Annotated in this window: 54 protein-coding genes, 1 tRNA gene and 1 pseudogene (2 of these 56 cut by a window edge); 24 read left to right on the top strand and 32 right to left on the bottom strand. The window is 69.6% G+C overall.

The features are described 5' to 3' along the window. Positions 1 to 92 carry the final stretch of a three-helix bundle dimerization domain-containing protein gene (locus tag C4B68_RS18895; RefSeq protein WP_099505912.1) on the top strand. Its footprint begins 229 nt before the window's first position, so the window shows 92 of its 321 coding nt (coding positions 230–321); its start codon lies off the left edge, out of view; it ends in the stop codon at positions 90 to 92. A 148-nt stretch (positions 93 to 240) separates the two neighbouring features. Here C4B68_RS18895 and C4B68_RS18890 read toward each other — a convergent pair whose 3' ends face one another. The 7 genes from C4B68_RS18890 to C4B68_RS18860 form a co-directional block, all read right to left on the bottom strand. Then, positions 241 to 951: a restriction endonuclease gene (locus C4B68_RS18890; protein WP_099505913.1), complete on the bottom strand. Its 711-nt coding sequence runs from the start codon at positions 949 to 951 to the stop codon at positions 241 to 243. A 622-nt stretch (positions 952 to 1,573) separates the two neighbouring features. Next, positions 1,574 to 1,789 (bottom strand): hypothetical protein, encoded by a 216-nt coding sequence (locus C4B68_RS18885; protein WP_099505914.1) that lies wholly within the window; start codon positions 1,787 to 1,789, stop codon positions 1,574 to 1,576. A gap of 5 nt (positions 1,790 to 1,794) precedes the next feature. Then, on the bottom strand, positions 1,795 to 2,142 hold the full coding sequence (locus C4B68_RS18880; RefSeq protein WP_180289383.1) for a DUF5994 family protein: 348 nt from the start codon (positions 2,140 to 2,142) through the stop codon (positions 1,795 to 1,797). Positions 2,143 to 2,169: 27 nt separating this feature from the next. Next, the gene (locus tag C4B68_RS18875) at positions 2,170 to 3,246 is read right to left on the bottom strand and encodes a fatty acid desaturase family protein (protein WP_099505915.1); all 1,077 of its coding nucleotides are present in this window, start codon (positions 3,244 to 3,246) and stop codon (positions 2,170 to 2,172) included. A gap of 19 nt (positions 3,247 to 3,265) precedes the next feature. Then, positions 3,266 to 4,417, bottom strand: a complete 1,152-nt coding sequence (locus C4B68_RS18870; RefSeq protein ID WP_373682270.1) for a ferredoxin reductase — start codon at positions 4,415 to 4,417, stop codon at positions 3,266 to 3,268. A gap of 335 nt (positions 4,418 to 4,752) precedes the next feature. After that, positions 4,753 to 6,111, bottom strand: coding sequence for a SpoIIE family protein phosphatase (locus C4B68_RS41935; RefSeq protein WP_167459109.1), 1,359 nt, complete (start codon positions 6,109 to 6,111; stop codon positions 4,753 to 4,755). A 44-nt stretch (positions 6,112 to 6,155) separates the two neighbouring features. Further along, positions 6,156 to 6,806, bottom strand: coding sequence for a hypothetical protein (locus tag C4B68_RS18860; protein WP_240634403.1), 651 nt, complete (start codon positions 6,804 to 6,806; stop codon positions 6,156 to 6,158). 401 nt (positions 6,807 to 7,207) lie between these two features. Here C4B68_RS18860 and C4B68_RS18855 point away from each other — a divergent pair, with 401 nt between their 5' ends. Beyond that, entirely contained in the window at positions 7,208 to 8,029 is an 822-nt protein-coding gene (locus tag C4B68_RS18855; RefSeq protein WP_099505916.1) for a SigB/SigF/SigG family RNA polymerase sigma factor, read from the top strand. A gap of 266 nt (positions 8,030 to 8,295) precedes the next feature. On the opposite strand, the gene C4B68_RS18850 is transcribed toward C4B68_RS18855, so the two are convergent. From C4B68_RS18850 to C4B68_RS18830, 5 genes and pseudogenes are all read right to left on the bottom strand, one after another. Further along, the gene (locus C4B68_RS18850; RefSeq protein WP_099505917.1) at positions 8,296 to 9,012 is read right to left on the bottom strand and encodes a GAF and ANTAR domain-containing protein; all 717 of its coding nucleotides are present in this window, start codon (positions 9,010 to 9,012) and stop codon (positions 8,296 to 8,298) included. Between the two features lie 78 nt (positions 9,013 to 9,090). After that, positions 9,091 to 9,882: an ANTAR domain-containing protein gene (locus C4B68_RS18845; protein WP_240634402.1), complete on the bottom strand. Its 792-nt coding sequence runs from the start codon at positions 9,880 to 9,882 to the stop codon at positions 9,091 to 9,093. Beyond that, the gene (locus C4B68_RS18840; protein ID WP_240634401.1) at positions 9,842 to 10,513 is read right to left on the bottom strand and encodes a hypothetical protein; all 672 of its coding nucleotides are present in this window, start codon (positions 10,511 to 10,513) and stop codon (positions 9,842 to 9,844) included. The genes C4B68_RS18845 and C4B68_RS18840 overlap by 41 nt, the downstream gene beginning before the upstream one ends. Then, entirely contained in the window at positions 10,510 to 10,914 is a 405-nt protein-coding gene (locus tag C4B68_RS18835; RefSeq protein WP_306511552.1) for an STAS domain-containing protein, read from the bottom strand. The genes C4B68_RS18840 and C4B68_RS18835 overlap by 4 nt, the downstream gene beginning before the upstream one ends. A 695-nt stretch (positions 10,915 to 11,609) precedes the next feature. Continuing rightward, a pseudogene (locus tag C4B68_RS18830) lies at positions 11,610 to 11,735 on the bottom strand (serine/threonine-protein phosphatase); the annotation flags it as partial. A gap of 3 nt (positions 11,736 to 11,738) precedes the next feature. Between C4B68_RS18830 and C4B68_RS18825 the strand changes: the two are divergent. Next, on the top strand, positions 11,739 to 12,233 hold the full coding sequence (locus C4B68_RS18825) for a hypothetical protein (RefSeq protein ID WP_099505920.1): 495 nt from the start codon (positions 11,739 to 11,741) through the stop codon (positions 12,231 to 12,233). A 279-nt stretch (positions 12,234 to 12,512) separates the two neighbouring features. Here C4B68_RS18825 and C4B68_RS18820 read toward each other — a convergent pair. Beyond that, positions 12,513 to 12,586, bottom strand: a tRNA-Gly gene (locus tag C4B68_RS18820). Positions 12,587 to 13,097: 511 nt separating this feature from the next. Between C4B68_RS18820 and dcd the strand changes: the two genes are divergently transcribed. Both dcd and C4B68_RS18810 read left to right on the top strand, forming a co-directional pair. Further along, positions 13,098 to 13,673: a dCTP deaminase gene (dcd, locus tag C4B68_RS18815; RefSeq protein ID WP_099505921.1), complete on the top strand. Its 576-nt coding sequence runs from the start codon at positions 13,098 to 13,100 to the stop codon at positions 13,671 to 13,673. Positions 13,674 to 13,675: 2 nt separating this feature from the next. Beyond that, positions 13,676 to 14,173 carry a phosphoribosyltransferase gene (locus tag C4B68_RS18810; protein ID WP_099505922.1) on the top strand — a complete coding sequence of 166 codons (498 nt, stop codon included), beginning with the start codon at positions 13,676 to 13,678 and terminating at the stop codon, positions 14,171 to 14,173. Positions 14,174 to 14,203: 30 nt separating this feature from the next. Here C4B68_RS18810 and C4B68_RS18805 read toward each other — a convergent pair whose 3' ends face one another. The 9 genes from C4B68_RS18805 to C4B68_RS18770 form a co-directional block, all read right to left on the bottom strand. Then, positions 14,204 to 14,653 carry a hypothetical protein gene (locus C4B68_RS18805; protein WP_099505923.1) on the bottom strand — a complete coding sequence of 150 codons (450 nt, stop codon included), beginning with the start codon at positions 14,651 to 14,653 and terminating at the stop codon, positions 14,204 to 14,206. Between the two features lie 109 nt (positions 14,654 to 14,762). Further along, positions 14,763 to 14,927, bottom strand: coding sequence for a hypothetical protein (locus C4B68_RS41930; RefSeq protein WP_167459108.1), 165 nt, complete (start codon positions 14,925 to 14,927; stop codon positions 14,763 to 14,765). A 107-nt stretch (positions 14,928 to 15,034) separates the two neighbouring features. Beyond that, entirely contained in the window at positions 15,035 to 16,612 is a 1,578-nt protein-coding gene (locus C4B68_RS18800) for an IS1182 family transposase (RefSeq protein WP_099506840.1), read from the bottom strand. A gap of 331 nt (positions 16,613 to 16,943) precedes the next feature. Beyond that, the gene (locus tag C4B68_RS18795; protein WP_099504888.1) at positions 16,944 to 17,939 is read right to left on the bottom strand and encodes a Yip1 family protein; all 996 of its coding nucleotides are present in this window, start codon (positions 17,937 to 17,939) and stop codon (positions 16,944 to 16,946) included. 62 nt (positions 17,940 to 18,001) lie between these two features. Continuing rightward, a complete protein-coding gene (locus C4B68_RS18790) occupies positions 18,002 to 19,069 on the bottom strand; it encodes an FG-GAP and VCBS repeat-containing protein (protein WP_099504887.1) in 1,068 nt (355 codons plus the stop codon). Positions 19,070 to 19,130: 61 nt separating this feature from the next. Further along, the gene (locus C4B68_RS18785) at positions 19,131 to 20,471 is read right to left on the bottom strand and encodes an FG-GAP and VCBS repeat-containing protein (protein WP_099504886.1); all 1,341 of its coding nucleotides are present in this window, start codon (positions 20,469 to 20,471) and stop codon (positions 19,131 to 19,133) included. A gap of 130 nt (positions 20,472 to 20,601) precedes the next feature. Continuing rightward, complete coding sequence (locus tag C4B68_RS18780; RefSeq protein ID WP_099504885.1) at positions 20,602 to 22,095, bottom strand: FG-GAP and VCBS repeat-containing protein; 1,494 nt, start codon at positions 22,093 to 22,095, stop codon at positions 20,602 to 20,604. A gap of 226 nt (positions 22,096 to 22,321) precedes the next feature. Beyond that, positions 22,322 to 23,626, bottom strand: a complete 1,305-nt coding sequence (locus C4B68_RS18775; protein ID WP_099504884.1) for an FG-GAP repeat domain-containing protein — start codon at positions 23,624 to 23,626, stop codon at positions 22,322 to 22,324. A 254-nt stretch (positions 23,627 to 23,880) separates the two neighbouring features. Next, positions 23,881 to 24,507: a TetR/AcrR family transcriptional regulator gene (locus tag C4B68_RS18770; protein ID WP_099504883.1), complete on the bottom strand. Its 627-nt coding sequence runs from the start codon at positions 24,505 to 24,507 to the stop codon at positions 23,881 to 23,883. A gap of 72 nt (positions 24,508 to 24,579) precedes the next feature. Here C4B68_RS18770 and C4B68_RS18765 point away from each other — a divergent pair, with 72 nt between their 5' ends. Together C4B68_RS18765 and C4B68_RS18760 are read left to right on the top strand one after the other, a co-directional pair. Next, positions 24,580 to 25,296 (top strand): hemerythrin domain-containing protein, encoded by a 717-nt coding sequence (locus C4B68_RS18765; RefSeq protein WP_099504882.1) that lies wholly within the window; start codon positions 24,580 to 24,582, stop codon positions 25,294 to 25,296. Positions 25,297 to 25,382: 86 nt separating this feature from the next. Next, the gene (locus tag C4B68_RS18760; RefSeq protein WP_099504881.1) at positions 25,383 to 26,108 is read left to right on the top strand and encodes a hypothetical protein; all 726 of its coding nucleotides are present in this window, start codon (positions 25,383 to 25,385) and stop codon (positions 26,106 to 26,108) included. Between the two features lie 85 nt (positions 26,109 to 26,193). On the opposite strand, the gene C4B68_RS18755 is transcribed toward C4B68_RS18760, so the two are convergent. After that, complete coding sequence (locus C4B68_RS18755; protein ID WP_099504880.1) at positions 26,194 to 27,756, bottom strand: integrin alpha; 1,563 nt, start codon at positions 27,754 to 27,756, stop codon at positions 26,194 to 26,196. Between the two features lie 237 nt (positions 27,757 to 27,993). On the opposite strand from C4B68_RS18755, the gene C4B68_RS18750 reads away from it, so the two are divergent. Next, the gene (locus C4B68_RS18750) at positions 27,994 to 28,329 is read left to right on the top strand and encodes an antibiotic biosynthesis monooxygenase family protein (protein WP_099504879.1); all 336 of its coding nucleotides are present in this window, start codon (positions 27,994 to 27,996) and stop codon (positions 28,327 to 28,329) included. A gap of 247 nt (positions 28,330 to 28,576) precedes the next feature. Here C4B68_RS18750 and C4B68_RS18745 read toward each other — a convergent pair whose 3' ends face one another. Continuing rightward, positions 28,577 to 30,877 carry a (Fe-S)-binding protein gene (locus tag C4B68_RS18745; protein WP_099504878.1) on the bottom strand — a complete coding sequence of 767 codons (2,301 nt, stop codon included), beginning with the start codon at positions 30,875 to 30,877 and terminating at the stop codon, positions 28,577 to 28,579. Between the two features lie 365 nt (positions 30,878 to 31,242). On the opposite strand from C4B68_RS18745, the gene C4B68_RS18740 reads away from it, so the two are divergent. From C4B68_RS18740 to C4B68_RS18720, 5 genes are all read left to right on the top strand, one after another. Then, positions 31,243 to 32,403, top strand: a complete 1,161-nt coding sequence (locus tag C4B68_RS18740; protein ID WP_099504877.1) for an MraY family glycosyltransferase — start codon at positions 31,243 to 31,245, stop codon at positions 32,401 to 32,403. A gap of 109 nt (positions 32,404 to 32,512) precedes the next feature. Continuing rightward, complete coding sequence (gene dnaK, locus C4B68_RS18735) at positions 32,513 to 34,363, top strand: molecular chaperone DnaK (protein WP_099504876.1); 1,851 nt, start codon at positions 32,513 to 32,515, stop codon at positions 34,361 to 34,363. After that, positions 34,360 to 35,061 (top strand): nucleotide exchange factor GrpE, encoded by a 702-nt coding sequence (gene grpE / locus C4B68_RS18730; protein WP_099504875.1) that lies wholly within the window; start codon positions 34,360 to 34,362, stop codon positions 35,059 to 35,061. The genes dnaK and grpE overlap by 4 nt, the downstream gene beginning before the upstream one ends. 33 nt (positions 35,062 to 35,094) lie before the next feature. After that, positions 35,095 to 36,276 (top strand): molecular chaperone DnaJ, encoded by a 1,182-nt coding sequence (dnaJ, locus tag C4B68_RS18725; RefSeq protein WP_099504874.1) that lies wholly within the window; start codon positions 35,095 to 35,097, stop codon positions 36,274 to 36,276. A 5-nt stretch (positions 36,277 to 36,281) separates the two neighbouring features. Continuing rightward, positions 36,282 to 36,734 carry a heat shock protein transcriptional repressor HspR gene (locus C4B68_RS18720; protein ID WP_099504873.1) on the top strand — a complete coding sequence of 151 codons (453 nt, stop codon included), beginning with the start codon at positions 36,282 to 36,284 and terminating at the stop codon, positions 36,732 to 36,734. A 61-nt stretch (positions 36,735 to 36,795) separates the two neighbouring features. On the opposite strand, the gene C4B68_RS18715 is transcribed toward C4B68_RS18720, so the two are convergent. From C4B68_RS18715 to C4B68_RS18700, 3 genes are all read right to left on the bottom strand, one after another. Continuing rightward, complete coding sequence (locus C4B68_RS18715; RefSeq protein WP_099504894.1) at positions 36,796 to 37,023, bottom strand: hypothetical protein; 228 nt, start codon at positions 37,021 to 37,023, stop codon at positions 36,796 to 36,798. Positions 37,024 to 37,450: 427 nt separating this feature from the next. After that, positions 37,451 to 37,651, bottom strand: coding sequence for a DUF397 domain-containing protein (locus C4B68_RS18705; RefSeq protein WP_099504872.1), 201 nt, complete (start codon positions 37,649 to 37,651; stop codon positions 37,451 to 37,453). Between the two features lie 9 nt (positions 37,652 to 37,660). Then, a complete protein-coding gene (locus tag C4B68_RS18700; RefSeq protein ID WP_099504871.1) occupies positions 37,661 to 38,542 on the bottom strand; it encodes a helix-turn-helix domain-containing protein in 882 nt (293 codons plus the stop codon). A 246-nt stretch (positions 38,543 to 38,788) separates the two neighbouring features. Between C4B68_RS18700 and C4B68_RS18695 the strand changes: the two genes are divergently transcribed. After that, entirely contained in the window at positions 38,789 to 39,262 is a 474-nt protein-coding gene (locus tag C4B68_RS18695) for an ATP-binding protein (RefSeq protein WP_099504870.1), read from the top strand. Beyond that, on the top strand, positions 39,259 to 39,849 hold the full coding sequence (locus C4B68_RS18690; protein ID WP_240634400.1) for a Uma2 family endonuclease: 591 nt from the start codon (positions 39,259 to 39,261) through the stop codon (positions 39,847 to 39,849). Before C4B68_RS18695 ends, C4B68_RS18690 begins: the two co-directional genes overlap by 4 nt. A gap of 34 nt (positions 39,850 to 39,883) precedes the next feature. On the opposite strand, the gene C4B68_RS18685 is transcribed toward C4B68_RS18690, so the two are convergent. Next, entirely contained in the window at positions 39,884 to 42,304 is a 2,421-nt protein-coding gene (locus tag C4B68_RS18685; RefSeq protein WP_099504869.1) for a PA14 domain-containing protein, read from the bottom strand. Positions 42,305 to 42,643: 339 nt separating this feature from the next. Here C4B68_RS18685 and C4B68_RS18680 point away from each other — a divergent pair, with 339 nt between their 5' ends. After that, positions 42,644 to 43,714: a sugar ABC transporter substrate-binding protein gene (locus tag C4B68_RS18680; protein ID WP_099504892.1), complete on the top strand. Its 1,071-nt coding sequence runs from the start codon at positions 42,644 to 42,646 to the stop codon at positions 43,712 to 43,714. A 486-nt stretch (positions 43,715 to 44,200) separates the two neighbouring features. Further along, entirely contained in the window at positions 44,201 to 45,319 is a 1,119-nt protein-coding gene (locus C4B68_RS18675; protein WP_099504868.1) for a helix-turn-helix transcriptional regulator, read from the top strand. A 32-nt stretch (positions 45,320 to 45,351) separates the two neighbouring features. Here C4B68_RS18675 and C4B68_RS18670 read toward each other — a convergent pair whose 3' ends face one another. Then, positions 45,352 to 46,344 carry a helix-turn-helix transcriptional regulator gene (locus C4B68_RS18670; protein WP_099504867.1) on the bottom strand — a complete coding sequence of 331 codons (993 nt, stop codon included), beginning with the start codon at positions 46,342 to 46,344 and terminating at the stop codon, positions 45,352 to 45,354. Positions 46,345 to 46,454: 110 nt separating this feature from the next. Here C4B68_RS18670 and C4B68_RS18665 point away from each other — a divergent pair, with 110 nt between their 5' ends. Both C4B68_RS18665 and C4B68_RS18660 read left to right on the top strand, forming a co-directional pair. Next, positions 46,455 to 46,814, top strand: coding sequence for a hypothetical protein (locus C4B68_RS18665; protein WP_143674411.1), 360 nt, complete (start codon positions 46,455 to 46,457; stop codon positions 46,812 to 46,814). Further along, positions 46,811 to 47,146 carry a Rieske (2Fe-2S) protein gene (locus tag C4B68_RS18660; RefSeq protein ID WP_099504865.1) on the top strand — a complete coding sequence of 112 codons (336 nt, stop codon included), beginning with the start codon at positions 46,811 to 46,813 and terminating at the stop codon, positions 47,144 to 47,146. Before C4B68_RS18665 ends, C4B68_RS18660 begins: the two co-directional genes overlap by 4 nt. Positions 47,147 to 47,280: 134 nt before the next feature. On the opposite strand, the gene C4B68_RS18655 is transcribed toward C4B68_RS18660, so the two are convergent. Then, positions 47,281 to 47,694, bottom strand: a complete 414-nt coding sequence (locus C4B68_RS18655; RefSeq protein WP_099504864.1) for a pyridoxamine 5'-phosphate oxidase family protein — start codon at positions 47,692 to 47,694, stop codon at positions 47,281 to 47,283. Between the two features lie 147 nt (positions 47,695 to 47,841). Between C4B68_RS18655 and clpB the strand changes: the two genes are divergently transcribed. Together clpB and C4B68_RS18645 are read left to right on the top strand one after the other, a co-directional pair. Beyond that, entirely contained in the window at positions 47,842 to 50,439 is a 2,598-nt protein-coding gene (gene clpB / locus C4B68_RS18650) for an ATP-dependent chaperone ClpB (RefSeq protein WP_099504863.1), read from the top strand. 149 nt (positions 50,440 to 50,588) lie between these two features. Further along, positions 50,589 to 51,119 (top strand): YbjN domain-containing protein, encoded by a 531-nt coding sequence (locus C4B68_RS18645; protein WP_099504862.1) that lies wholly within the window; start codon positions 50,589 to 50,591, stop codon positions 51,117 to 51,119. 15 nt (positions 51,120 to 51,134) lie between these two features. Here the strand turns inward: C4B68_RS18645 and C4B68_RS18640 are convergent, their stop codons facing one another. Both C4B68_RS18640 and C4B68_RS18630 read right to left on the bottom strand, forming a co-directional pair. Continuing rightward, positions 51,135 to 52,337, bottom strand: a complete 1,203-nt coding sequence (locus C4B68_RS18640) for a glycosyltransferase family 39 protein (RefSeq protein ID WP_107475415.1) — start codon at positions 52,335 to 52,337, stop codon at positions 51,135 to 51,137. Positions 52,338 to 52,493: 156 nt separating this feature from the next. Beyond that, complete coding sequence (locus tag C4B68_RS18630; RefSeq protein ID WP_099504860.1) at positions 52,494 to 53,705, bottom strand: pyridoxal phosphate-dependent aminotransferase; 1,212 nt, start codon at positions 53,703 to 53,705, stop codon at positions 52,494 to 52,496. Between the two features lie 140 nt (positions 53,706 to 53,845). Between C4B68_RS18630 and C4B68_RS18625 the strand changes: the two genes are divergently transcribed. From C4B68_RS18625 to C4B68_RS18615, 3 genes are all read left to right on the top strand, one after another. Beyond that, entirely contained in the window at positions 53,846 to 54,136 is a 291-nt protein-coding gene (locus tag C4B68_RS18625) for a hypothetical protein (RefSeq protein ID WP_099504859.1), read from the top strand. A 437-nt stretch (positions 54,137 to 54,573) separates the two neighbouring features. Further along, complete coding sequence (locus C4B68_RS18620) at positions 54,574 to 55,092, top strand: DUF2617 family protein (protein ID WP_099504858.1); 519 nt, start codon at positions 54,574 to 54,576, stop codon at positions 55,090 to 55,092. Positions 55,093 to 55,278: 186 nt separating this feature from the next. Beyond that, positions 55,279 to 55,683, top strand: the start of a protein-coding gene (locus tag C4B68_RS18615) for a polyamine aminopropyltransferase (RefSeq protein WP_099504857.1). It continues 1,242 nt past the right edge of the window; the window shows 405 of its 1,647 coding nt (coding positions 1–405); it begins with the start codon at positions 55,279 to 55,281; its stop codon lies beyond the right edge, outside the window.

The following is a 55,683-nucleotide window of genomic DNA, read 5'->3' as shown; positions in this document are numbered from 1 at the left end:
CTCCCCTGCGCGAGGAGTCCGACGGGACACGAGGCCACTCCGTCACCACGGCTCTGCGAAGGCTTCGAATCGCCCTGACCCGCTCGGCATAGACACCGCGCCCGTTCAAGGCCCACCGGGCACACGGGCCCGCTCGATCGATGCTCGCCCCGTGCCCGGTCCAGGCCGACTGCTCCGCCGACCCCACACCCGTTCCACCGAGGCGGACGCCGCACCCGTGATCAGTACGACAACGGGTTCTCAGGACAACGCCGACCGCTTCCCCGGCAGGGGCAGCCTCTGAAGCAGCTCCCAGAGCGGCCGTGAACCTCCCGCCCACTCGGCGAGCGTTCCCCGGTCGACCAGATGCAGTTTCTGAGACTTCGCGAGCGGCGCACACCCCGAGGTGAAGCGTCCGTTCGTCACCAGAACCACCACGTCCCCGCCGTGCAGCTGCCGGCCGGTGCCGTTGAGCACATGCAGATCCGGGGTACCCACCGGCGATCCCGAGGCCCCGTCCTGCCGGTGCTTGCACTGGATCACCCAGCGCCTGCCGAGCGGATCGGTCGCTGTCACATCCGCGCCGTTGTCCCCGGCCCCGCCCACCTGTACGGCATCCGCACAGCCGTCACGGCGCATCAGGTCCCGTACCGCGAACTCGAAGTCCTCGTGGTGGAGCCCGTCGAGCTGGGGGAGCCTGTAGCGCAGCCTCCGCACATGCACCCGCTCCCAGCGAGCACCCACCGCCCACTGCGTGAGCCAGAAACCGCCGGCCGCACCCACGACGACGGCGAGCACGGCAAGCAGCCACCAGCTGCCCAGCAGCCACTGCCCCACGGCGCCGCAGAACCCGACACCCGCGGCTGCAGCTATGGTCAGCACCAACGGCTGGGGGCCTCTGGGCTTCGTCGGGGTCGAGGCACGCTTCGGAGAGTTACGAGTCCGCCTCACCGGCGGCCGGCGGCTCACCACTGCCCCCCGTCGACAGCGACACGGCCGCAGACGCCCGGAACCGGAGTCGTACGCCCGCCATCCATGTCAAGAGTGACCCGTCCGCTGCTGAAGCCTCGGATCACCAGGCCCGCCGACGGCAGAATCGTCAGCTCGTGCCACGCACCCGGGGCACAGCGTCCGGCCCCCCGGACTTGTGTACCGTCGTTCCTCACGTGCGGATCGGTCCAAGGCACCGTGTCCTCCTCGGCGCTCTTGCGCGGCCGCTCCGACCGGACAACAGGCATCGACGCGGACATTCTTGACACTAGGTCAGATTTCCTGGCCCGCTGAGAGCGGGCGCCCTTTTCGGCCGAGCCGAACACTCGCACCCCGCCCGTCGTGTGCTCCCAGGGCACACGCGTTCCCATCGGGTGGTCCTAGCCGGGGGGAGCGAATCCGAGCGGGACTCAGACGGTGATCAGAGTACGGTCCGCCTCAGCTTTCGTCGGGCGTCAGTCTCAGCGAGATGCGGTTGATGCAGTTGCGCTGATCGGGAGGAGTCGGAAACCCCGCCCGCAAGGAGATACCCGAAGTCGGCCGAGAAGCGCGCGTGCCCGTGTATTCCGGGCGCACCGACGATGCCCGGCGCCGGCCCGAGCCGTCACTCATCTCCGGTGCGACGCCACGGCCGGAACCGTCGCAGTCCGCTCCTCACCGTGCGTGCTGGGGTCCGCCCCGAACCCCGGCCCGGCGGGCTGGACCGGCCGGAGGGCGGCGTCGCGATGCGGTCGCTGTGGCTCGTGGTGAACAGCTGAATCGCGAGTGCGCCCAGAGCGATCATCGCCAGGAGCGTGATGACGGTCGCGAAGGTCTCCATGCCTGTCACCTTCCTTCCGCCGGAATCAGCACGCGGTCGAGGCCGACCGACGCGGGGCTGCGAGAGGCCGCAGGACGGGCGTCGTGCCCGCCTTCGGAGTCCCAGACGCCCTCCCGGGCCGAGTCCCAGTCGGCCTCGGCCGCGGTCCGGAAGGACTCCGCCTCCTGGATCAGGCCGCTCGCGGTGAGACTCCACGAGGGATCCGTGGCTGTGGTCATCAGGCGGGCGGCTGTGGCGGCACTGGTCTCGGGCGGGATCACCAGCAGGTCCCAGCGGCCGACGGTGTAGGAGAGCAGGAGCAGTTTGTGCGGGTTCTGCTCGGCCCTGAACAGCGCACGCCCGAGCAGTCCCACGGTGAGAACAGCCGGTTCCGGACGGCGCTAGTACCGGTGCGGCACCGAGTGACGCAGGACGCGGCCCCACATGGACGCGTACTGGCGCCACAGCGGCCCGCTCACGTACGTGATCCCGTGCCGGGCGCAGATCTCGCGCACCCGTGGCGCGAGTTCGGCGTAGCGGTTGCTGGGCAGGTCGGGGAAGACGTGGTGTTCGATCTGGTGGCTCAGGTTGCCGGTGAGGACGTGGAGGAGGGGACCGCCTTCGATGTTCGCCGAGCCCTGGATCTGGCGCAGGTACCACTGGCCTCGGGTCTCACCGTCTAGCTGCGCCTCCTCGTACGAGAAGGTCTGGACGGCGCCCGGGAAGTGGCCGCAGAAGATCACGGTGTGCGCCCAGATGTTGCGGAGCCCGTTCGCGGTGACGTTGCCCAGCAGACAGGGCAGCGCGGACGGGCCCGCGAGCAGGGGGAAGAGGACGTAGTCCTTGGCCGCCTGGCGCACGGCCTTGCGGGCCAGGCCGGCCAGGTCGCCGAGGAGGGCCCGCACGCTCTTGCGGCCGCACGGCACGGCGTCCGCCTCCAGGTCGTAAAGGGCGATACCCCATTCGAAGACGGGGGCGAGCAGCGCGTTGTACAGCGGCTGGAGGAGGTGGACCGGATGCCAGCGCTGCTCCGGGCTCATGCGCAGGATCGTGTAGCCGAGATCCCGGTCGAGGCCGACGACGTTGGTGTAGGTGTGGTGCAGGTGGTTGTGGGTGTGCTTCCAGGCGTCGGCGGGGGTGAGGAAGTCCCATTCCCAGGTGGTGGAGTGGATCGCCGGGTCGCCCATCCAGTCCCACTGGCCGTGCAGGATGTTGTGGCCCAGTTCCATGTTCTCCAGGATCTTGGCGGTGGTGAGCATCGCCGTGCCCGCGATCCAGGCGGGCGGGAACAGGGATAGGGCGAGGGCGGCGCGGCCGCCGGTGTCCAGGCCGCGCTGGACGGCGATCACCGTACGGATGTAGCGGGCGTCGTCCGTGCCGCGCGCGGCGACGACCTCGGCGCGGATCCGGTCGAGCTCCTCGCCCAGTTCCTCTGTCGGTTTCCCGGTTGCGTTGCTGAGTACGGCAGTTGTGGACATCGCAGGCTCCTTGAGGGGCCTAGAGAGCGAGGGCGAGGGGACCTGCCGCTCCATTGACGCAGGTCTGGATCAATTCGCCCGGTTCACCGTGCAGTTCACCGGTCCGCAGATCGCGGACCCGGCCGTGGACCAGCGGTGCGAGGCAGCCGAAGCAGATCCCCCGGCGGCAGCCGTACGGCATCGCCACACCCGCCGTCTCCCCGGTCTCCAGCAGAGGCACCGACGCGGACGAGTCGGCCTCGACGCCACTGCGCTCGAACCGGACCCGGCCGCCCGGCATGTTTGAGCCCTGCGCCGGCACGGGCGTCAGCCGGAAACGCTCCACGCGCAGCCGCTCACCGGCACCTGCCGCCGCCCAGTGCCGCTCCAGTGCGTCGAGCAGTCCGTCCGGACCGCAGGCCCAGGTCTCCCGGTCGTACCAGTCGGGACAGAGCACGCCCATGTGCTCCGGGACCAGCCGGCCTGCGGTACGGGTGTACCGCGCGTGGACGCTCAGCCAGGGCAACCGGGCTGCCAGCCCGGCCAGTTCGGCACGGAAGAGGAACTCGTCCGGGCCGGGTGCGCTGTGCAGAAGTACGACGTCGGGGGCGGGCCCGGAGAGGCGGCGGCCCGCGAGGGTGCGCAGCATCCCCGCCACCGGGGTGATGCCGCTGCCCGCCGTCACCATCAGCATCCGCGGCGGCAGCGGATCCTCCGGCAGCGTGAACTCGCCCTGCGCGGGGCTGAGTCGGAGCACCGTGCCGGGACGCGTCCGGTGCACGAGGTGCGGGGAGACCCGGCCACCGGGATCCTCCTTGACCGTGATCGTCAGTGTCCGGCCCGGCGCCTCGGGGGGTGAGGTGATCGAGTACGTACGCCAGTGCCGTACGCCGTCGATCTCCACCCCCACCGGCAGGTACTGCCCGGCCCGATGCCCCGCCCAGCCGCGCCCGGGACGGATCTCCAGCGTGGCCGCCCCGGCGCACTCCGGCCGCACGGCGACCACCCGGCCCGCGGGATGGCGGGCGGACAGCAGCGGGTCGATCAGGCCCAGGTAGTCGTCCGGAGCGAGGGGACTCGCAAGCGGGCTCGCGAGAGCACTGGTGATCCGGCCCGCCACCATCGGCACCCGGCCGCCGCCCCACTCGGCGAGCCTCGCGGCGAGACCGATCGACGCGCGCAGAACCGGCATGGGGGAACCCTTCTCTCACCACTGGGCACGCGGGGGCAGGGCGCGTCGGGCTCGTCGGGCGCATCCCCGCATCATGTACTCGGGATCGCCTCGGTCACGTGCGTCGGCCCCCAGGTGGCGGGCCGCAGCCAGCGTCCCGCCAGAGAACCACAACGACACGGCCCATGGCGGACGCGGAACCAGATTCCGCCACCCCACCCACCCCTCCTCCCACTCACGCCGGGCGACAGGGACGATCCCGCCCGGCGCACGCGGAGGGACCTCGGAAGCAAGGCGTACGAATTCCGCGCCCGTCCATCGCACCATGGCCGAATCCCGTTTGGGCGCACGCCGTGTCAGTGCCCGTGCGGCTCGACACACCCCAGCTCCCCAGGCGCTGGGCGCAACCCGCGACAGCGCCTCTCGGTCTGCGCTGCGGTGTCCGGGGCCTGCCAACTCTCGCGGGGAACGCACCGCTGTTCCGTCGGGGTGTTCGTGAGGTGGGTGGCGATTTCGTCGCCGACGCCGGTCCGGGTCGGTCGGCTCTTCGGTGACCAGTGCCTCGAAGAGGCTTCGGGCTTCGACCATGGCCCCCCGCATCTGCCGAAGACCAGGGTGCAGAAGCCGCTGCCGTCGGACGATGCCGACAGCAGAGCGGTGTTGAGCTTCCGCAGTACCGCACACGGGTCCGGTTCCAACAGGGCGCTGGTACGCAGGGTGTAGCGGATCAGCGAGGTGAGCGCGTCGGCGGGTGCGCCCCGGCCGCTGACGTCACCGAGGAAGAACGCCCAGCGCCCGGCGCCGAGCGGGAAGACGTCGTAGAAGCCGCTGCCGTCGGACGATGCCGACAGCAGAGCGGTGTTGAGCTTCCGCAGTACCGCACACGGGTCCGGTTCCAACAGGGCGCTGGTACGCAGGGTGTAGCGGATCAGCGAGGTGAGCGCGGCGGCGGGTGCGCCCCGGCCGCTGACGTCACCGAGGAAGAACGCCCAGCGCCCGGCGCCGAGCGGGAAGACGTCGTAGAAGTCGCCGCCGACGTCGTGGACCGAGGCGGTGGTGTAGTGGCAGGCGGCCTCCAGGCCGGGCACTTCCGGCAGTGCCGGAGGCAGCAGGGTGCGCTGCAGGGTGGAGGCGTACGCGGCGATCTCCGACCGGTCCCGCTCGGCGCGCTCCCGTGCCGCGTGCTCGACCTCCACCAGTTCCCGTTCGACACGGAGCATGCGCAGCGCGGACAGCCGCAGTTCGAGTTCGTCCATCACGAGCGCGGCCAGGTCGGTCAGGGCGGTGGCCTGGTCCGTCGTGATACGGCGCGGCCTGGTGTCCAGGACGTCCACGGTGCCCAGGCGGTGACCGTCGCTGGTGGTGATCGGGGCGGCGGCGTAGAAGCGCACCCGAGCCGGACCGGTCACCAGGGAGTGGGCGCGGGCGACCGGGTCGTCGAGAGTGTCGGGGACGACCAGAGGGCCGCCGGTGAGAATCGTCGAGGTGCACAGCCCCGGGTCCCGGCCGATCTGCGTGACCCCCGCCAGACCGTACGCGGCCTTGAACCAGACCCGGTCGGTATCCACGATCGTCACCGTCGCGGCTGGCGCGTCGAACAGGCGGGCGGCCAGCGCGGCGATCCGGTCGAAGGCACCGTCGGGCGGAGTGTCCAGGATGTCGTAACGACGCACCGCGGCGATCCGCCGCGCCTCCTGATCCGGAGACAGATCCACCCGCTCCTCCACGCCTCGGTCGCGCCATGTCCGGTCGGTGCGGGCTATTCGGGCCGTTGGGTCCGGTCGTTGTGGGCGAGGCCGTCCGGATGATCCTCCGTGCGCTCGCCAAGAGGAAGAACCAGTACCCGCAGGGCCGTTGGACCGGGCAGGCGGTGGATCTGCCCCGCCTCCTGCCAGCCCCAGTCCTTGAAGGCGGCACAGGCCGAACGGGCGGACTGATCCACCAAGGTGACGCCGAGCGAGGACTGATGGTCGGCGAGCAGACGCTCCTGGAGCCGGCGGGCGAGCCCGTGGGCGTGCTGGTGCGGATGGACTACGGTTTCGAGAATCGCGAAGACATGCCCGGACGCGGTCAGTTGCTCCAGGTTCTGCGGCATCGGACCGTCGAACCCCTCCCACCAGGAGCCGTCGCGCGGCACGGGGAATCCGAAGACACAGCCGGTCAGGGACTGTGCCTCGGCGACCAGCATGTCGAATCCCGGCAGCTGTACATCACGTTCCAGGCGACTCAGGAACTCCTGCCGGCCGCTGAACTCCTCGCCGGGCTCGGTGGTGGAGGACTCCACATACAGATCCGCCAGGTCCTCCCGCAGGCCCTCCGCCTGCCAGCGGTTCAGCCGGCGCAGCCGCACCGTGTCCATGGCGGACGGCGCCGAGCCTTCGGGTTGGTGTGGTTGCCGCGGAGTGCGCATGGGGCGCCTCGGTTCAGGAGACCGGCAGATGTGCGGGAGTGCCATCATGGCCGATGAGCGGTGCTGCGCCGGGGTCCGGGACGTCTGTTCACCAGCATAGCCCCGGATCGGCGCCCCGCCGGGGCCCGTTGGGGGTATGGGGCCACTGTGGCCCAGGCAGCAGGACGGTGAGTGTGCCAGCCGGGTGTCGCCGCTCGCGTCGCCTGCCCCGTACGCCCTCCGTGGGCAGCTGCGACTGTGTGGCCGAGCCTGTTTGGAAGCGGGCTGCCCGGGAAGCCGTCTGGTGTGCTTCAGACCGGAGGCACGCCCGTGCGAGCAGCCGTCGCTGCTCCCCCTGTGTGTGCTGCGGTCTGCCGGCTCCCACGGTGAGTTGACGCCACCGATCAGGGAGACACGTGCCCATGCCGGCCGAACGCACGAAAGGCCCACGAAGCGCGCACCGCTACGACGACGCGCCGGACACCAATGCCGCGTTCCGCCGTATCGCCGCTCTGCCGGACGGTCCGGAGAGGTCCGCGCTGCGCCAGGAGGTGGTGTGCGCCTGGATGCCGATGGCGGTACGGCTGGCCCGGCGCTTCCGCCATCGCGGTGAGACCTTCGAAGACCTCAAGCAGGTCGCCCAACTGGGCCTGGTCAAGGCGGTGTCCCGCTTCGACCCGAGTCTCGGCACCGCCTTCCCGAGCTTTGCCATACCGACGATCCTCGGCGAGGTGAAGCGGCACTTCCGTGACGAACTCTGGGTCGTGCACGTGCCGCGGCGCGTACAGGAGCTGCGTGGCCAGGTCCGCTCCGCCGACCATGAGCTGAGCACTTCGCTGGGCGGATCGATACCCGCCGTCCACGAGATCGCCGCACACACCGGACTGACCGAGGCGGACGTATTGCTGGGCCAGGGGGCGCTGGAGAGCTTCACCGCCCTGTCCCTGGACGCCGTGCCCGGCGGCTCCGCGGACAGTCACCCGCTGGCCGACACCCTCGGTGGCATGGAGCCCGGCTTCGACCGGGTCGTCAACCGTGAGACCCTACGACCTCTGCTGCGGGCCCTGCCCGAACGCGAACGCCAGATCCTGTACATGAGGTTCTTCTGCGACATGACGCAGGCCCGCATCGGTCTGCAGCTCGGTGTCTCTCAGATGTACGTCTCCCGTCTGATCACCCGCACCTGTGCACGCCTGCACGACCAGGTGATGGCCGACCCACGCGTTCCGAGGAGGACCGCGTGACGATGTCCCGGGTACACGGGCGGCGCCCGCGAACGGCCCTGTTCCGCTTCGCCTGTATCTGCTCCGGCCTCCGTCCTCCCGGCATTTTCCAGACGGGATGTTCCCACCAGTCCCGCCGCCGCGGAGGACAGCGTGGGAGGACACGGTGGAGGGGGCCTCCCATCCTCGCGCCACGGACGGCCGCCGCAGGGGCGGCGGCCGTCCGGAACGCGAACCCCGGCGCAGGGGTCGCGGTCGGTAGCGGGCCGACTGCGGCGCGGAGTGGGTCAGGACCCCAGACTGGGAAGGGGTTCGGAGTCGTCGATGAAGGCGCGGGCCACGTCGGCCAGGCGCCGGTTGTGGGCGCGGGCGTATCCGCGCAGCGCGCTGAAAGCCTGTTCCATGTCGATGCCCTGGCGTTCGGCGAGCTTCCCCTTGGCCTGTTCGATCAGCACCCGGCTGTTCAGCGCCGTCTGCAGCTGCTCGTTGAGCACCGTGCTGCGGTGAGCGGTGCGTTGTTGCAGCAGGCTGATGGTGGCGACGTCGGCCAAGGCCTGGGCGATGTGCGTGGCGAGTGGGTCGAAGGGGCCGGGCGCGGTGTGGAAGAGGTTCAGGGCGCCCACGGTCTCGTCCCGCAGGCGCATGGGCAGCGCCTGGACCGCCCCGAAGCCGCTGCGGTGGGCCGCCGTGACGAAGCGCGGCCAGCGGTCGACCTTCCGGGTGAGGTCGGGGACGATCACGGGAGAGCCGGTGCGGAAGCACTCCAGGCAGGGGCCTTCGTCGTTCTGGAGCTGGAAGAGTTCCAGCAGCCGTACCTGTTCGTCGGAGGCGGCCATCACGCGTAGCTCGCCGTCGCGGTCCGCGAGCAGCACACCGGCGGCACTCGCGCCGAGCAGCCCTACGCAACGGTCTGTGAGCAGGCGCAGGAAATCGATCAGATCGAAGTCGGCGACCAGGTTGTCCGCCAGCTCGACGAAGGTCTTGGCCAGGAGCTGCTGATTCATCGTGACACCCTCGATTGAGACTAGTACCGCCGGGAAGGGGCGGGAAGCGCGGCACGTTCATCGGACGGCACCGGTACATCAGGTCTCCTCGTCGGTCCGTCTGGGTTCCGTGTCCGGGGAGAAGCGGAGCCGACGGGCCACCACGTCGGCGGCCACGTCGGCGAGCCGACGTCCCTGCATGAAGGCGTAGGCGCGCAGCCGGACGAAGGCCTCGTCGATGCCGACGCCGAGCTGGACGGTGAGGATGCCGGTTGCCTGGTCGATCTCAGCCCGGTAAGCGCCCAGGTCCTCGAAGCCGCGGTCCGGCGACGGCCCGCCGACCGGCGCGCCCGTCTCGTCGATCCGCGCATCGAGCAGGAGCAGCGTCGCGAGATCGGCGAAGGCCAGCGCGTCGGCCAGTTCCTCGGCGTCCAGCACGGTCGGCACGTCGGCGTACAGGTCCAGGACTCCCGGGCTGATCGCCCCGATCTGCAGGGGGAGCGCGAAGACGGCGCGTGCCCCTGCGTCCAGGGCCGCATCCGCGAACACGACCCAGCGGTCCTGCAGTGCACCGGTCAGCAGATCGGGCGTCAGGACGGCCGAGCCATGGATGAAGGCGTCCACGCAGGGCCCCTCGCCCAGCGTGAGCTGGAGCTCTTCCAGCTGCTCGCTGATGTCGTCGGTGCTGCACACCGGATGGCTCCCCGCGGCCCTGGACATCGCCGACAGCCCGGCCCCGCCGACCGGGAGCGCGGCCACGGCCGCGGTGCATACGTCCACCACACCGACCCGGGCACCTCGTCGGACCGCCTGCTCGGCCACCAGCACCTGAATACGGGCCGACCGCCCGTCAGGCCCCACCCGAGCCACCGCCTCCAGGCATCGTGACAAGGCCGTCCATCCTCGCCGTGGTCCGTTCCCCGACGGGAAATACCAGTGCGCGGAACGTGGTGGGGCCGGCCGGCCTGCGAAGCTCTCCGACGTCCATCCACCCCCACGAGTGGAGCGCAGCGAGGGTTGGGCGATCGGCCCGGTCCACCAACGTGGTGCCGAGTGATGCCTGGTGGTCGGTCAGTAGCCGCGCCTGCACACGACGGGCGAGGCCACGGTCCTGCGGGTGCGGCCGGATCATGATGTCGGCGAACGCGAAGACGCTGCAGGACACTGTGAGTTGCTCGATGCTGCGCGGTAATGGTCCTTCGAAGCCGAGCCACCAGGAGCCGTCGTCGCGTACCGGGAATCCGAAGGCGCATCCCATCAGTCTGTCCATCTCGGCGATCACCATGGCGAATCCCGGTCGGCGCATGTCCGTGGTGAGACGGTTCAAGAAGTCCTGGCGGCTGGGACGGCGGTATGGATCACCCGGCGCTGTTGCGCGGGACTCCACATACAGATCCGCCAGGTCCTCACGCAGGCTGTCCACCTGCCAGCGGTTCAGCCGACGCAACCGCACCGGAGCCATGGCGGAGGGTTCGCCGTCTCCCGGCTTCCGTGACTGTCCGCGCCCGGGTTCGACCGTCATCGCACATTGCCCGAGAGAACAGGTACAGGCGGGACAGACCGGTGCGGCGGCGCTTGAGGGGGGGTGGCCGGGGTGCCCCGGAGAGAAGGCGGCATGTGGTCGAACGGAGGGCCGAGGAGCAGGAACCCGCAGCCGGCGAGGTCGATAATCTGAGCCAGCGTCGTCGGTGGATGGTGCAGTCGCAGGGTCCCGCCGACCACGGTGGTCTGCTGCGCAGCCCGGAGGAATGCGTTGAGTCCGCTGCAGTCGCAGAAGGTGACGGGAGTTAGGTCGACGTCGATGGTGCGGATACCGTCCCGCCGGCACCGCTCCAGGGACGCGCGCACCAACGGCGCGGATTCGAGGTCGATCTCACCGGACAGGGTGATCAGCGCCCGATTCTCTCGGTCATGGCGGTACACGGTGAGCTGGGGAAGGGGCATGACGCCTCGGTTCGGAAGACCATCCGGCAGCGGGCGCGGTGGTGCCGGAGTCCCGGCCCCCTGGGCGCGCTCCCGGCAGGGGCGAATTTTCGGCGGAGGCAGAGCAGCGGCCGGTCCGTCAGCCTGCTCAACAGGACAGAGGACCACCCGGTTCCCTCCAGGGATGCGCCGGGTGACAGACGAAGAGTCCGCACCCCGCAGCCATCTGTGTTCAGCAACAGCATGCCGCCAGGGTCTGGGACGTCTACACAGCAGCGTAGTCCTCGCGTCGTGTGAAGGACGGTCCGAAGCAGCTGTATCCCAGGATATGGACGGTGCAAAGAGCGGTGGCTCGCGCATGTCCGAGGCATCGCAACGGCAGTCGGACAGAAAGCACTCATGACGGCCGCCCGAGTACGACCCTCCCCCGTGCACCGATCCAGGAGGTGGCTTGCAAGACGGAGTTGAACAGCTCGACTCCGCAGAATCCGGTCGCGTGATTCCCCAGGGCTGGCGTCACGCAATTCGGTAATGCCTATTCGATCCGTTCGCGTTTCTGACGTGGGGGCTCGTGATTCCGTGTGGGGCCGTGGTCAGGGGCGCACCGGCGGACAGCCAGGGGCGAGTGCGCACCGAGGTTGGCCAGGCAGCGGTCTCTGTGGCGTCGACCCCTGTTCGGTGGTGCGGTTGTCGGCTCACTCCAGGAGCACGAGGTGGTCGGCGGCGCTCCCTCGCCATTCGATCAGGAAGAGGGTCGCGTCGTCGGTGGTGCGGCCGCCCCGTTGCTGCTTCAGGGAGTGGGAGAGCGAGCGCACCACCGCTGAGTGAAGTCAACCCGCCCCACCCAACAGCTACGCCTCGGCGTACCGGACAGAACCAACGCCGCCCTGCGCCAGCTCAAGCACGCCCACCAACAGGTCGAAACCACCGCAGCCCTGATCGCCAGCAGGCACCCGAGCTTCACCCACATACCCGCGGACCGGCCCGTGCACGGCCTCGTCGTGACCATGGAGCCCTTCCACACCGCCAACGCCCCCTTCCAGCGTGAGGGCCAGCAGGATTCAGACACGTGTGTCACCGTCTGTAGCGCCTCGGAACTCGAACACCTCGTCACCCTGCAGGACACGTCGGCAAGCCGGCTTCTCCTTGAGCGGCAGGCAGACGATCTCCAGTCCACGTATGCCCTCAGCACTGCTCTCACGGGCAAGAACCTCGGGCGTAACCCGATCCTGGACGCAGGCTGGGACAGCTACCCGTGGAAGCGGCACGCCGATCTCGGCGAGATTGACATGGCATCACCCGGGGCCGCAGCCAGGTAAGGAGACGCAGCCGGCTGCCTTAAGCCGAGCGATTACACGCCGCCCAGCAAGTCGCCCTTTGCGTATGCGGCTTGGACCCTATTTGCTCAGCATGTGACCCAGGTCACCGAAAATGAGTCTCGCCATTTGAGACGCGCTAGCGCTGCGGGGCTCGGATTCACCCCCGGAGACCCGCCCATGGGGCCCTTCACCCGGACTTAGGGCACGCGGAGGGCACGCAACCGCCAAATTGGACTAGACAACAAACAAACCCCAGGTCGCTGACCTGGGGTTTCATTCTGGAGCGGGTGACGAGAATCGAACTCGCGCTCTCAGCTTGGGAAGCTGATGTTCTACCATTAAACTACACCCGCGTAAGACACCGGTTGAGCCGGTGTCGAATGCTCGCTCACTGTACCTCATGCGTGGCCCCCGGTGCTGAAACCGTGGGGCCCGGTTGCGTTGGGGAGGGTGGATGCGGCTGCGGGGGGCGGGAGTTGGGGCGTACGGTGGGGGCGTTGGAGAGGGTCTGGGTGGGAGCGGAGTGCCGCCTGGAGGGCCGTCCCTTTGATCCCGTAATGTGGCTTTCGTTGTCGGGGTATCTGCCCGACGCGGCTCTTGGGGAAGGGACTCTGGGACTTGATGGAGCGCACCGTCGTCCGTTGTGCCGAGGGGCACGTGTTCAGCACCGCTTCGTTCCCGATGCAGCAGGCCGAGCGCCTCGGCCCCGGCCGGCTGGTCCGGTGTCCACGCTGTGCCCGGCTCCGCAGTGCGGTGCCCGTGGCTCTGGAGAAGCGGTAAGGGAGTAGGCGGGCAGGGAGCAGGACAGGCGCGTGGAGTCGTCACGATTGTGGTGGCTCCGCGCGCCGTGCGTATCCTCAGGACGTGCTTCTCTCAGACAAGGACATCCGGGCCGAGATCGACGCGGGCCGGGTGCGCATCGATCCTTACGACGAATCCATGGTGCAGCCGTCGAGCATCGATGTGCGGCTGGACCGCTACTTCCGGGTGTTCGAGAATCACCGGTACCCGCACATCGATCCTTCGATCGAGCAGGCTGACCTGACGCGGCTCGTCGAGCCCGACGGCGACGAGCCGTTCATCCTTCATCCCGGTGAGTTCGTCCTCGCCAGTACGTATGAAGTGATCTCGCTTCCCGACGATCTCGCGTCGAGGCTCGAAGGCAAGAGCTCCCTCGGGCGGCTCGGGCTCGTGACGCACTCCACCGCCGGGTTCATCGACCCCGGGTTCTCCGGCCACGTCACCCTTGAGCTGTCCAATCTCGCCACCCTGCCCATCAAGCTCTGGCCGGGCATGAAGATCGGGCAGCTGTGCATGTTCCGGCTCAGCTCGCCGGCCGAGTTCCCGTACGGCAGTGACCGGTACGGGTCCCGTTACCAGGGGCAGCGTGGGCCCACCGCCTCCCGCTCCTTCCTCAACTTCCATCGGACCCAGGTGTGAGCATGTCCCAGGTGCGCGAGAACCTCACCTACGAAGGGTTCGGGGCCGCGGTCCGCGAGCTCGCCCAGACCATCGCCGACGACGGGTACGAGCCCGACATAGTGCTCAGCATCGCCCGCGGGGGCGTCTTCGTCGCCGGTGGGCTCGCCTACGCCCTCGACTGCAAGAACATCCACCTGGTGAACGTGGAGTTCTACACGGGCGTGGGGACGACCCTCGAGATGCCCGTCATGCTCGCCCCCGTCCCCAATGCCATCGACTTCTCCGACAAGAAGGTCCTGATCGCCGACGACGTCGCCGACACCGGCAAGACGCTCAAGCTCGTGCACGACTTCTGCGTCGACCATGTCGCCGAGGTCCGCAGCGCCGTGATCTACGAGAAGTCGCACTCCCTCGTGAAGTGCGAGTACGTGTGGAAGCGGACCGACGACTGGATCAACTTCCCGTGGAGCGTCGACGAGCCCGTGATCAAGCGGGCGGGGCAGGTCCTCGACGCGTAGACGCGGGTCAGGGGCAGGGGCAGGCGCCGGCTACGGGTAGACGATCCCGAGCTGGCGGCCCTGTGTGGCCGCCCCGGCGATGTTGGGCTTCGGGCCGCCCTGTTCCTGCACCGATACGCATACCTCGTACTTCTCGCCGTGGACGAGGGGCTTGCCGACCTCGTACTCCTTCCACTGCGCGTTGGTCCGGGGCGTCGGCCAGGCCGCCATGTTGCAGGACGGCATCCCGTTGGGCAGGGACGTGCCCGGGTAGACGACTTCCTTGTTCGCGTCCTCCAGCCAGATGTAGACGTCCACCAGAGCCGAGCCCGACGTCGTGCGCCACTCGGCGTTCATGTACAGGCGGCCGTCGGTGATCCGGGCGCAGGACTTGACCTTTAAGCGGCTGACACCCGAGTCGCGCCATGAGGTGCAGTGGGTCGCCGGATTGGGCGGGGGTCCGGACGGGGACGCGGACGTGGACGCAGTGGCCGCCGTCACCGGGGGTGCCTGCTGTTCCCGCGATGCTGTCTGGGTCGGGGAGGGCGTCCTGGACGGCTTCGCGGTGGGGCTGGGCGTGGAGGAGGGCGACACGTTCGGGGCCTTCCCGTCAGCCGCCGGTGCCGCGTCCGCCCCACGGTGGCTGCGCGCTCCGGATATGCGCGCCGCCAAGGGCGCCGACCGAGCTCTGGGCCCGCTCCCACAGGTCGGTGGCGAGAGCGGCCACCAGCGCGCTTCCCGCAGACGAGGCGAGGGCCATCATCTCGGCGTCCACTGCCACTCCTTCGCGGGTTCTGTCGTCGGCAGGAGGCGCCATCCTAGAAGGCTGCTGAAAATCTTGTTGTTGGGGCTGTCCGGCCGTGGGCCGGGCGGCCCTTGTCGCTATGCGGTGGCCGGGGTGAGGTGCCAGGTGGTGCCGGTTCGGGTGAGTCCGAGGTTGATCAGTCGGCGGAGGTTGAGGGCGGCGGCGCGGTGGTGGAGCCAGATGTTGTTGGCGATGATGCCGCGGTGCGGGACGCGGCGGTTGCCCTTGGCGACCAGCCAGGCGATGGCGCGTTCGACCGGGGGCCGCCATCTGCGGTATTCGGCCTGCCAGGCTGGGTCGGCCGCCTCTCGCCGGGCGGCGGTCAGCAGTTGGTGCTGGGGATGGACGTTGAGGGTGCGTCCGGTCTTGGAGGTGGTGCAGCGCCCGCGCAGGGGGCAGTCGGCGCAGAGGTGTTTGAACTGGGCGGTGCGGGCGCCGTCCGCTTTGACCTGGCCGAGGTTGGCGGTGCGTCCGGCCGGGCAGGTCGCGGTGCCGGCGGCTGGGTCGATGCGGAAGTCGTCGATGGTGAAGCCGCCGGGGATCACCTGTCGCAGCGGCGGTGGCTTGATGACCAGGGTGTGGCCTGCGGCCTGCAACTGTTCGCGCAGGTCGCCGGTCCCGTAGGCGGAGTCGCCGAGCACGGTTAATGCGCCGTCCTCCCCGTCCAGCAGTTCACCGGCAACGGCCGCTTCGTGGCTGCCGGGACCATAGCCGCCGGTGAGGGCGACGGCGGTGAACAGCCCGCTCTCCGGCTCGAAGGAGACGTGTCCTTTGAAGCCGTCCTGGTGGCGGGTGCGGTTTTTGTGGATGTGCCGGGCGTCGGGATCGACGGTGGACACCGTCCGGTCGGGCACGGTGCGCTGGGCGATGCGCCAGCGCCCGTCGCGTCCGTCGGAGTCGGGGGCCGGCTCGACGTCCTGCCCGGCGACCAGGGCCAGCAGGCCCACCGCGTTCGCGGCCTTCTCGCCCAGCTCCCGCTCGGGCAGGTGCCCGAGCAGGTTGAGGGCGTCGGTGACCAGCGCATCGACCAGCGCGGCGCGCGCCTGCTCGTCGTTCCAGGCGATCTTCGGTTTGCCCGGGTCGGTGTAGTCGTGCGCGTGGCAGTGCTCTGCGGCCACCTCCTGGGCTCCGGGGACCTCGCGGATCACCCGGCGGATGGCGGAGATGATCTGGGTAACGGTGTCCTGGGTGGCCACCGCGTCATCGAGGACGGTGGAGTCCAGCGCCCGCCGCTGCCTGCCCTTGAGTACGCCGGTCGCGGCCACGACTTCCTTGACCTTGGTGAAGATCCGCATCGGATCGGCCGAGTGGCGCAGACGGCGCCTAAAGTACGTCAGCAGCGACGGATCGAATGCCATGTCGTACAAGCCCAGCCCGCAGGCCGCTTTCCACCGCAGATCACACCGCAGTTCCTGGACCGTCTCGAAGTCCGACAACCCCTGCAGGCTCTGCAGCACCACGGTCGCGGCCAGGACCTGCGGCGGCAGACTCGGACGGCCGTTGGACGAGGGATACATGTCGGCGAACATCGACGGCGGGAACAGTGCCTCCCGGTGCTCGGCCAGGAACGCAAACACGCTCCCGGCCGGGATCAACTCCCGGCAGGTCTCCCACACATCCGGCCCGGCCATCTCCCCGGCCCATTCCCCCTGCATGCCTACAAGACTGGCCCCGGCCCGGCCGGGCCGGGGCCAGAACCCGCAACATTTTCAGTGATCTTCTAGGGCATCAAATGCGGGGCCCAGTGCAGCAGTTGGGGGAAGGCGTGGGGATGTCGAGCAGGTACGCGTGGTGTGCGAGCGGAGGGGGGAAAGGGCTTTCGGGCAGCCGTGTGGTGTGCCGCAGTCAGGTGATGTACAGGGGCGGTGGCCGGGGCGTACACGGGGGTGACGCCCCGGCGCGGGAGGGAAAGCGGTGCCGGACGGCAGCGGGGCGCGTTCCGGGGGAACCCCCTGGAACGCGCCCCGCTGCAGAGCGTGCGCGGCCTCAGAACGTACCCAGCTTGATGATGGACAGAATCGCGATCAGCTGGATGGCTGAAGCGCCGAGGGCCTTGGGCCACGCGAGGTCGTGGGACTTGCTGACCATCAGGGTCAGCAGGGCGCCCGCCGCGACCCAGGTCGCCCAGCCGAGGAGCTGGACGAACGGCGCGTCGCCGCCGAAGAACATGGCGACGACCAGGCGGGGGGCGTCCGTGATGGACATGATCAGCATGGAGAGGCCGACCGTCGGCTGCCAGGCGCCGTCGCCGCCGAGCTGGCGGGCCAGGGTGTGGGTGACCACGCCGAGGATGAACGCGCTGATGACGATCGCGACGGCCGTGGTGAGGACGATCGGGATCGCGTTGGACAGGGTCGCGTTGATCGCGTCCTCGCGGGCGGTGTCGAAGCCGAAGACCGCCAGCAGGCCGTAGAGGAACGTCACGGTCAGGGCCGGGGCCCACATCGTGTAGTCGCGCATCCGGAGGAAGGTCTGGTTGGGGGACATGACGATGCCCCTCAGCAGGTCCTTCCAGTGCAGGCGCGGTCCGGCCGGCGGGGCCGCGGCCTGGCCGGCGTGGTAGGTCTCGCCCCGGCTGTACGAGTCCTCGCCGATCGAGAACGCCTGGGTGTGACCGGGGCTGTTCGCCGCGTACGGGTCCGGGCCCTGCTGCGGGTGCCCGTCACCGAAGTACTCCGGCTCGCCGCCACCACCGGCTTGGGGCCAGCCGCCGCCCTGCTGCCCGCCGCCGTACGAGGGGCCTCCGTACTGCTGCTGCTGCTGCGGCGCAGGCGGATAGCCGTACGGCTGCTGCTGGCCTCCCTGGGGGGCCTGCCGCCCGTACGACGGTTGGTGTTGTTGCGGTCGCGCTTGCGGTGCGCGGTCGTTCCGGCCGCCGCGTCCGATCCTGAATCCAGCCACGTCATCGAACGTACCTGGTCCCGGAGAATGCTGTGCCGGGCCCGGGGCAACGGGCCCGGCATTGGGGCCGAGCTGTGACATCCCTTAAGGGGATTCCTTAAGGGCTTTGAGGAGGTTTCCTCGAGGGCGTCCGCGTCCCACGGCTAGCGCAGCATCGCGAAACCGAACCGCGGATGGCCGGAGGCCGAGATGCCCGCCGAGGACGGCCCGAAGCTGATCGCGCCCGTTGTCGTCACGCCCGATGACGTGCCGCGCAGGGTCCACAGCGAGCCGTCGGCGTCGTTCTCGCCGTCGGCACCGATGGAGAGGTCCGCGTGGCCGTCGCCGTTGAGGTCGGCGAGGCGGACGGCCTTGCCGAACTGGTCGGTCTTCTCGGCGGTGCCGGGGACGCCGGCGGTGTCCTGCGTGAAGGACTTCACGCCCGAGGTGGACAGGCCGGTCGTCGCGCCGCGGAACACCGTGACGCTGCCGGCGAGCTCCGCGGAGCCGATGTCCTCGTACAGCGCCGAGACGGCCACGTCGTCGCGGCCGTCGCCGTCGATGTCGTCGATGGAGAGGGACTGGGCGCCCCCGGTCGGCCCGGTGTGCATGCCCGTGGTGAGCTGGTGGCGGGACGCGGGCCCGGAGGCCTTGGTGAAGCCGCCCCGGTGGATCGAGATGTCCTTGCCGTCGCCGCCGACGGCGAGGTCGGCCCTGCCGTCGCCGCTGAAGTCGCCGACGGCGAGGGTCCTTCCGTAGCGGTCGTGGGAGGAGGCGACGGGGTCGGAGACGGCCCGTCCGCCGGAGAGGCCGTTCGCGCCGCCCCAGACGATCACGGCCGTACCGCCGTCGACGTCGCTGCCGACGTCCTCCCGCGCGGCGCCGATCACGAGATCGGCGTACCCGTCGTTGTTGAGGTCGCCGGAGGCGAGCTCCGTGCCGAACTCGTCGCCCTTCTCGGCCGTGCCCGGAATCCCGCTGGTGTTCTGCGTGATGACCGTCCGCCGGGACGCCTTGATCCCGGACACCGAGCCGTAGTTGACGACCACGGCGCCCGCCAGGGCCGCCCCGCCGACGGTGGCGTAGGGCGCGGCGGTCGCCAGGTCGCGGTAGCCGTCGCCGTTGAAGTCGTCGGACAGGCCCGAGGGCGCGGCGGAGGCGGGGGTGAGGGGCAGGGCGGTGAGCAGGCCGGTGGTGAGGGTGGCGGCCAGGAGGAGGGTGCGCTTGCGCATGGGGTGTTTTCCGTTCACGAATACGTGAGGTGACGGGGCGAGTTGACGAGTGGACAGGCCGTCAGTCGGCGAACACCCCGCCGAACTCCGGCAGTTGGGTCGCCCCGGTGGCGGTCGGCGTGCCGGTGGTGCCGCGCAGCACCAGGCCGACGCGTGAGCCCACCCCCAGGTCGGCCTTGCCGTCGGCGTTCAGGTCGCGCAGGTGCAGCGTGTAGCCGAAGCCGTCGTACGAGCCGTCCGTGCCCGTCACCGTCTGCGGGATCCAGGAGGAGCGGGCGCCGCTCAGGCCGCCGGAGCCGCCGCGGAAGAGGTGGACGCCGCCCTGGTCCTCGGTGCCGTCGACGTCCTCGTGCGGGACGCCGGCCGCGAGGTCCGCGTAACCGTCGCCGTTGGTGTCGGCGGCCGAGACGGCGTACCCGAAGTTGTCGTCGTTCTCGGGGGTGCCGGAGACGCCGGAGGTGGCCTGCGTGAACGTGGTCGAGGCGCTCGGCCCGGAGGCGGTGCCGCGCCAGAGGGTGACGGCGCCGCTGCCGGTGCCGCGGTCGGGCGTGCCGAGGGCGATGTCGCCGTAACCGTTCTTGTCGAAGTCGCCGATCGCGGCACTCGTGGCGTCGCTGCCGAGCGTCAGGGAGGTGCCCGAAGTCAGGCCGCCGGACGCGCCCTTGAGGAACCAGGCGCGGGGGGTCGGGTCGTCGCCGGAGAACTGCGTGCCGAGGACCACCAGGTCCGTCTTGCCGTCGCCGTCGACCTTGCCGGCCGCGAGACCGTGCGAGTACCAGCCCGCGCCCGTCTTGTCGATCTTGCTGACGGTCCCGGTGGAGCCGGACGTGGTGAAGGGGCCGCGGTACAGCCACGCCTCCTCGCCGCCGATCACCGCGAGGTCGGGCGAGCCGTCGCCGTTGAAGTCGCCGGTGGCGAGGTCGCGGCCGAAGTGGCCGGACGATCCGGTCTTCGGGGTGACGTTGGTGCCGCCCGAGAGACCGGAACGGGAGCCCCAGACGATGGTGACCGTGCCGCGGTACCGCGCACTGCCCACGTGCTCGGTGGAGTTGCCGACGACGAGATCCGCGTAGCCGTCCTTGTTGAGGTCGGCGCTCGCGAGGGACTCGCCGAACAGGTCGTCCTCCTCGTCGGATCCGGGGACGCCCGGGCTGTCCTGGTGGATCCGCTGGATACGCGAGCTGTCGAGGCCGCCCGCCGTGCCGTAGACGACGTTGACGGTGCCGCCCACCCGGCCGTCCTCGTTGTAACCGCCGTACGCGATATCGCGGTAGCCGTCGCCGTTGAAGTCGTCGTAGTGCTTGGCGACGGCGGCGGAGGCGGGGGTGGGGATGGCCAGCAGAGGGGTGAGGCCGCTGGCCAGGAGGGTGGCGGCGAGCGCCGCCGTGGTGGGTCTGCGCATGGGGGTGCTCCTTTGGAGGATCAGCCGTTCAGAGCCGTGCCGTAGAGCCCGCAGACCGCCGGGCCCGTGGCGCTGATCGGGCCCGGCGGTCTGTGCGGGAGAAGTGCCAGTCGGCTGTGCGGGAGAGGGCTCAGTCGGCGAACACGGCGCCGAACTGCGGCGCACCCGACGTGGAGACGCCCGACGTGCTCGGGGCGACGCTGCGGGAGCCGCTCGTGGTGATGACCGTGCCGTTGGAGGGCAGGTAGGTGACCCCGCCGTTGCCGTCGTTCTCGTACGAGCCGACCACGAGGTCGGCCTTGCCGTCGCCGGTGACGTCGTCGAGCTTCACGTCCGCGCCGAAGAGGTCGGACTTCTCGTCGTTGCCCGGGACGCCCGCCGTGCTCTGGGCGAAGGCTTGCACGCCGGAGGAGACCTTGACGCCGCTCGCGGTGCCGTAGAGGACGGTGACCATGCCGGTGTTGGTGACGCCGGCGATGTCCTCGTCGGGGCTGGAGACGACCAGGTCCTGGTAGCCGTCGCCGTTGACGTCGCCCAGGTCGAGCTCCCAGCCGAAGCCGTCGCCCTTCTCGGAAGTGCCGGGCACGCTGCCGGTGTTCTGGGTGATGCCGGCGGTCGAGGCGGGCCCGGACGCGGAGCCGTAGGTGATGTTCACCTTGCCGCCGTTGGCGGAGTCGGGCACGGGGGTGCCGTCGCCGGTGGTGCTGTCCCAGCCGGCACCGCTGACGATGTCGCCGAAGCCGTCGCCGTTGATGTCGCCGATGGCGGTGATGAGACCGGGCTTGAGGGCCTGGGCAGACGCGACGCTCAGGCCGCTCGCCGTGCCGGGCACCCAGTAGTTGGTGTTCCAGCCGTAGTCGGTCTGCGTCTCGAAGCCGTCGACCACCAGGTCCGTCATGCCGTCGCCGTTCACGTCACCGGCGGTGAGGCTCAGCGGGCCGTGCGGGAAGTCATTGGTGCCCGACTGGATCGGGGGCTTGATGGTCGTACGACCGCCCGGCGTGCCGCTGGTGGAGAAGCCGCCCTTGTAGACGTAGAGCGTGCTGGACGAGCTGCCGACGGCAAGGTCGGCCTTGCCGTCGCCGTCGAAGTCGCCCGCGGCCAGGTCCTTGCCCCAGTAGTCGTGGGAGGACACGGCCGGGTCCGGTACGTCGATGCCCTTGCCGGTGAGGCCGCTCGCCGAGCCCCAGAGGATGGCGAGGCCACCGCCGTTGGTGTCGGTGCCGACCTTCTCCCAGGGAGAGGCCACGGCGAGGTCGTCGTACCCGTCGCCGTTGAAGTCGGCGTACGCCGACTCGGCGCCGAAGCCGTCCCCGGCCTCGGCGGTGCCCGGGACGCCGGTGGTGTTCTGGCTGACGGTCGACCGCTTGGCGGACGACACGCCGGTGGCGGTGCCGTACAGCGCGACGATCTGGCCCGCGCCCGCGCGGCCGTTCACGTACGCGCCGTGGGCCGAGGTGACGATGTCGCCGATGCCGTCGCCGTTGAAGTCGGCGTGCGGAACCGTCGTGGAGTCGGCGGCCGTCGCCGTCGCGGCCGAGAAACTGAGCAGCCCGCCCGTCAGCGCGGCCGCGGTGGCCGTCGCGAGGGCAAGACGCAGGTGGTGCTGGCGGTGCTTGTGCATGCGGGGTTCTCCTGCGGCATGCGGGGATGCCTGGCGGACATCCACAGTCGATGGGGTGCGGACCGCCCTTGTTTCCCTGGAGTTCTCCGAGGGTTTGCGGGGCGGTCGGCGAACAGGAGACCGATGGCGGGGGGTAAGGGTTGTACGTGAGTTCGGTAAATCTTCGGGGCGGGTGTGGCGGCGTGGGTGGCACCCCGCCTACGCGCACAACCCACGCACCGTGGCGTCAGCGGTCCAGGAACTCCGAGCTGGAGAACGTGACCGCCGGCTTGCTTGCCACCAGGCCCTTCTTCATCCCCGGGTAGACCGCGACGGTGTCCTTCGTCTCGCCCGCGTACGTCCGTACCGCCAGGTCGTCCCGGCCGTCGCCGTCGAAGTCGCCCACCGTCAGCACCCGCGTGGTGCCCTGGGCCGGTGGTTCGACGGTGACCGTGCCCGTCAGCGAGAGTCCCGTCGTACGGGCGTGGAACACCCGCAACCGCGAGCCGCTGGAGACGAGTTCGCTCAGCCCGTCGCCGTCGAAGTCCCCGGTGTCGAGCACCGAGCCGGGGGAGGCGAGGGTGCCGCGTACGGCGGTGGGGAGGTCGTAGCGCAGGGAGGTCGCGCCCGTGCCGCCGACCGCGGCGTCGAGGTTTCGCCCCTTGCCGAAGCGGGCCAGCGCCACGTCGATGCCGGCCGGCAGGACGACTCCGGTGCGTGTGGGACCCGTGGGTCCGCCGAGGACGACGGCCGACTTGGCGGCGCTCTTCGCCGTACGGACGAGGAGGTCGTCGTATCCGTCGCGGTTGACGTCGGCGGCCGGGCCCGTGGGGACCTCGCCCGGGGCGGAGGTCGGGGCGCCTGCCTTGCGCGGGGCGCCCTTGCGGCTGAAGGGGCCGCGCAGATAGCTGAGTTGGCCGTTCGAGGCGTGCACGACGAGGTCGTTCGCGTCGTCGCCGTCGAAGTCGCCGCAGACCGGCTGGTCCGGCCAGTCGTTGCCGAAACGTGCCTGCGCGGGGATGGCCAGCTTGACCGCCTTGCCCGCCAGGCCGGACGGGGAGCCGAAGAGGATCTGGAGCGGGACCGGGGGCTGCCCCTGGCCGTCGTACGGCGGGTCCGTCGACACGACGAGGTCCGTGAAGCCGTCCTCGTTCAGATCGCAGCTCGCCTCCGCGTCGAAGACGGCGGGGAGCTGCCCCTTGGTGGGCGCCGCCTGCTTCGCCGGGCTCAGCAACTGGCGCGCGCCGGGCGTGAGTCCGTGCGAGCCGCCGTAGACGATGCCGATCCCGGCGTCGTCGGCATGCGCCTGTGCCTTCACCAGGTCGTTGAGGATCAGGTCGCGGCGGCCGTCGCCGTTGAAGTCGTCGGGAGTCTTGCTGCCTTTGCCGTGCGGGACGGGGAGGAGGGCCGGGGCCTGCGCGGCCTTCACGGGGGTGGCCTCCGGCGGAGCCTGCGCGCCGTCCCGGACGGGTCCGCAGGCGGTGAGCAGCAGAAGGCAGCCCACCGCCGTCATACCCGTCCCGAGCGACCCGAGCGTCCCGAACGTTCGCATGCGCACCGTCCACCTTGTCAGCCCCATGGACAACGACCCTGTAGTCAAGCACGCGTTCGATATAGGGCGACACCCCCGGGTCGGACAGAACCCAGTGGGCGACATAGCGCTTTAGTTGGCCCGAGTGGGCGCTGGAGGTGGCCCGCAGGGCAGCGGTTGTGGCTGGCGCGCTGGTGCGCAGTTACTCCTCGCGGTCTGGACCGGCGCCTGTCCCATCTGTCACCACAACACGCCGACACCAACCTGACCCAGCCCTACTGGTAGTCCTCCAGCAGTGCCTGGCAGGCGGAGTGGGCGGTCCAGGTCTGGGCGCGGTCGAACGGCCAGGAGCGTTCGCCGACGAGCGTCATCCAGGCGCGTGGGCCGAGGTAGAACCAGAGCATGTCGATGGCCTCCGCGCGGGGGACGTCGGCACGGAGTGCGTCGAGCGCCAGGAGGCGGTCGGCCACGCGGGTCAGGGCTTGGACGTAGTCGTCGGCACCCCTGTCCAGGACCGCTTGGACGGCGGGTTCCCCCGGCGGGTTTCGGTAGAAGAGCCCGTACAGGAGCTCCCAGTGGCGTTCGTGGATGAGCCGGGTGCCCTCGGCGATCAGCTCTATCACGGTGCGCGGATTGTCGCTGGCCTCGGCGGCGGCGAGGCTGTCGGCGATGGCCGGGTCGGTGAGGGCCGGCTTCAGCAGGGCCGTCAGGATGCTCGGCTTGTTCCCCACGCTGCTGTACACGGTCGGTACGGCGACTGTCGCTGCCTCTGCGATCTCCCCGATGGTGACCCCGGCGTACCCGCGGGCCAGGAAGAGCGTGTGCGCGTTGCTCAGGATGGCCTCACGCGTGGCGGCAGCCGCGTTGGTGCGGCTGGGGGAGCTGTACTTCCGAGTGGTCACCGATGCAGCATACCTCCTTCACAATGAGTCAATATATTGACGAGATGGGCGCCTAATGAATAGGTTTCGTCTGTGACGAAAGATGCCCCCGAGCACCCCGCTGCGGTCATTGAGACCCGGCTTGCTCATGAGGTCCACCGCGCTGCCACCACCCTGCTGGCCGAGGCGGCCGTTCGCCCCTCGGTGCCACTTGGCGCACTGGCGCAGCTGCGCGACTTCCTCGTCGTGAACCTGCGCCATCACCACGAGACCGAGGACGAAGACCTGTGGCCGCGGATCGTCGCGGCGGCGCCGGCCACGGAACACGAGCTCGACATGCTGAGCGAGGAGCACAACCGCCTGGACACGACGCTCGATCTGCTGGCTGCGGTGGCCGTGAGCGGCGACGAGGATGAGGGCGGGGCCGGTGAGGCCACCGGTACAGGTCGGGGCGGTACCGGCCTCGGTGACGGCGGCGTGGTGGACGGAGTCCGGGTCGCGCTGCGGGACGCGGCCGTCGCGGTGCGCGACACGGTGCACGACCACCTGGCCCGTGAAGAGCCGGTCCTTTTCCCCGCGCTCCGCGACCACATCAGCCCCGCGGAGTGGGAGGAATTCTCGAAGCGGGTGATCGCGACCGCGCCGCCGGTGGCCGGACACCTGATGGTCGGCTTCCTCGACGAGGTGGGGACGCCCGCGGAGGTGGAACTGGTGCTCGCGGGCCTGCCGGAGCCGGTGCATTCGTTGCTCCCCGCCATGCGCCTTCGGGCGGCGGACGATCTGCGGATCCTGCGTGGGGCCGACTCGTGACCTCCGCTTAAGTAGATGCGGAACCCACTTGCTCCAATAATGATCAGCGCCAATTTGGATATGTGCATCCAGGAGGGAATTCAAGCATGACGACAGTACTTGACCGCTATTTCGAGATCGTGGACTCGGTCGAAAGCGGCGACTCTGACATGGGCGACCTTCGCGACGTCTTCGCCGAGAATGTGCTGCTGCTGCACAGCGGAGAAATGGTCCAGGGCCGGGAGCTGGCCGTCGACTTCCACCGAGGACAGGCGGCCAAGTGGAAGGAGTCCAAGCACCATTGGACGGCTTCCGTGGAGGCCGACGGCTCTGTCACCGGCAAGTGGAGCCAGGCCGGGCTGGACCTGCAGGGCAACGGGTGCTCCGGAAGCGGCGATGTCGCCGTGTCCCTGGACTCGGACGGGCGGATCTCCCGGCTCCACCTGACTCTGACCGGTGGGTCGGACCGCGCCCGGGTGCTCATCGCCAAGCACCTGGAGGTCTGGATGATCCCGGACCGGGCCGAGCGCGCCAAGGCGATGGAGGGGATCTACGCGGAGAACATCAGGTTCATGGAGCCTGATGACGTCTTCGTGGGTCGAGACGCTCTCAACGACTACATCGACGTCGTACAGCGCAAGGCTCCGCCCCTGAGCGGCCTGGTCGCGAGTCACTTGCAGAACAAGGAATTCATCCACTGGACCTGGCATTTCGGTTTCCCGGGCAACAAGACGGCAGTGGGATCGGAAATCCTCCAGCTCAATGGGGATCTGATCGAGACGGTCATCATCTTCAGCGCGGACATGGATATTGTCGTCGAGGGCACGCGGTAGGTTTCGCGGCAAATGGTGTTGAGCCGCATACCCGGCTCAACACCATCCCTGACCAGGACCCCACGTCCCTTCAAGCGCACGCCGCCTAGTCGTCGATCGCGCCCCCGTACTGCGCGTCCGCGCCCGAGGTGCCGAACGAGCCCAGCCCGTAGTTCCACGAGCCGGACGTCGTCAGGCCCGTGGAGCCGGCGGAGAAGACCCAGACCCAGCCGTCGGAGGTGTTCTCGCCGGGCGCGGCCGCGAGGAGGCCGAAGCGGCCGTCGTCGTTGGGGTCGGTGAAGGCGACCTGGCCACCGAACCGGTCGCCCTTCTCCGCTGCTCCCGGCACGTTCGCGGTGTTCTGGGTCACCGACCAGGCGCCGGTGGCCGTCATGCCCTTCGCCGAGCCGCGCAGCACGGTGAACAGGCCCGCGTCCGCCACGCTGCCGACGTCCTCCTGCGGGACGCCGATCGCCACGTCCGCGAAGCCGTCGCGGTTGCTGTCGCCGACGGAGAGGTCGGCGCCGAAGCCGTCGCCGCGCTCGTTGGAGCCGGGGACGCCCGCGCTGTCCTGCGTCCACCACACGGGCGGGGTGCCGGGGCCCTCCTGGCCGGCCGGGCCGGAAGCGCTGCCGTAGTAGACGCCGACCATGCCGCCGGTCATCGACTCTCCCCCGTCGTTCGGGCTGTGCGGTTCGCCGGTGACCAGGTCGTCGAAGCCGTCGCCGTTGACGTCACCGGAGGCGACGACCGGACCGCCGCGCACCGCGAGGATGGGCAGCGGGTCCGCGTCGGAGGCGGAGCCGGGGAGGACGTACGACCAGCCGTGCCCGGGCTCCGCGCCCACGCTCGTACCGGAGACGACCAGGTCGGCGAAGCCGTTGTCGTCGTAGTCGCCCGTGGTCAGCGCCTTGGGGTCGATGCCCGGGGCGTCGTCCGGCGAGGCCGCGGTGAGCGACTTCGCGGCGGGCGGCGCCGAGAAGGTCTGACGAGTCGCCAGCTCGGCCTGCCGTCCTGCGTCCTGGGCGGTGGCGGTGTCGGACCGCGTGGGCGCGGCCTCGAACTGATAGATCGACAGCCCGACCCGGTCCAGTACGGCGAGCAGGTCGCCCGGTGTGGTGTCGGTGAACCGCGCGGCCGCGAGCGCGCTGCCGAACCTCCCGCCGGAGGCGGGTTCGTCGCTCTGCAGCCACACGCTTCCGGACCCGCTCAGGCCCTTGGGCGTGCCCCACAGCACCACCGCGCCGCCCGCGTTCGACGCGGCGCCCAGGTCCTCGCCGGGGACGCCGACGATCGCGTCGTCGTAGCCGTCGCCGTCGAGGTCGCCGGTGGACAGCGCGCGGCCGAAGCCGTCGCCGGACTCGGCGCCGCCGGGGACGCCGGTGGAGTTCTGGCTGAACACTCTGGCGTTGCTGGTGCCCATGCCTTTGGGCCCGCCGTACTGGACGGTCACCAGGCCGGCGCCGGTGCGGCCGGAAACGGTGGCGCCCGGTGCGCCGACGAGCACGTCGTCGTAGCCGTCACCGTTGAAGTCCGTGTTGCGGTCGTTCGCGTGCGTGCCACCGGGTGTACCGGCGTACGCGCCGGGGGCGGCGGTGATGGCCGCGCCGCTGACGAGGAGGAACGCCGCGGCCGCGACGGCGGCCGAGCGCTTGCGGATGGTGCGCATGAGCGGCTCCTTGGCTCAAGGACAAGCCCGGCAGCCGGATGCGGCCGGGTCGGCTCGGGAAGCGCGGGGGGCGGGGGTGTCCGGAGAGGTCCCGTTCCTGGTCCGGCGCCATGTTCGACACCGGATGCGAGGAAAGGGTTGTATGGGAGGCGCGATGACCGCCGGCGCGGAGTGAACTCGCGCCCTCCAGCCCCGTACCGGACCTCATCCGGCGGAGGCACCGGGCAGGATGGGACCATGAGCGTAGTCAAGATCAACGTACTGACCGTGCCCGCCGAGCAGCGGGAGACCCTGGAGAAGCGGTTCGCGTCGCGGGCCCACGCCGTGGAGAACTCGGACGGCTTCGAGTGGTTCGAGCTGCTGCGTCCGGTCGAGGGCACCGACACGTACCTCGTCTACACCCGCTGGCGTGACGAGGAGTCGTTCCAGGCCTGGATGGAGGGGCCGATGAAGGCCGCGCACCAGGGCACCGCAGAGGGCGGGGAGGGCGGGGAGCGGCCCAAGCCGGCAGCCTCCGGCTCCACCCTGTGGTCCTTCGAGGTGGTGCAGCAGGCCGGGCCGAAGAGCGCCTAGCGGATTGCGCATCCGTGGGTCCGGGCTGGAAGTGCCCGAGTGGAGGCGTGACATGACGACACGTCATGTCACATACGCCGCGCCGGACCAGGGGACGGCTTCTCCGATGAACCCTGTGTCCGTCAATCCCCGTACGTCCTTGCCGTCCTCGACGATCCACCACTGCGAGGGCACGGAACGAGAACACCCCATCCCCCTGGTCCGGCCAGGGGAATGGGGTGCTTCGTTATGAGGCTGTACTCGGCCGCTACTTCACCGGCTGGGGCTCCGGTGCGCTCTCGGTTGCCGCCTCGCCCGCCGGGGGCTCGTCGTCGGCCGGAGTCTTGACGGAGTCCAGCAGCAGTTGGGCGACGTCGACGACCTGGATGGATTCCTTGGCCTTGCCGCCCGCGGCGGAGCCGCTGTCAGATGCAGCCTTCTTGCCGTTGACCGAGTCGGTCAGCATGACGAGGCAGAACGGGCAGGCGGTGGAGACGATGTCCGGGTTCAGCGACAGAGCCTCGTCGACACGCTCGTTGTTGATGCGCTTGCCGATCCGCTCCTCCATCCACATCCGCGCGCCGCCGGCACCGCAGCAGAAGCCGCGTTCCTTGTGGCGGTGCATCTCCTGCTGGCGCAGGCCCGGGACGGCGGACATGATCTCGCGCGGGGGCGTGTAGATCTTGTTGTGGCGGCCCAGGTAGCAGGGGTCGTGGTAGGTGACCAGGCCGTCGACCGGGGTGACCGGGATCAGCTTGCCCTCGTCGATGAGGTGCTGGAGCAGCTGGGTGTGGTGGATGACCTCGTAGTCGCCACCGAGCTGCGGGTACTCGTTGGCGATGGTGTTGAAGCAGTGCGGGCAGGTGGAGACGATCTTCTTCGCGGACTTCGGCTTCTTGGTCGACTCGTCCTCGTCGTCCTCGCCGAAGGCCATGTTCAGCGCGGCGACGTTCTCCATGCCGAGTTCCTGGAACAGCGGCTCGTTGCCCAGGCGGCGGGCGGAGTCGCCGGTGCACTTCTCGTCGCCGCCCATGATCGCGAACTTGACGCCCGCGATGTGCAGCAGCTCCGCGAAGGCCTTGGTGGTCTTCTTGGCGCGGTCCTCGAGGGCGCCGGCGCAGCCGACCCAGTACAGGTAGTCGACCTCGGAGAGGTCCTCGATGTCCTTGCCGACGACCGGCACCTCGAAGTCGACTTCCTTGGTCCACTCCAGGCGCTGCTTCTTGGCCAGGCCCCAGGGGTTGCCCTTCTTCTCCAGGTTCTTGAGCATCGTGCCCGCCTCGGACGGGAACGCGGACTCGATCATCACCTGGTAGCGGCGCATGTCGACGATGTGGTCGATGTGCTCGATGTCGACCGGGCACTGCTCGACACAGGCGCCGCAGGTGGTGCAGGACCACAGCACGTCCGGGTCGATGACGCCGTTCTCCTCGACGGTGCCGATCAGCGGACGCTCGGCCTCCGCCAGAGCCGCGGCGGGAACGTCCTTCAAAGCCTCGGCAGACGCCTTCTCCTCGCCCTCCATGTCCTTACCGCCGCCCGCGAGCATGTACGGCGCCTTGGCATGCGCGTGGTCGCGCAGCGACATGATCAGCAGCTTCGGCGACAGCGGCTTGCCGGTGTTCCAGGCCGGGCACTGCGACTGGCAACGCCCGCACTCCGTACACGTGGAGAAGTCCAGCAGGCCCTTCCAGGAGAACTGCTCGACCTGCGAGACACCGAAGACGTCGTCCTCGCCCGGGTCGGTGAAGTCGATCGGCTTGCCGCCCGACGTCATCGGCTGCAGCGCGCCAAGGGCCGTCTCACCGGTCGCGTTGCGCTTGAACCAGATGTTGGGGAAGGCCAGGAAGCGGTGCCAGGCCACGCCCATGTTGGTGTTCAGCGAGACGACGATCATCCAGACGAACGACGTCCCGATCTTGATCATCGCGGTGAAGTAGACGAGGTTCTGGAGCGCGCCGACGCTCAGGCCCTTGAAGGCGAGGACGAGGGGGTACGAGGCGAAGTACGCGGCCTCGTAGTGCTCGACGTGGTGGATCGCGCCTTCCAGGCCGCGCAGCACGTAGATCGCCAGGCCGATGGTCAGGATGACGTACTCGACGAAGTACGCCTGACCCGCCTTGGAGCCCGCGAAGCGGGACTTGCGGCCCGCCCGGGACGGCAGGCTCAGCAGCCGGATCGCCATCAGCACGAGGATGCCGAGGACGGTCATCACAGCGATGAACTCGGTGTACATCTCGAACGGCAGGAAGCCGCCGATGACCGGCAGCACCCAGTCGGCCTTGAAGAGCTGACCGAACGCCTGCACCAGGGTCGGCGGCAGCGTCAGGAAGCCCACCGCCACGAACCAGTGGGCGAAGCCGACGATGCCCCAGCGGTTCATCCGCGTGTGGCCGAGGAACTCCCGCACCAGCGTCACACTGCGCTGGTAGGGGTTGTCGGTCCGGCTGCCGGCGGGCACTGGCTGGCCGAGCTTGAAGTACCGGACGAACTGGCCGATGGCGCGTGCGAGCAGCGCAACGCCGACCACGGTCAGAACCAGCGACACGATGATCGCGGCGAGTTGCATTTGGGGCTCCTCGGGCCTGCGAGGGGTTGCTCCGAGAGTAACCTCGAAGGCGATTACTAAGCGGTAACTTATGCAGTCCGTTTGAGACTACCCACTTCCTGCGCCGCACTGTAGCCAGGGGCGCGGTGATCTGCGTCGCTGAGGGGAGCCTGAGTGGACGTGCCATCGCCGGGCGTGCGGCACGCGCGATGGTCCCGTCGCCGGGCGGTGCGGCACACGATGGTCGCCTCGCCCGGCGGGGCGGTGCCCGCCGGTGGTCCTGGCGCCGGGTGAGGCGGTACCCGCCGATGGTTCCGTCGGGTCGCCCCGTAAAGCAGATCGTGTTATTCGCGCAAAATGGTGACATTGACGCCTAAGTTAGCGACGTGCTGTACGGAATCGCCGCCGCCACCGCCGCCCTGTTCCTCACCGCCGCGCTCGCCGCGCTGCTGCGGATGTTCGCCCTGCGCTTCGGGGTGGCCGAGCGGCGGCGGGTGCGGGTGGTTCCGTTGCTCGGAGGGGTTGCCGTCGTCGGGGGGACGGCGTTCGTCGCCAGGGTCGGGGACTGGACGGGTGTCGCGCCGTTGGGGCCGGAGGCCGGGCGCGTGCTGGTCGTCGGGATGGGGGTCGCGCTGGTCGGGCTCGTCGCCGATCTGCGGGCCGTGCCGTTCGTCGGACGGGCGGTGGCGCTGGTCGTCCGGGCCCTGCCGCCGGCCGTGCGGACTCTGCCGCTGATCCTGCGCGTGGCCGTCGTGGGCGGTGGCGCCGCGCTGGTCGTGCCGTACGACGAACTCGGGCTGTTGGGTGGAGTGCTGGCCGTGGCCTGGGTCGTGTTCGTCGTGCACGCCTTCTCCTCCCTCGACCACGCCGACGGCGTACTGGGGACCGTCGGCGTCATCACGGCGTTCGCGCTCAGCGGGTGCGCCGCCGCCGAGGTCATGGACGGACTCGCGGCGCTGCTGAGCGTGCTGGCCGCCGCGCTCACCGGGTTCCTGATGCACGGCTGGCCGCCGGCCCGGATCGTGCCGGGGCGGTGCGGTGCGCTGTTCGCGGGGTTCGTGCTGGCCTCGGCGGCTGTGCTTGTGCACGCCGGGCGGGAGGCGGGGGCCGGCCTTGGTGCCGGGTTCGCGCTGACGGCGGTGGCCTGTGCCGATGTCCTACTCGTGCTGGTGTCGCGGTGGCGGGGTGGGCGGCCGGTGCTGCGGTCAGGGCCCGATCACCTTGTTCACCGGCTGCGGCGGGTGGGGGTGGCTCGGCAGGGGGTGATGGTTGCCATCGGTGTCGCTGCCTTTGCCGGGGCGCTTGTGGGGCTGCTGATCTCTCTGGGGTGGGTGAGGGCGGGCGTTGCCTGGTGGGTGGCTGGGGCCGTCGGGCTCGTTGCGGTCGTCGGGGGTGTGTGGCCGGTTTCTCGCCCCCTCCGCCCCTGCCCGTCCCGTACCTGGGGGGCTCTGCCCCCCAGCCCCCCGTATCGCGCTGAACGCGCTCGTCCTCAAACGCCGGACGGGCTGAATGGGTATCCCCCCAGGTCAGGGGCTTCCTGCGTGTAAGGAAGAGATAAGACTTGAGTCCCCCCGACTCAGCTCTGTTGACCCGTTGGCGAGGGTCATGCACACTTGAGTCCGTTCCACTCAAGTCATTGTTGTTGGAGGATTCGAAATGGCACGTGCGGTCGGCATCGACCTGGGCACGACTAACTCCGTCGTCAGCGTTCTGGAGGGCGGTGAGCCCACCGTCATCACCAACGCCGAGGGCGCCAGGACCACGCCGTCCGTCGTCGCCTTCGCGAAGAACGGCGAGGTGCTGGTCGGCGAGGTCGCCAAGCGCCAGGCGGTCACGAACGTGGACCGGACGATTCGGTCCGTCAAGCGTCACATGGGCACGGACTGGAAGATCGAGCTCGACGGGAAGAACTTCAACCCGCAGCAGATGAGCGCCTTCATCCTGCAGAAGCTGAAGCGCGACGCCGAGGCCTACCTGGGTGAGAAGGTCACCGACGCGGTCATCACCGTCCCGGCGTACTTCAACGACTCCGAGCGCCAGGCCACCAAGGAGGCCGGCGAGATCGCGGGTCTGAACGTCCTGCGCATCGTCAACGAGCCCACCGCCGCCGCCCTGGCCTACGGTCTCGACAAGGACGACCAGACCATCCTCGTCTTCGACCTCGGTGGCGGCACCTTCGACGTGTCCCTGCTGGAGATCGGCGACGGCGTCGTCGAGGTGAAGGCCACCAACGGCGACAACCACCTCGGTGGTGACGACTGGGACCAGCGCGTCGTCGACTACCTGGTGCAGCAGTTCCGCTCCGGTCACGGCGTGGACCTCGCCAAGGACAAGATGGCGCTCCAGCGTCTGCGCGAGGCCGCCGAGAAGGCGAAGATCGAGCTGTCCTCGTCCACCGAGACCTCGATCAACCTGCCCTACATCACGGCGTCCGCCGAAGGCCCGCTGCACCTGGACGAGAAGCTCACGCGCGCCCAGTTCCAGCAGCTGACCGCCGACCTTCTGGAGCGCTGCAAGACGCCGTTCCACAACGTCATCAAGGACGCGGGCATCAACCTCTCCGAGATCGACCACGTCGTTCTCGTCGGTGGCTCCACCCGTATGCCCGCCGTCGCCGAGCTCGTCAAGGAGCTGACCGGTGGCCAGGAGGCCAACAAGGGTGTGAACCCGGACGAGGTCGTCGCCATCGGCGCCGCCCTCCAGGCCGGTGTCCTCAAGGGTGAGGTCAAGGACGTCCTGCTCCTCGACGTGACCCCGCTGTCCCTCGGTATCGAGACCAAGGGCGGCATCATGACGAAGCTCATCGAGCGGAACACGACGATCCCGACCAAGCGGTCCGAGATCTTCACCACCGCCGAGGACAACCAGCCGTCCGTGCAGATCCAGGTCTACCAGGGCGAGCGCGAGATCGCGGCGTACAACAAGAAGCTCGGGATGTTCGAGCTGACCGGTCTGCCGCCGGCCCCGCGCGGTGTCCCGCAGATCGAGGTCGCCTTCGACATCGACGCCAACGGCATCATGCACGTCACGGCGAAGGACCTCGGCACCGGCAAGGAGCAGAAGATGACCGTCACCGGCGGCTCCTCGCTGCCGAAGGACGAGGTCGACCGGATGCGCCAGGAGGCCGAGAAGTACGCGGAGGAGGACCACGCCCGCCGCGAGGCCGCCGAGACCCGCAACCAGGGCGAGCAGCTCGTCTACCAGACGGAGAAGTTCCTCAAGGACAACGAGGACAAGGTCCCCGGCGACGTCAAGACCGAGGTCGAGGCGTCCGTCGAGGAGCTGAAGACCGCGCTCAAGGGCGAGGACAGCGCGGAGATCCGTACGGCCACCGAGAAGGTCGCCGCGGTCTCGCAGAAGCTGGGCCAGGCCATGTACGCCGACGCCCAGGCCGCGCAGGCGGCCGGTGGCGAGACCCCGGGTGCCACGCCCGGCGGCAAGGCCGCTGACGACGACGTCGTCGACGCCGAGATCGTCGACGAGGACCGTAAGGACGGTGCCGCGTGACGGAGGAGACCCCGGGCTTCGACGAGCAGCCCGACGTCCCCTCCGGCGCCACCCCTGATGACGCCGAGCCGAAGACCGCTCCCTCCGCACAGGAGGGGGCGGCTCCGGCCGGGGACGCATCGGCAGCAGCTCAGGCGGCAGCCCATACGGCAGCGCAGGCGGCGGCTCAGACGGCCGGCCTGACGGCGCAGCTGGACCAGGTGCGTACGGCACTCAACGAGCGCACGATGGACCTCCAGCGGCTCCAGGCCGAGTACCAGAACTACCGCCGCCGGGTCGAGCGCGACCGGATCGCGGTCAAGGAGATCGCCATCGCGAACCTCCTGACCGAGCTCCTGCCCGTGCTCGACGACATCGGCCGCGCGCGGGAGCACGGCGAACTGGTCGGCGGCTTCAAGTCGGTCGGCGAGTCGCTGGAGACCGTCGCGGCGAAGATGGGGCTTCAGCAGTTCGGCAAGGAGGGCGAGCCCTTCGACCCGACGATCCACGAGGCCCTGATGCACTCGTACGCGCCCGACGTCACGGAGACGACGTGCGTGGCGATTCTGCAGCCGGGGTATCGCATCGGCGAGCGCACCATCCGCCCCGCGCGGGTGGCCGTCGCCGAGCCGCAGCCCGGTGCGCAGACCGTCAAGGCCGACGAGGCGTCGTCCGAGGCGGCCGACGACAAGGAGAGCGGTGGCCCGGACGAGGGCTGACGTTGAACGGATAGGGAAGGAGGGACGTCGAGGATGAGCACCAAGGACTTCATCGAGAAGGACTTCTACAAGGTTCTCGGCGTCCCCAAGGACGCCACCGAAGCCGAGATCAAGAAGGCGTACCGGAAGCTCGCCCGCGAGTACCACCCGGACGCCAACAAGGGCAACACCAAGGCCGAGGAGCGCTTCAAGGAGATCTCCGAGGCGAACGACGTGCTCGGCGACCCCAAGAAGCGCAAGGAGTACGACGAGGCACGCGCCCTCTTCGGCAACGGCGGCTTCCGTCCGGGTCCCGGCGCGGGCGGCGGCAACTTCAACTTCGACCTGGGCGACCTCTTCGGAGGCGGCGCCCAGGGCGGAGCCGGAGCGGGCGGCTTCGGCGGCGGTATCGGTGACGTCTTCGGGGGCCTGTTCAACCGCGGCGGCGCGACCACCGGTACGCGTACGCAGCCCCGGCGCGGCCAGGACATCGACACCGAGGTCACGCTGAGCTTCACGGAGGCCGTGGACGGGGCGACGGTTCCGCTGCGCATGACCTCGCAGGCACCCTGCAAGGCGTGCTCGGGGACCGGCGACGCGAACGGCACGCCGCGGGTGTGCCCGACGTGCGTGGGCACCGGTCAGGTGGCCCGCGGCTCCGGCGGCGGATTCTCCCTGACGGACCCCTGCCCGGACTGCAAGGGCCGTGGTCTGATCGCGGAGCACCCCTGCGAGGTCTGCAAGGGTTCCGGCCGCGCCAAGTCGTCCCGGACCATGCAGGTACGGATCCCCGCGGGCGTCAGCGACGGCCAGCGGATCCGCCTGCGCGGCAAGGGAGCGCCCGGTGAGCGGGGCGGCCCGGCGGGCGACTTGTACGTCACCGTGCACGTGGACGCCCACCCGGTCTTCGGCCGCAAGGGCGACAACCTCACCGTCACCGTGCCCGTCACCTTCGCGGAGGCGGCGCTCGGCGGCGAGGTACGCGTGCCGACGCTCGGCGGACCGCCGGTCACCCTGAAGCTGCCGCCGGGCACGCCCAACGGCCGCACCATGCGGGCGCGGGGCAAGGGCGCGGTCCGCAAGGACGGCACCCGCGGCGACCTGCTGGTCACCGTCGAGGTGAGTGTCCCGAAGGACCTGACGGGGAAGGCTCGTGACGCGCTTGAGGCGTATCGCGAGGCGACCGCGGGCGAGGATCCGCGGGCGGAGCTGTTCCAGGCCGCGAAGGGAGCATGAGAGCGATGGACGGCCGTCGACGCAACCCGTACGAACTGACCGAGGAAACCCCGGTCTACGTCATCTCGGTGGCGGCCCAGCTCTCCGGCCTGCACCCGCAGACCCTCCGTCAGTACGACCGTCTGGGCCTGGTCTCGCCCGACCGCACGGCCGGGCGCGGCCGCCGCTACTCGGCCCGCGACATCGAACTGCTGCGCACCGTCCAGCAGTTGTCGCAGGATGAGGGCATCAACCTGGCCGGCATCAAGCGCATCATCGAGCTGGAGAACCAGGTGGCCGCGCTCCAGCAGCGCGTCGCCGAACTCCAGTCCGCGGTGGACGGCGCCGCGGCCGCCATGCAGCAGCGCGAGGCGGCCGTCCACGCCTCGTACCGCCGCGACCTGGTCCCGTACCAGGAGGTCCAGCAGACCAGCGCGCTGGTGGTGTGGCGCCCTAAGCGGCAGCAGTCCTCGGACTGAGCCGTACCTGTACGACGAGAAGGGGCCGGGAGGTTGAACCTCCCGGCCCCTTCTCGTGTTCTCAGTGCCCCACCGTCTCCCACAGCGTGATCGCCAGTGCCGTGCAGGACGTCACCGCCGCCAGGGACGGCAGGGGCCAGCGGGTGCGTTCCAGGGCGTCGAGGCGCTCCTCGTGGTCGGCGAGGGTCTTGTCGGTCTGGTCGGCGCGCTGCAGGAGGAGGGCCAGGTCTCCGCGCGTGGTGGCGAAGCCGACGTCCACGGAGCGGCGCAGGCAGAGAAGGTACGGCAGGCGGGCCCCGAAGGCGTCCGCATCCTCACCGAAGACGAGGTGCAGCAGGCCCACCTCCGTTGGTACCGCACCGGTTGGGAGGAGCATGCGCGTGCGGTCCAGGCGAGCGAGGAGCGCCCACCTGCGGCTGGCCACCCCGCCGACCCGGACCCCCTGTCCGCTATGGCCGACCTCCTGCATTTCCCGCAGGTTCCTGCCCCGGCCGCCGGGGATCCGTATGCCCACCCGCTCCCGATCGTGGGCGCGGGCGACGCGACCGTACGCGAACTCATGCCGCACCGCCCGAGGTTAGGGGAGCCTGTGCGGGGATCTGAGGGGCTGCGGGGCAGGCGCCGTAGGGAGGGGGTGGAGGCGGTGGACGCGGAAGAATGAGCGGGGTCATGGGTCAAGGCCGGCCTTGGCGGGGCCGTGCCCTGAGGGTGGCTCTTCAGCGCTCCTGGATCGGGGGTATGGCCGTACGGAGGTGACGCAGGAGGGCGGCCAGGCCTTCGGGGGCGGTGGAGAGGATGACGTTCGGGGTGTCGCTTTCGCGGAGGCGGATCGTTCCGTCGGGGGCGGTGGCGACGTAGAGGCAGTCGGCTTCGGGGCCTCCGCTGAACGTTGACTTCTGCCAGTTCAGTTCGGACATCCGTGCCTCCTAGAGCGTGTAGAGCAAATGCTGGATGAGCGCCAGCGAGTCCTTCACCGAGTGTGCTTCAGGGGCCAACGATACGTCGACAGGGCTGAGGGCGTTCTCGGCCAGTCGCGCGAACAGCGCGCTGTACCGCTGAAGTTGTGCCTGCTCACGCAGGTAGTCGGAACCCGTCGCGTGATCAAGGATCACGGTGCCGAGCCGTGGAGTGCCGGGGATGGCGTGGACGAAGTTCCCGCTGAGAGCCGCGTACGCCTGGGCGCTGAACGGATAGATCTGGATGGTCACGTTGGGCAGGCGGGCCAACTCGATGAGCCGTAGCAACTGCTCGCGCACGACCTGGACGCTGCCGAACCGCATGTGCAGCGCCGCCTCGTGAATCACGGCATGGACAGAGGGCGGGTTCTGGCGGGTGAGGATGCGCTGCCGTTCCATGCGGAACATCAGGGCCTCCTCGATGTTTCCGAAGCCCAGCTTGGGGCTGGAAAAGATGGCCCGTGCGTAGTCGGCGGTCTGGAACAGGCCGGGAACGAACAGGGATTGGTGCACTCGTAGGGACTCGGCGCCATCCTCCAGTTCGGCCAGGTTGAGTGCGCCGGACCCGAGGTGTTTCTTGTAGGCGGTCCACCAGCCCTTACCGGATGCCTCGGACATGGCGATCAATGCCTTGATGTAGGGCTCATCTGCGCACCCGTATGCCTGGCATAGATCAACTAGTCGTTCCGTCAGAACGGAGGTGCGACCCAGTTCGATATGGCTCAGCTGCCCGCGGCTCATGCCGACGCGCTCGGCGGCCTCACCGGAACTCAAATCTGCTAGTTCGCGTAGTTGCTTGAGTTCGAAGCCGAGTCGTCGTTGGCGCTCGCTGATGTTCGTGCGCAGTCCCACAGGGTCTCCTTGCTGGCTCGCCCAAAGTCTGCATGGTTCCGGTGAGTTGGTCCACCGAAAGCGGTGAACAGGTTGCGCATAAGAGCCCCATATCTCTACCGTGAGTGCAGTGTCGATTACGCACCGACACCGGTCAACTCCCCCTGCCCATAAGCCGACAGAGCACCCGCCCCTCCCCCCAGGCGTGCGCGGGCAATGCCATCGCGGGGTAACGGAAGCCTTCGCCCCCCACAGGAGCCGACACCCATGGACCCATCCCGCCGTGCAGCCCACCGTCCCGCTCAACTCACCCACGATTACAGCCTGTTCACCCCCGGCGACGCCACCGCACCCCGCGTGTGCCGGGACTTCGTGCGTGCCGTCCTCTTCACTCACGACCGGGAGCACCTCGTCATGCCCGCCGCCCTGTGCACCTCGGAGCTCGTCACCAACGTCCACCTGCACACCAAGGGGGCCACCATGCTCCGCGTCCGGCTCACTCCGGCCCGCTTCCGGGTCAGCGTCTTCGACGAGAGTCCTGATCCGCCCGTTCTGGCGCACCCCGTCGCGGGGGTCGTCGCGTGCTGGGGGAGGGGGCTCGCGCTGGTCGCGGAGATGGCGGACGTGTGGGGCGTCGCCGAAGAGAGGGCGGGGCGGTACGCGAAGGGGGTGTGGTTCGAGTTGGGCTGCCGGCCTCCGGGCACACCCAGCCGGCACGTGAGGAGAGGGTGTCGCCTGTGAACGTGTCCGACCTGGACGAGGGGCTGTGGCAGCTGTGGAAGGCCATGGAACTCCCCGAGGGCTACCGCGCTGAGATCATCGAGGGAGCCATCGAGGTCTCGCCCCTCCGTCGCTTCGCACATGCCCGGGTCGTCAACCGCGTCTGGTGCGCTCTGCAGATCTTCTTGGAGGACGGCGAGTACGGCGTCTGGAACGTCACGTCCGTGATCCACGCACGTAAGGCGTGGATTCCGGACGGCCTTGTGGCTCCTCTGGATGCGGAGCTGATCGAGGACGAGGACGGTCTCGGGATCAAGGCGGCCGCTGCCTCGATGGTCGTCGAGGTGGTTTCGCCCGGCAGGAGCGACCAGGACCGCGACCGCATCCGCAAGCGCCGCGAATACGCCCGCGCCGGCATCCCCGTGTACGTCCTCATCGACGACTACGACGGCCAGGGCGCCGTCACCCTCTTCACCGGGCCACGCCCCGACAAAGCCGACTGGGAGGACATCCACCGTGTCCCCTACGGCACCGATGTCACGATCCCCGAAGGCCCCGCCAAGGGCTTCGTGATCGGCGAGGCGATCACGGGTCCTAAGCGGGGCTGACGGGCGGGCGTATCACGATCACGCTGTCAGAGCGTCAGAGCCAGCTCTCCCAGATGCCGTACGCCTGCGAGCGGCTCGCCGCTTCGTTGCCGACGGCGTCGAGGTACACGACGCGGTAGTAGTACAGGCCCCACCGGTCCTCGTGGACGGTGGTGTCCATGTAGTACGCGCCTCCGGTGCCGACCTGGCCCGAGGTGAGAGTGAGGTAGGACGCCGTGGCCGGGTCCCAGCGTTCCACGCGGTAGGCGCTCAGGCGGGAGCAGTCGCCGAGGCCCGAGCTCTCGGAGCAGCCGACGTACAGCTCGGGGTACTGGTCCTCGCGGACGGTGGTCCCGGTCCAGCCCGTCGGGCGGGTGTCCGGGAAGGTGACGGAGATGTCGGACGTGTGGAAGAAGTCGGGGCCCTCGTCCCGGTACAGGCCGGAGCCGTCGGCGGCGGCGACCCGGTAGACGTGGGTGGCGCCGTCGGGGACCGTCGGGCAGAGGATCTCGGTCTTGGCGAGTGAGCTTCCCGTCCAGCAGTTCTTCGTCCAGATCGTCTCGCCCGTGTCCGGGTCGACCACGCCCTGCCATACGTAGTACTCGGTGACGTCGTCGTCGGCCGGTGGCGTCCAGGTCAGATGGACACCCATCGGGATCTGCTCCGCGGTCAGGTTCCCGACCGGGGCCGGGCGCCGGGTGTCCGGCGTGGTGGCCGTGGCGGCCGGGCCGGGCTGTGATGCGTGGCCGTACGGGTCGATCGTCACGATCCGGTACTCGTACGTCGTCTCGGACTCGCCCGAGACGTCCCAGCAGGTGCCGTTGGTCTGCGTGCGGCCGGCGTACCCGGGGGCGTCGCTACCGGCCCACGTCCAGTACGTCGACGGGGGCCCGAGCGGCTCGGCCGGCCAGATGTTCGGCTTGCACTGGTCCACCGTGGTGCTCTCGCCGGTCGCCGGGTCGGTGCGGATGATCCGGTACGTGGGGAGCGGGCCTTGGTCGGAGGTCCAGGGGTCGGCGCTGCTCCACTCGATCATGACCCCCTCGTCGAACCTGTGCGCGGTGGTCCTGAAGGCGGGGATGGCCTCGGGGCGTTCGGCCATCCGCAGGGTGACCTCCACCGGGGCGGCCGCGTTGCCCTTCGCGTCCACCGAGCGCACCACGTACCGGTAGGTGTCGGCGATCGCTGCCTGCTGGCGCGGTACCACGTCGGTGCGGGTCGTCGTGGAGCCGCTGGCCAGCGCGTTCAGGTAGCCGCCGGTCGCCGGGTCGTACTGGAGGACCTGGTACGAGGCAGCCCCGTCGACGGGTGACCACACCAGGTGCGGTACGCCGGACTCGTAGGCGATGTCGGCGTCGGCGGCGGTCGGCGGCGGCGTCAGGTCGAAGGTGGTGAACGTGGTGGCGGCCGAGTACGCGGACCAGTTCCCGGCGGCGTCACGGGCCCGGCCCCGGTAGGTCGCCTTGCCGCCGTCGGCGGGCTGGCCGGTGTCGCAGAACGCGCCCTTGGCGCCCGTGTGGACGGTGATCCAGGTGTTGGTGGCGGGGTCGAGACGCTGACCCTCGTACCGGGCGATGTCGGCGGCGTTCGCCGCGGTGGTGACCAACTCCGGTCCCGCGAAAGGCTGGTCGTCCGGGCACGCGTCCATTTCGACGAACGGGGCGGCGGGCGGGGTCCGGTCGACGGTGACGACGGGCTGGTCCGCCGAACCGGCCGACGTGTTGCCCGCCTTGTCGTACGCGCGAACCTCGTAGTAGTACGTCGCGCCGGTCGTTGGCGGGGTGTCGGTGTACGAGGTCGCTGTCGTGGTGGCCAGCTTCAGCCAGCTCGTGCTGCCCTTGAGACGGCGGTACACCCGGTAGCCGGCGAGGTCCATCTCCTTGTTCCTGGACCAGGTGATCTTGGCCTTGCTGGTGGCAGTGTCGTACGAGACCGACGTTCCGGTCGGGGCAAGCGGCTTGACCGTGTCGACGGTTGCCGACGTGCGGGGCAGGTAGGCGAAGGAGACGACCGCGCTGCCCGTCCAGTTGACGAAGTCGACGCGCAGGGTGTGCTTGCCGGACGGGATGGTGACGTTGACGGTCTTCGACTGTGTGGTGGAGACGTTCTTCCAGAGGTCGACCTTGCGGACGCCGTCGAGGTAGACGCGGATGCCGTCCTGGGCCTTCACCGGGAGGGAGAACGGCCCACCGGAACCGAAGTCGCGGGTCACCGTCCAGCGGACGCCGAAGTTGTCCTTCGGAAGGCCCGAAGCGGGGGCGCCGGAGCCCCAGTTCTGGTCGATCGCGGAGTCGCAGTCCGTCTTCTTCGGTGTGCCCGAGAAGGTGGTGTTCGCGTAGAACTCCCTTTTGTAGACGGGGGAGGTGCAGGTCGTCGCGGCGGAGGCGGGTGCGGCGGCCGCGGTGAGCAGGCCGCCCGCGGTGGCGAGCACGAGGGCGGAGGAGAGCGTGACCGTCGTGCCTCTGGCTGGGTTCATGCGTTCCTTCAGGAGTCCTGATCGTCGGACGGCGAGGGAAACCGCCGACGATCAGGACTCCTGGGAACGGGAGTTGGTTGTACGGCGATGGATGACAGAAGGTGAAGCTGAGGGGATTGATGAAAGGCGGGACGTGAGCTCTTCCCATCATGTTCACTCGGAGCACACAGATCGCTGTTGCCATCTCGTTAAGTGCGCACTCCTTGACGCTGAGGTGATCACCGCGTTGGCTTTCAGCCACCTGGGTCTCAAAGCTGCAACCCTGCCCGGAAGGCGCCTGTTGTGAACACTCGTAACACCCGCTTGTGCCGCGTCGTCATATCCCTGGCCGCGTCGGCGATGTCCGTCACCCTCGCCGGCTGCGGCGTGGTGGACGGGATCGGTGGCAGCGATTCCAAGGCCAGCCCCACGAAGGGCGACGACGTCAAGGTGGGCCTGCTCCTTCCCGAGAAGGAGAACTCCCGTTACGAGAAGTTCGACTACCCCATCATCAAGAAGCAGGTCGAGAAGCTCACCAACGGCAAGGGCGAGGTCGTCTACGCCAACGCCGAGCAGGACGCGGCCAAGCAGAGCAGCCAGCTGCAGCGCATGATCGATGACCGGGTCGACGTCCTCCTGGTGGACGCGGTGGACTCCAAGGCCATCGCGAGCGGCGTGCAGAGCGCCAAGGACGCGGGCATCCCCGTCATCGCGTACGACCGCCTGGCGGAGGGGCCGATCGACGCGTACATCTCCTTCGACAACGAGCTCGTCGGCGAGGTCCAGGGCAAGGAGCTCGTCGGGGCGCTGGGCAGCGACTCGGCCTCGAAGAAGATCGTCATGATGAACGGCGCGACCACCGACCCGAACGCGGCGCAGTTCAAGTCGGGCGCTCTCGCCGAGCTCAACGGCAAGGTCGTCATCGCCAAGACGTACGACACCAAGGACTGGAACCCGGTCAACGCCAAGGCCAACATGGAGGAGGCCATCGAGGCAGTCGGCGTCGGCAACATCGCCGGTGTCTACTCCGCCAACGACGGCCTCGCGGGCGCCGTCATCGACGCCCTCAAGACCGCGGGCGTCAGCGATGTCCCGCCGGTCACCGGCCAGGACGCCGAGCTCGACGCGGTGCAGCGCATCGTCAAGGGCGACCAGTACATGAGCGTCTACAAGTCGTACCCGCAGGAGGCCACCGCGGCCGCCGAGATGGCCGTGGCGGTCGTCCAGGGCCGCTCGATCGAGTTCGACGCCCTCACCCGCGACAAGGTCGACAGCCCCACGAACCAGGACATCCCGTCGCAGCTCGTGCCCGTCGTCGCCCTCAACAAGTCCAACATCGAGGACACGGTGATCCAGGACGGCATCTACACGGTCAAGGAGATCTGCGCGGCGCCCTACAAGGCGGCGTGCGACGCGAACGGTCTCCAGTGACCCCGTAGACCCGGCAGACCCCCGATAGGCCCTTCGCTTCGCTGAACCGTTCCCGGCCCGCCGACATCGCACAGGGCGACCGCACGTCATACCGCGGTCGCCCTGTCCTGTTGCCTCGGACAAGGTGACCGGAGCGTCGACGAAGTGTCGTCAACTTCCGTACGACATAGGGGCATTGGACGCACGGCGACCCGTACTGACCGCTCGGCACCGCTGCCCCGTATGCGCTCTATGGGCCCAGGGCGCTCGGGCCTCGTCGCACGTGGGAAGCGGTTTCGCCGGGGACCCGCTGTCCGGGCTGCACCCCCCGCAGGTTGTTGCAACGGTCGGCGCGGAGGTGTGCCGATTCCCGGATGAACAAGGGCAAGAGGGGGCGTGCGGGCGGGGCAGCCGTGTTGCGATGGCGGACGGGGCCGCGCATAGTTGCGCTGCGGCAGACGCTGTTTACGAGGGGCTTACGCCAGGGGTTGGAGCCAGGGGTGGGAGATGGCCGGGCACGGTACGGACACGCATCCGCACGGCGCTGACCAACTGTGCGAAGCCGGAGACCGGGTGTACTCCCGGGCCGTCCGGCGCGGCCGGGTACCCCGCGAGGACGCCGAGGCGGTGCCCTGCCTGCTGGAGCTGGAACTGCTGCACCCCGACCCCGACGACATGGGCTGGCTGGTGCCGACCTCCCCGCAGGAGGTCATGACACGGCTGCTGCGCGGCGTGTACGAGGAGGTCAGCGCGAGCCAGGCCCGGGTGGTCGACGCGGTGTCGGCCTTCGAGTGGTACGCGGGGCTCGGCGGGAGCGTCCAGGCGCCGGCCGAGGGTGTGGCGATCCGCGTCCTCGACGGACTCCCGCGGATCCGGGCCGCCATGGACAAGGCGACCGAGGAGTGCACGAGCGAGGTCCTGGCGGTGCAGCCGGGCGGCATCCGCCGCGAGGACGAACTCTCGGAGGGCCTGCACCGCGCCCTGGAGATGCGCCGCCGCGGCGTCCGCATGCGCGACCTGTACACGCACGTGGCCCGGCACGGACAAGGCCTGCTGAACTACATGGAGTTGATGGAGGGCGCGGCGGAGGCCCGTACCCTCGACGAGGTCGTGGAGCGGTTGATTCTCTTCGACCGCAAGGTCGCCTTCATCCCCGCGAACGCGGACCGCACGATTGCCCTGGAACTGCGCCACCCGGCGCTCGTCGACTACCTGGTAACGGTCTTCGAGCGGTTGTGGCGGCTGGCGATCCCGCTGACGTCCCCGCTCCCCTCGACGGGCATCGAGGGCATCACCCACCGCGAGCGCTCGATCGCCGCGCTGCTGGCCGAGGGCCACCAGGACGCGGTGGTGGCGGAGCGGCTGGGGATCAGCGTGCGGACGTGCCGGGCACACATCGCCCGGCTGTCGGAGACGCTGGGGGCGGCGAGCCGTACGCAGCTGGGGGTACGGATCGCGCAGGCGGGGCTGGACGGGCCGCCTCGCTCGGCCGATGTCCACGTGGTCACGGCGCCGGAGGGGCAGCCTGATGGGCCTGATGGGCCTGAGGGGCTTGTGGGCCCTCAGGCTTCTGACGCTCATGGCGTTCCTGGTGTTTCTGGCCCAGGATCCCCGACTGTCCGATGAGGTAGCAGAGTTGGGTGCGGCTACCGCTGCGGTCACTTGGCCGGCTTCTCCTGCTTGAGGATGCCCGACTCGGCGATGAAGTAGCCGAGTTGGGCCCGGCTACCGCTGCCGAGAACCAGGGCGAGCTTGGCGATGTGGGCACGGCAGGTGCGCACGTTCATGCCGAGGCGACGGGCGATGGCCTCGTCGACATGACCCTCGACGAGGAGCTTGGCGATGGAGCGCTGGACGCCTGTGATGCCGTCGGGGGTGGACTCGTACGGAACCTCGTCCATGAGGGGCGTCGCGCGTTGCCAGAGCTGTTCGAAGACCTTGATGAGGTACTGCACGAGGCCGGGGTGGCGCAGTTCCAGAGCCACCTGCCGGTCATCCTGGGCGGGGATGAAGGCGACCGTCCGGTCACAGATGATGAGCCGCTCGATGAGTTCTTCGAGCGTACGGATCTCCACCTTGGCGCCGGCCATCTGGTCCACGTACGCGAAGGTGCTCTGACTGTGCCGAACCGTGTGCTGGTAGAGGGTGCGCACGGAGATGCCGCGCTCGATGAGGGGCTTGCTCCGCTCCAGGGCCTGGCTCAGGATGTGCTCCGGCCTGCTGCCCCCGGGCTGGACCGTCAGGACTTCGTCGCGGGCCTCGGCTATCGCCACGTCGAGCGCGGCGTTGATGCGGCCGATACCCTCCAGCACGGTGATGGCGTGTGTGGTCGCCGGTTTCTGGGCGCTGATGGCCAGGAAAGGCTGGAAGGTGTCGGTGAGGTCGAGGGTGAGCCGGCGGCGATCCTGGATCTCCCGTTCCAGCGGCTGGAGTTGCTGTGCGAGAACCACGGACGGGGGTACCGGGCGCAGCCAGTCAGGGTCGTCCGGGTCCGGGTGGAGCAGCGCGAATTCGAGCAGGCAGGGGGCGGGTTCGACCTCGGCGCGGGAGATGCGTCCGGAGCCGAGGGCGCTCGCGTAGAGACGAGAACCTTCGGCGCACAGGTCGTTGATGCCATGAGGATGTGTCTGTTTTGTGCTTTTTGCTGGCAAATCTCCACCCCCCAGGGTCCTGAACGTGCAGGAACATGATGCATCTCTTCTGTGGCATTGACGTGCCTGAATGAGCCATCGTCTTGTCTGACGGGGGAGGAAGCCATCAAGTGAGGACGAAGCCGACTATGAATAAGAGAATGCTTCGCTCGGTGCTTGCTACTGCCGTCGTTGCTGTGGCGCTGGCCTTCGGTATGGCCGCTCCTCTCGACGTCGGCTGGCATTTCACCTCCGTCAGTACGGAAAGTTCGGCGACCCGGGCCGGTGCGGCCGGGGACGTCGGCTGGGGGTCTGTGGCCGGAGATGGGACGCAGGACGTCGGCTGGGGGTCCGCTGCAAGTGACGTGACACAGGATGTCGGCTGGAACGTTGTCGCCGGTGACGTGACGCAGGACGTCGGCTGGGGATCTGTTGCCAGCGACGTGACGCAGGATGTCGGCTGGCAGGCACCGGCGGACGCGGACGCATGACCACCCCGCCCGACGATCGCTCATTCCGCCGGGAAATGGCCACCGCCTACCGCTCCGGCTGGCACTTCATCGATCTGGCCACCGCCATCCCTCACAGCGGTGACTCGCTGATGGTGACCGTGTTCGGGGAGCCCGTCGTCGTCACGCGCGACGAGGACGAGGACGTACGGGCGTATCGGTGCCTGCGGCGGCCTCGGGGGGCGCCGCAGCCGGTCAGGTGTGCCATTCGATATGGAATGATCTTCGTGAACCTCGATCAGCGTGACCACCAGCTGGCCGAGCCGGAAGCCTTGGACGTGCAGACCATCGCAGCCACCCCCCGCAGTGCCTGACGCGATTCCCCCGTCGTAGTAGATCGCTCAGGTACTTCCCCCCGCAGCGGCGTCACCGTGACCTGAACACGGTGACGCCGCTGCAGTTTCTGGCGAAACATCCCAGTATCCGCCCGGCTCGGCAAGGGCTGAAATCAGCCGCGCCCCATCGCCGCGCTCAGCTCGATCTCGATCACCACCCGCGCCGGGTTCGGCGACGGCTCCCTCCCGTACCGCTCCGCGTACCGCCGCTCCGCCTCCGCGATGCGCACCGGGTCGACGGACACCGTCGCCCGGCCCTCCAGCGTCGCCCAGCGCCGGCCGTCGACCTGGCAGACCGCGGCCCGCGCCCCGTCCGGCCCCGCCGCCAGCACGTGCCCCGCCTTCGCGCTGGACTTGTTGGTGATCACCCGGGCCAGGCCCGCCCCGGGGTCGTAGGTCACCCCGACCGGCACCACGTGAGGGCTGCCGTCGGGGCGGAGCGTCGTCAGCGTGCACAGGTGCCGCTCGCGCCAGAAGCTGAGGTAGGCGGCGTCGGGCTGCCGCGGGTCCACCGGATACGAAGCCATGACTGAAATCTATTCCAGCTACAGCCTTGAGTGGAATAGACTCAACTTTGTGCTCGTTGAGACGCTCAGCATGAAGAGCATGCAGGACGTATGGACGCATGGGGGTCCGTACGAGGGACCACTGACGCACAGGAGGAGAGCGCGACCGTGGACGTCGAGCTGACCAACAGGGGCCGGGAGGCGATCGACGCGGCCAGCAGCCGGGCCGTGTCCGAGGGGCACCCGGATCTGACCCCCGCGCACCTGCTCCTCGCGCTGCTCGAGGGGCAGGACAACGAGAACATCGTCGATCTGCTGGTTGCGGTCGACGCCGACCAGGCGGCCGTGCGCTCGGGAGCCGAGCGCGTCCTCGCGGGCCTGCCCAGCGTGACCGGCTCCACCGTCGCGCCCCCGCAGCCCAACCGCGAGCTGCTCGCCGTGATCACCGAGGCGGCCGGCCTGGCCAAGGAGCTCGGCGACGAGTACCTCTCCACCGAGCACCTGCTCATCGGCATCGCCGCGAAGCGCGGCCAGGCCGGCGACGTACTCTCCCAGCAGGGCGCCAGCGCGAAAAAGCTGCTTGGAGCGTTCCAGAAGAGCAGGGGAGGGCGCCGGGTGACGACCCCGGATCCCGAGGGCCAGTACAAGGCACTCGAAAAGTTCGGTACGGATTTCACGGCCGCGGCGCGGGACGGGAAGCTCGATCCCGTCATCGGGCGGGACCACGAGATCCGGCGCGTCGTGCAGGTGCTCAGCCGCCGCACGAAGAACAATCCCGTTCTCATCGGTGAGCCCGGCGTCGGCAAGACCGCCGTCGTGGAGGGGCTCGCGCAGCGGATCGTCAAGGGGGATGTGCCCGAGTCCCTCAAGAACAAGCGGCTCGTCGCGCTCGACCTCGGCGCGATGGTCGCGGGCGCCAAGTACCGCGGTGAGTTCGAGGAGCGGCTGAAGACCGTGCTCGCCGAGATCAAGGACTCGGACGGGCAGATCATCACCTTCATCGACGAGCTGCACACCGTCGTGGGCGCGGGCGCCGGCGGCGACTCCGCCATGGACGCGGGCAACATGCTGAAGCCGATGCTCGCGCGCGGTGAGCTGCGCATGGTCGGTGCCACGACCCTCGACGAGTACCGGGAGCGGATCGAGAAGGACCCGGCGCTGGAGCGGCGCTTCCAGCCGGTGCTGGTCGCCGAGCCGACCGTCGAGGACACCATCGCCATCCTGCGCGGGCTCAAGGGGCGCTACGAGGCCCACCACAAGGTCCAGATCGCGGACAGCGCGCTCGTCGCGGCCGCCACCCTCTCCGACCGGTACATCACCTCACGCTTCCTGCCCGACAAGGCCATCGACCTCGTCGATGAGTCGGCGTCCCGGCTGCGGATGGAGATCGACTCCTCGCCCGTCGAGATCGACGAGCTCCAGCGCGCCGTCGACCGGCTGATGATGGAGGAGCTGGCGCTCTCCAAGGAGACCGACCCGGCCTCCAAGGAGCGCCTGGAGAAGCTGCGCCGCGACCTCGCCGACAAGGAGGAGGAGCTGCGCGGCCTCACCGCCCGCTGGGAGAAGGAGAAGCAGTCCCTCAACCGCGTCGGTGAGCTGAAGGAGAAGCTCGACGAGCTGCGCGGCCAGGCCGAGCGGGCCCAGCGCGACGGCGACTTCGACACCGCGTCCAAGCTGCTGTACGGCGAAATCCCCACCCTTGAGCGGGACTTGGAAGCCGCCTCGGAAGCTCAGGAGGAGGCCGCCAAGGACACGATGGTCAAGGAGGGGGTCGGCCCCGACGACATCGCGGACGTCGTGGGTTCCTGGACCGGCATCCCCGCCGGACGGCTCCTGGAGGGCGAGACCCAGAAGCTCCTGCGTATGGAGGAGGAGTTGGGCCGGCGGCTCATCGGCCAGAAGGAGGCCGTACAGGCGGTGTCCGACGCCGTACGCCGCACCCGCGCCGGCATCGCCGACCCGGACCGCCCGACCGGCTCCTTCCTCTTCCTCGGCCCCACCGGTGTCGGCAAGACCGAACTCGCCAAGGCGCTGGCCGACTTCCTCTTCGACGACGAGCGGGCGATGGTCCGTATCGACATGTCGGAGTACAGCGAGAAGCACAGCGTGGCCCGGCTGGTCGGCGCCCCGCCCGGGTACGTCGGGTACGAGGAGGGCGGCCAGCTCACGGAAGCGGTCCGCCGCCGTCCGTACTCCGTAGTCCTTCTCGACGAGGTCGAGAAGGCGCACCCGGAGGTCTTCGACATCCTCCTCCAGGTGCTGGACGACGGACGCCTGACGGACGGTCAGGGGCGGACGGTCGACTTCCGCAACACCATCCTGATCCTCACCTCGAACCTGGGCAGTCAGTTCCTGGTCGAGCCGCTGACGAGTGAGCACGAGAAGAAGGAGCAGGTGCTGGAGGTCGTACGGGCCTCCTTCAAGCCGGAGTTCCTCAACCGGCTCGACGACCTGGTGGTCTTCTCCGCCCTGGACAAGGAGGAGCTGGAGCGCATCGCCAGGCTCCAGATCGACCGGCTCGCCAAGCGGCTGGCCGAGCGCCGGCTGACCCTGGAGGTCACCGACACGGCCCTGGCCTGGCTCGCCGACGAGGGCAACGACCCGGCGTACGGTGCGCGCCCGCTGCGCCGCCTCGTCCAGACCGCCATCGGCGACCGTCTCGCCAAGGAGATTCTCGCGGGCGAGGTCAAGGACGGCGACACGGTCCGCGTGGACGCTTTCGGCGGCGGCTTGATCGTGGGGCCGGCCACGGGCAAGACGCTGTAATCCGCGATCCGCGCATGCCCATGATCCGATCATGGGCATGCGCTGGTGACCGGATCGTGGCAGTCCAGGCCGACAGGCCCCGTCAGGGGTTGCCACTCCCCGCCCCGCATGGGGGAGGATGGCAGAATCCGTACGAAGGGAAATACACGGTGAGCATCGACCCGTCCTCGATTCCGAACTTCGGGGGCCAGCCCGAGCCGCAGCCCCAAGGACCGGCGGGCCCCGTCGTCCCGGATCAGGACCTCGTGAAGCAGCTCCTCGACCAGATGGAGCTCAAGTACGTCGTCGACGAAGAGGGTGACCTCGCGGCGCCGTGGGAGCAGTTCCGTACGTACTTCATGTTCCGCGGTGAAGGTGACCAGCAGGTCTTCTCGGTGCGGACGTTCTACGACCGGCCGCACAAGATCGACGAGAAGCCCACGCTGCTGGAGTCCATCGACGACTGGAACCGCCGCACGCTGTGGCCCAAGGTCTACAGCCACACCCACGACGACGGCACCGTCCGTCTGATCGGTGAGGCGCAGATGCTGGTCGGCACCGGTGTCAGCCTGGAGCACTTCGTCTCGTCGACGGTCAGCTGGGTGCGGGCCGCCATCGAGTTCGACAAGTGGCTCGTCGAGCAGCTCGGCCTGGAGCAGGAGATCAACGAAGCGGACAAGCCCGAGGGCGACGAGGAGTAGTCCTCGGATCCGGCTTTACAGCGGCGTGTGTGCGAACACCACCAGATACGCGCCGTAAGCGAACGACAGCCCGGCCAGGGCACCGACCACCACGGTCGCGTGCCAGGGCCGGGCTTTCGCCGTCCGCACGACGGCCCCCGCCAGCGGCAGCAGCAGCGGGAACGCGGGAAGCAGGAAGCGCGGCTTCGACTCGAAGAACCCGGAGCCGCCGAGCGCGATCAGCAGGAGTACGGCGCTGTAGACGATCAGCGGCAGCGGCGCGCGGTCCGCGACGAGCAGCGCTGACAGCACGACGGCCGCCGCGACGATCAGCAGCGTCACGGAGAACACGAAGCGGTCCCCGTACAGCAGCAGGTGCCTGACGAAGCCGAGCGAGCCCGCACCGAAGTCGAAGCGCGAGCCCCACTGCCGCTGCACCTCGAAGTAGCCGCCGAGCGGATCGCCCCTTCGCAGGCCCACCCAGAGCACGTAGCCGCCCCAGCCGAGCGGCGCGAGCGCGGCGCCTGTCCACAGCCTGTGGGGAACTTTTCGTCCGCGCCGCCGTCCCACCTCGCACGCCGCCGCCACGAGGACCGCCACCGCCACCGCGACCCCGTTCGGCCGGGCCAGACCCGCGAGAGCCGCCAGCGCGCCCGCCCACAGCCAGCGCTCGCGGAGCACCGCGTACAGCGACCAGGCGGCGAAGGCGGTCAGTACGGGCTCGGTGTACGCCATCGACAGCACGACCGAGTGGGGCAGCAGACCCCACAGGAGGGCGAGGGCGGTGCCGGCCGCGCGGCCGTGCAGCCGGGCCCCGATCGCGTACAGCCCGCACGCGGCGGCCGCGGCCCCGAGCCAGGAGACCAGCAGGCCCGCCGTGGGCGCGTCGAGCGGGGTCAGGGCGGTGACGACACGCACCAGCGCCGGGTACAGCGGGAAGAACGCCAGGTCGCTCTGGATGACGCCGGGAGCGAAGTGCACCGTCCGGCCGTAGCCGTGCTCCGCGATCCGCAGGTACCAGACCGAGTCCCAGGATCGCGCGAGCAGGGCGAGCGGCTGCCTGCCGGTGGCCCACGCGGCCGCGGCCAGCACGAGGGCGCCGGTCAGCCGCGCGGCTGCGAACAGCCCCAGCGCGGTCACCACGGCGCTCGACAGGCCCCGCGCGGCACGGGAGGGGCGGGCGGCGGCGTCCCCGGGCTCCGTGAGGGCGGAGCCGGCGAGCGTACTCGGGTGGGTCACATCCGCACTGTGCGTTCCCTCCGGGGGAGCCGCGAGCGTTGCTCGGCCGCGCGGGTACGGTTCGGGCGCGCCCGGCGTGCCACCCACGCGGACGGCGCTCGCGGTGCTAGGGGGCGGTGCCTGCCGTGCTCCTGGGCGGGGGCGGCGGGCGCCGTGTCACCAGGCCGTCTTGAGCCGCTTCGACGCCTCCTCCAGCACCTCCGTGCGCTTGCAGAACGCGAACCGCACGAAGGGCGCGCCCGCCTCCCGGTGGTCGTAGAAGACGGCGTTCGGGATGGCGACCACACCGGCGCGCTCGGGCAGGGCACGGCAGAAGGCGAAGCCGTCGGTCTCGCCGAGCGGCCGGATGTCGGTGGTGATGAAGTACGTGCCCTGCGGCCGGAACACCTCGAGCCCCGCGTCCGCAAGCCCCGCCGCCAGCACGTCCCGCTTGGCCAGCATGTCCGAGCGGAACGCCTCGAAGTACGCGTCCGGCAGCGCCAGCGCCTCGGCCACGGCGTACTGGAAGGGCCCCGACGCCACGTACGTCAGGAACTGCTTCGCCGACCGTACGGCGCTGACCAGGGCGGGTGGCGTGGTCACCCAGCCGACCTTCCACCCGGTGAACGAAAACGTCTTGCCGCTCGACCCGATGGTGACCGTCCGCTCGCGCATCCCCGGGAACGTGGCCAGCGGCAGATGCTCGGCCCCGTCGAAGACCAGGTGCTCGTACACCTCGTCCGTCACCACGAGCAGATCCCGCTCCACGGCGAGCCGCGCGATCTCGGCGAGCTCCTCGCGGGTCAGCACGGTTCCGGTCGGGTTGTGCGGCGTGTTGATCAGCAGCAGCCGCGTCCGGTCGGTGACGGCGTCGCGCAGCTCGTCGAGATCGAGCCGGAAGCTGCGTCCCCCGGAGGTTCCGTCGCCGGCCTCGTGCGGGCGCAGCGTCACCGGGACGCGCGTTCCGCCCGCCATCGCGATGCAGGCCGCGTACGAGTCGTAGTACGGCTCGAAGGCGATCACCTCGTCGCCGGGTTCCAGCAGCGCGAGCAGGGTCGCGGCGATCGCCTCCGTGGCACCGGCGGTGACCAGCACCTCACGGTCCGGGTCGTACGACAGCCCGTACCGGCGCTCCTGGTGCGCGGCGATCGCGGTGCGCAGCTCGGGGATGCCGGGCCCCGGCGGGTACTGGTTGCCGCGCCCGTCGCGCAGCGCCCGCACGGCCGCTTCCCTGATCTCCTCGGGACCGTCGGTGTCGGGGAAACCCTGGCCGAGGTTGATCGACCCGGTGCTCACCGCGAGGGCCGACATCTCGGCGAAGATCGTCGTCCCGAACTCGGCGAGCCGGCGGTTGAGGAAGGGGCGCGTGCTGTAGGTCATGCCGGTCATCCTGCGCCCAAGCTCTGGACTTCCTCAACTCTGCTTTGGGTCGTGAGACGCGAGGGCATCCCCCTGTCACGCAAGAAGCGCACAGCGAGAGGAACGGCCCACGGGGGGTCGCTTCGGGGGAAGGGAAGGAGGGTGACGCCATGATCATCGGCATCATCCTGGCGGTCGTCTGCATCGTGCTCGTCGTGGCCTTCGCGGCCATCGGCCGGAGCCAGAAGAAGGTCTCGGTCTCGAAGGGGAACCGCCGTCGCTCGCACGGCCGTTCCTCGTCGGACAGCGGGGACAGCAGCTGGCGGGCCGCCGGGGCGGGCGGTGCCGCGTCCTGCGGCGGAGGTTCGTCGTCCGACGGAGGTTCTTCGTCCTGCGGGGGCTCGTCCTCCGGGGGCGGGTCCTCCTGCGGCGGCGGGGGCGGATGCGGCGGAGGCAGCTGACACGGGGCAGCTGAGCTCCCAGCGGGACAGCGCATCCGCGCACAGCACGGAGAAGTGCCCGTCAGACAACAGGTGCCGACGGGCACTTTCGTGCACTGTGTGTCCTTTTGTAACCTTGCGTGACCTCGAGTGACCGCATCCGGTGCTTGTGGGCGCGTGTCGGGTGACGGGTTTCTCGACGCGTGCTTTCGTGCGCCGGGCGCACGCCGCGGTTGAACAGATGAGCTGTGGAGCCCTCGGGGGGATGGAAACCCCACGAAGTTGGGTAAAAACGCTGTGGCGGCCCCACAGTTCATGATTCCCTCTAAATCACCAACGCAGCCCCGGGCCGACAAGGCCTCTTGTCCTTCCTGGCCGGGCTGACCGGGCCGTTCCCCCGGTGCCGACCGGGTGCGCGGGACCCTCACCTCACCTTTGCGTGCTAGCGGAGCCGACCCATGCTCACGACCCTCACCACCTCGTACACCGACACGCGCGCGGCCGATCTCGCCTGGACCCTGGGCCGCGAGCCGCTGCCGGCCCTCGCCACGCTCGACCTCGAACTCGACGGAGCGAAGCTCCAGTTGAGACTGCTCGGCGCCTCCCACCAGGTGCTCCTGGAGGAGGAGCGGGGCAGTTGCTCGGAGACCGTCGCGTGCATCCCCGGCAGCAGCACACCCCTGCCGCTCGGCGTGGCCAAGCGGGTCGGCGACTGGGAGTACGAGTTCGCGGCGCGCGTCGAGGTGCTCTCCCCCGGCTCGTTCACGGGCCGCGCCGAGGAGTTACTGGCCCTCGTCTCCGACCACCCCAACGGCCTCGCCGGCGTCTTCCCCGGCAGCCCCAACGCCTTCACCGCGATGCTGGCCCAGCGCCACGAGGGCCAGGTCCACTGGCGCACCTGGCACGCCTACCCGCAGGACGGCCAGTTGGTGGCGACGCGGACGAGGGTGGGGGTACGGGATCCGGCGGCTCTGTGACGTACGTGCGCTGGAGATCTTCCAGCCCATCCGGCGTTTGAGGACGAGCGCGGAGCGCGACAGCGGGGGTCTGGGGGCGGCAGCCCCCAGGGCACGCCTACCCCAACTCCGGGGTACTCCTAGGGGAAACGGATCCACACGTGTGGGTGACGAGGCGCCCCGCCAGAGTGACGTAGCGTTCGCAGCGTGATCGAACCGCACGCGCCCGCTCCTCCCGGCGCGCCGCCGCCCTGGGGCGTCCAGGGTCAGGCGCGGCTGCCCGTCCGCCCGGGCATGGGGCGGTTCCTCGTCCTCGCCGGAGTATTCGTCTGTGCGGCGTGTGGACTCGTGTACGAACTCGAACTCGTCGCCCTGGCCGCGTACTTGATGGGGGATTCGGTCACCCAGGCCTCCGTCGTCCTGTCCGTCATGGTCTTCGCCATGGGGGTCGGCTCCCTCGCCGCGAAGCGGCTGCGTCCGCGCGCCGCGGCCGGGTTCGGCGCGATCGAGGCGGCGCTCGCGCTGGTCGGCGGCTGCAGCGCGATGGCGCTGTACGCGGTGTTCGCGTGGACGGGCGACTGGGGCGGCCTCTGGGCGAACGGCCCCCGCTGT

Source organism: Streptomyces dengpaensis, assembly GCF_002946835.1.
GTDB classification, from domain to species: Bacteria; Actinomycetota; Actinomycetes; order Streptomycetales; family Streptomycetaceae; genus Streptomyces; species Streptomyces dengpaensis.
Note: the sequence above shows the minus strand (reverse complement) of the source record. Positions and strands in the feature narration are given on the sequence as shown.

Excerpts from the sequence above, each read along its gene's own strand:
- C4B68_RS18630 (WP_099504860.1), bottom strand. The coding sequence starts at position 53,705 with ATGACCGGCATGACCTACAGCACGCGCCCCTTCCTCAACCGCCGGCTC.
- C4B68_RS18785 (WP_099504886.1), bottom strand. The coding sequence starts at position 20,471 with ATGCGCAGACCCACCACGGCGGCGCTCGCCGCCACCCTCCTGGCCAGC.
- C4B68_RS18795 (WP_099504888.1), bottom strand. The coding sequence starts at position 17,939 with ATGTCACAGCTCGGCCCCAATGCCGGGCCCGTTGCCCCGGGCCCGGCA.
- C4B68_RS18660 (WP_099504865.1), top strand. The coding sequence starts at position 46,811 with ATGACCACCCCGCCCGACGATCGCTCATTCCGCCGGGAAATGGCCACC.
- C4B68_RS18655 (WP_099504864.1), bottom strand. The coding sequence starts at position 47,694 with ATGGCTTCGTATCCGGTGGACCCGCGGCAGCCCGACGCCGCCTACCTC.
- C4B68_RS18855 (WP_099505916.1), top strand. The coding sequence starts at position 7,208 with ATGCCGGCCGAACGCACGAAAGGCCCACGAAGCGCGCACCGCTACGAC.
- C4B68_RS18810 (WP_099505922.1), top strand. The coding sequence starts at position 13,676 with ATGTCCCAGGTGCGCGAGAACCTCACCTACGAAGGGTTCGGGGCCGCG.
- C4B68_RS18625 (WP_099504859.1), top strand. The coding sequence starts at position 53,846 with ATGATCATCGGCATCATCCTGGCGGTCGTCTGCATCGTGCTCGTCGTG.
- C4B68_RS18875 (WP_099505915.1), bottom strand. The coding sequence starts at position 3,246 with ATGTCCACAACTGCCGTACTCAGCAACGCAACCGGGAAACCGACAGAG.
- C4B68_RS18885 (WP_099505914.1), bottom strand. The coding sequence starts at position 1,789 with ATGGAGACCTTCGCGACCGTCATCACGCTCCTGGCGATGATCGCTCTG.
- C4B68_RS18775 (WP_099504884.1), bottom strand. The coding sequence starts at position 23,626 with ATGCGAACGTTCGGGACGCTCGGGTCGCTCGGGACGGGTATGACGGCG.
- C4B68_RS18850 (WP_099505917.1), bottom strand. The coding sequence starts at position 9,012 with ATGAATCAGCAGCTCCTGGCCAAGACCTTCGTCGAGCTGGCGGACAAC.
- C4B68_RS18780 (WP_099504885.1), bottom strand. The coding sequence starts at position 22,095 with ATGCACAAGCACCGCCAGCACCACCTGCGTCTTGCCCTCGCGACGGCC.
- C4B68_RS18745 (WP_099504878.1), bottom strand. The coding sequence starts at position 30,877 with ATGCAACTCGCCGCGATCATCGTGTCGCTGGTTCTGACCGTGGTCGGC.
- C4B68_RS18720 (WP_099504873.1), top strand. The coding sequence starts at position 36,282 with ATGGACGGCCGTCGACGCAACCCGTACGAACTGACCGAGGAAACCCCG.
- C4B68_RS18860 (WP_240634403.1), bottom strand. The coding sequence starts at position 6,806 with ATGCGCACTCCGCGGCAACCACACCAACCCGAAGGCTCGGCGCCGTCC.
- C4B68_RS18685 (WP_099504869.1), bottom strand. The coding sequence starts at position 42,304 with ATGAACCCAGCCAGAGGCACGACGGTCACGCTCTCCTCCGCCCTCGTG.
- C4B68_RS18750 (WP_099504879.1), top strand. The coding sequence starts at position 27,994 with ATGAGCGTAGTCAAGATCAACGTACTGACCGTGCCCGCCGAGCAGCGG.
- dnaJ (WP_099504874.1), top strand. The coding sequence starts at position 35,095 with ATGAGCACCAAGGACTTCATCGAGAAGGACTTCTACAAGGTTCTCGGC.
- C4B68_RS18695 (WP_099504870.1), top strand. The coding sequence starts at position 38,789 with ATGGACCCATCCCGCCGTGCAGCCCACCGTCCCGCTCAACTCACCCAC.
- C4B68_RS18870 (WP_373682270.1), bottom strand. The coding sequence starts at position 4,417 with ATGCCGGTTCTGCGCGCGTCGATCGGTCTCGCCGCGAGGCTCGCCGAG.
- C4B68_RS18620 (WP_099504858.1), top strand. The coding sequence starts at position 54,574 with ATGCTCACGACCCTCACCACCTCGTACACCGACACGCGCGCGGCCGAT.
- C4B68_RS18675 (WP_099504868.1), top strand. The coding sequence starts at position 44,201 with ATGGCCGGGCACGGTACGGACACGCATCCGCACGGCGCTGACCAACTG.
- C4B68_RS18790 (WP_099504887.1), bottom strand. The coding sequence starts at position 19,069 with ATGCGCAAGCGCACCCTCCTCCTGGCCGCCACCCTCACCACCGGCCTG.
- C4B68_RS18680 (WP_099504892.1), top strand. The coding sequence starts at position 42,644 with ATGTCCGTCACCCTCGCCGGCTGCGGCGTGGTGGACGGGATCGGTGGC.
- dnaK (WP_099504876.1), top strand. The coding sequence starts at position 32,513 with ATGGCACGTGCGGTCGGCATCGACCTGGGCACGACTAACTCCGTCGTC.
- C4B68_RS18760 (WP_099504881.1), top strand. The coding sequence starts at position 25,383 with ATGACGACAGTACTTGACCGCTATTTCGAGATCGTGGACTCGGTCGAA.
- C4B68_RS18705 (WP_099504872.1), bottom strand. The coding sequence starts at position 37,651 with ATGTCCGAACTGAACTGGCAGAAGTCAACGTTCAGCGGAGGCCCCGAA.
- C4B68_RS18800 (WP_099506840.1), bottom strand. The coding sequence starts at position 16,612 with ATGCAGGGGGAATGGGCCGGGGAGATGGCCGGGCCGGATGTGTGGGAG.
- C4B68_RS18755 (WP_099504880.1), bottom strand. The coding sequence starts at position 27,756 with ATGCGCACCATCCGCAAGCGCTCGGCCGCCGTCGCGGCCGCGGCGTTC.
- C4B68_RS18840 (WP_240634401.1), bottom strand. The coding sequence starts at position 10,513 with ATGACGGTCGAACCCGGGCGCGGACAGTCACGGAAGCCGGGAGACGGC.